Consider the following 56,107-nt stretch of genomic DNA (forward strand, 5'->3'; position numbering starts at 1 on the left):
GGATCTCGTAGCGCTCGCATTCCAGCGGCACCAGCTTGATCTCGGTGCCGGGCGCGGGCGCGCCGATGTTGGCGAGGTCGTCGCAGGCCCAGTTGCGGTAGGTGCCCACGCCGGTGGTTTCCGTCGAGGCCAGCCCGGTGCCGAACACGATGCGTTCGCCCACGGTGCGCTCGGCCACGCGCTGGATGCGCTCGTTGACGTCCTGCGGCAGGCTGGCGCCGCCGTAGCCGAAGTTGACGACACGCGCGAACAGGCTGCGCGCCAGCTGCGGGTCGCGCTCGAGTTCGGTGGCAAGCAGGGTCCATGCCGAGGGCACGCTGGTCAGCACGGTGGGCGAGACCTCGCGCAGGTTGCGCACCGTGCGCTCGAACAGGCCCGGCAGCGGCTTGCCGTCGTCGATGTAGTGCGTGGCGCCGAGCAGCACCGCGCGCCCGAGGTTGAGCACGCCGCCCAGGGCGTGGTGCCAGGGCAGCCAGTCGAGGAACACGGGAGGCTCGTCCTGCTCGGCGAAGCTGGCGAACATGTCCGACTGGCTCGCCGCCGTCGCCTGCAGGTTGCGGTAGCTGATGGGCACGCCCTTGGGCACGCCGGTGGAGCCGGAGGTGAAGAGAATGCGCGCGATGTCGTCCGGGCGGATGGCCGCGTGCGCGGCAGCCACGCGATCGCGGCACGCGGCCGTGAGTTCGCGCGCCGAGAGCGCCTGCCACGACAGGGCGCCCGGTGCGGCGCTGTGTACCGCGATCACCGGCACGTCGGGGCCACCGACGGCGGCGACGGCGCGTTCGAAGGTGGCGCCGTCCTGCACGAACAGCGCGGTCGGCGGCACGAGTTCGCACACGCCCTTGAGGCGCGCGAAGTCGCGGCTCAGCAGCGAGTAGGCAGGCGACACCGGCGCGACCGGCACGCCGACGTATTCGGCGGCCAGCAGCAGCACCAGCTGCTCCAGCGAGTTGGGCGAGAGCACGACCAGCGGCCGGCCCTGGCCCAGGCCGAGTTCGAGCAGGCCCGCGCCCACGATCTGCACCTGCTGCCACAGCGCGCGCCAGCTGAGGCGCTTCCATTCGCCGCTGTGCGCGTCGCGTTCGCAGAAGGCCGGCAGGTCGCCGCGGCGTTCGGCCCAGTGGGGGATGTAGCCCGCGAAGCCCGTGCGGCCGGTGGCCTTGGGCGTGAGCGGGGAGCGCAGGATCAGCGTGCCGTCGGCGCGCCGTTCGCACAGGGTCTGGCGAACCGCATAAGGCACGGCGCGGTAGCGCACCGCGGCAGGGGCCCGGGTGGGTTCGTCGGCGAGGGTTGTCATGTGTGTCGTGTCTCCGGAATTTTTCTGGACCAACGCGAGGCCGCGGGCGTGCCAGGCCACCCGCGGCCTTCCCCGCCCGGCGCGCGCTTACTGCGGCGAGCCGGCCACCGCCACGATCTGGCCGGTGATGTAGTTCGACTCGGGCAGGCAGAACAGGTACACCGCGCCGGCCGCTTCTTCCGGCGTGCCGCCCCGGCCCAGCGGGTTGCGCTGCGCGTGCGACTTGAGCAGCTCGGGGTTCAGGCCCACGCGGATGTCGCGGCCTTCGATGTTCACGGTGGCGCCGGCCTTGGCATCGGCGTTGGTCATGCGGGTGTGGATCAGGCCGAAGGCCACCGCGTTGACGTTGACCTTGAAGCGGCCCCACTCGCGGCTCAGTGCGCGCGTCATGCCGATCACGCCGGCCTTGGCCGACGAGTAGTTCATCTGGCCGGCATTGCCGTTCAGCGCCGAGGTCGACGAGACGTTGACCACCTTGCGGTACACCTCGATGCCCTTTTCCTGGTCGGCCTGCGCCTGCGCCTTGATCACGGGGTAGGCCGCGCGCAGGATGCGAAAGGGCGCCGTCATGTGGCAGTCGACGATGGCGTGCCATTGCTCGTCGGTCATGCGCTGGATCACGTCGTCCCAGGTGAAGCCGGCGTTGTTGACGATGATGTCGATGCCCTTGAAGTGGTCCATCGCCGTCTTGATGTAGCGCTCGGCGAAGTCGGGCGCGCTGACGTTGCCCGCGCAAGCGACAGCCTCGGCGCCGTTCTTCTTCAGCAGCTCGACCGTCTCCTGCGCCGGGTCTGCGTCCAGGTCGTTGACCACGATGCGCGCGCCCTGGCTGGCCAGCTTCAGTGCGATGGCCTGGCCGATGCCGCGGCCCGAACCGGTGACCAGTGCCACCTTGCCGTCGAGAGTTCCCATGTGTGTGTCTCCAGAAATGAATGAAGGGGTTGATGGATGTTCAGAGCGCGACCACGGCGTCGCCCACGATGCGGACCTCGCCGTACTGGTTGCGCGTTTCGATCTCGAGTCGCACGCGCTGTTCGCCGTCCACCTCGAACTTCTCGACCACCCGGCCCGCGCAGGTGATCTGGTGGCCCAGGTGCGTGATGCCGGTGAAGCGCACGCCGAAGCTGCGCAGCCGGCGCTGGTCGACCCACTGCGTGAGCAGGCGCCCCAGGTAGGCCATCGACAACATGCCGTGCGCGAACACGTCGGGCATGCCGGCCTTGCGGGCGTAGTCGATGTCGATGTGGATCTGGTTGTGGTCGCCCGAGGCGCCGGCGAACAGGGCCAGCGTGGTGCGGGTGATGGGCGGCAGTGCCAGCGGGGGCAGGGCGTCGCCGACCTGGGTGGTTGCAAGGGAAGGGGTGTGCATGGTCGTTGCCTTCATGCGTTCTTGTGAACGAGGATGGAGCGCAGGTCGGCCACGTGCTCGCCGCGCTGGTTGGTGACGCGCGACTTGCGTTCCACGAAGCTCAGCGCGCCGCCTTTCTTGTCGTAGATGTCGGCGATGTGCGTCTCGAACTGCAGCGTGTCGCCGGCGTAGGCCATGCGGTGGTACGCGAAGCTTTCCTCGCCGTGCAGGATGCGCGAGGTCACGATGCCCAGCGTCTCGCGCCAGGCGTTCGAGGGAATCTGGAACTCCAGCGAGAACAGGAAGGTCGGCGGCAGCGGCAGGCCCGGGTGCCCGGCGTCGCGCGCGGCCGATTCGTCCAGGTACACCGGGTTGGTTTCGCCGATGGACTTGGCGAAGAAGCGCAGCTGCCCCGCCTCGGCCGTGGCCTGGTAGACCGGCAGCTTCATGCCGATGTGCTTCTTGTCGATCATGTTCAGGCCCTCTTGTAGATCGTCACGACGCCGGCGCCGCCCAGGCCCAGGTTGTGCTGCAGCGCCACCTTGGCGCCTTCGACCTGGCGTTGGTCTGCCGTGCCGCGCAATTGATGCGTGAGTTCGTAGCACTGCGCCAGGCCCGTGGCGCCCAGCGGATGGCCCTTGGACAGCAGGCCGCCCGAGGGGTTGGTGACCCAGCGACCGCCGTAGGTGTTGTCGCCGTCGTTCACCAGCTTCTCGCCTTCGCCTTCGGGGCACAGGCCCAGGCCTTCGTAGGTGAGCAGCTCGTTCTGCGCGAAGCAGTCGTGCAGCTCGATGACGTCGATGTCCTTGGGGCCCACGCCGGCCTGCTCGTAGGCCTGCTTCGCGGCCAGGGCCGTCATGTCGAAGCCGACCACGCGGATCATGTCCTTGGCGTCGTAGGTGCTGGGCAGGTCGGTGGCGAGCGACTGGCCGGCGATCAGCACGTCGGTGCGCAGGCCGCGCTTGCGGGCGAAGGCTTCCGACACCACGATCGCCGCGGCGCCGCCGCAGGTGGGTGGGCAGGCCATGAGGCGGGTGATGACGCCGTCCCACAGCATGGGCGCATTCATCACGTCCTCGGTCGTCACGACGTTGCGGAACACGGCCAGCGGGTTGTTGGCGGCGTGGCGGCTGGCCTTGGCGCGGATGGCGGCGAAGGTCTCCAGCTTGGTGCCGTACTTGCGCATGTGCGCACGGCCGGCGCCGGCGAACTGGCGGATGGCCGAGGGGATCTCGGGGTGGCCGACCAGTTCGTCCACCACCTGGGCGGCGCGTTCCAGCGCCGGTGCGCGGTCGTCCCAGCGCGACTTGAGCGCACCCGGGTTCATCTGCTCGAAACCGAAGGCCAGTGCGCAGTCGACAGCGCCGCTTTGCACCGCCTGGCGCGCCAGGTACAGGGCCGAGGAGCCGGTGGCGCAGTTGTTGTTCACGTTGAGCACCGGGATGCCGGTCATGCCCACGCGGTACACCGCCTTCTGCCCGCAGGTGGAGTCGCCGTAGACGTAGCCGGCGTAGGCCTGCTGCACGTCGCTGAATTCGAGCCCGGCATCGGCCAGCGCGCTGCGGATGGCCTGCTCGCCCATCACGTCGTAGGGCTCGCTGGTGCCGGGTTTCTTGAAGGGGATCATGCCGACGCCGGCGACGAATACCTTGTGTGCCATGGGGTTCCTTGAGTGGTTTGAATCAGAGCTTTCGCGCAATCAGCTCGCGCATCACTTCGCTGGTGCCGCCGTAGATCCGCGTCACGCGCATGTCGACGAAGTCGCGCGCGATGGGGTACTCCAGCATGTAGCCGTAGCCGCCGTGCAGCTGCACCATCTCGTCGAGCGCCTTGCCCAGCGTTTCGGTGGCGAAGAGCTTGGCGATGGCCGCTTCTTCCAGCGTGAGGCGCCGGCGCATGTGCTCGCCGATGTAGTGGTCGATGAGGGTGCGCACGGCCACGGCCTGCGCCTTCACGTCGGCCAGCTTGAACTTGGTGTTCTGGAAGTCCCACACGGTCTGGTCGAAGGCGCGGCGCTCCTTGACGTAGGCCAGCGTGTTCTCCAGCGCGCGTTCCAGCCGCGCGGCGGCGCCCACGGCGATGGTGAAGCGCTCCTGCGGCAGCTCGCCCATGAGGTAGGCGAAGCCTTTGCCTTCCTCGCCCAGGCGGTTGGCCACGGGCACGCGCACGTTGTCGAAGAAGAGCTCGGCCGTGTCCTGCGCGTACTGGCCCACCTTCTCGAGCTTGCGCCCGCGCCGGAAGCCCGCGCGCGTCGCCTCGACCGCGATCAGGCTGATGCCCTTGGCGCCGGCGGCCGGGTCGGTCTTGCAGACCACGAGGACCAGGTCGGCCGTGAGGCCGTTGCTGATGAAGGTCTTGCTGCCGTTGATGACGTAGTGGTCGCCCTCGCGCACGGCGGTGGTGCGCACCGCCTTCAGGTCGCTGCCGGTGCCGGGCTCGGTCATGGCGATGGCCAGGACGATCTCGCCCGAGGCTGCGCCGGGCAGCCACTTGCGCTTCTGTTCCTCGGTGCCGGCGCGCAGGATGTAGGGCGCGATGATGTCCGAGTGCATGCCGAAGGCCGGGCCGCTCACGCCGGAGCGCGCCACCTCTTCGCTGAACACGGCGGCATGGCCGAAGTCGCCGCCGCCACCGCCGTACTCCTCGGGCAGCGAGGCACACAGCAGGCCTTCGCGGCCGGCCTTCAGCCAGGTCTCGCGGTCGACCTGGCCGGCGCGGTCCCAGTCGGCCTGGCGCGGCTTGCATTCGCGTTCCAGGAAGCGGCGCACCGTCTCGCGGTACATCTCATGGTCGTCTCGAAAGACGTTGCGGGTCACGTTCACGGATTTGTCTCCTGAGGGGCTCGTGGCAAGACCCAAAGGTAAATCCGGGGGCGCGGGGGACCACCACTCCCGATGGGGGGCGGGTTGACCCGAAGGGGGAGGGCTGCGTCAGTCCGGCGCGGTAGTGGCGCCGGCGTCCCACCCGAGGTCGCGCACGCGCGCCACGGCTTCGTCGCGCCCGGACACGCGCAGCTTGCCGTAGATGCGGCTCAGGTACCACTTGACCGTCTCGGGCGACAGGCCGAGCGCGCGCGCGATCTTCTTGTTGGGCATGGCCTGGGCCAGCAGGCGCAGCATCTCGACCTCGCGCTCGCTGAAGGCCTCGAGGCCGGCCGGTGCCGCAGCGGCTGCACCGGCTGCGGCGGTGTTGCCGGTGCCGTCCGCGGGCGTCTCGGGGCGCGTGCGCACGGCCAGCAGGCGCTCGACGTAGAAGGCCAGCACCGGATCGAGCGATTCGGTGCGCGCGAGCTCGTCGAGCATGCGGCGCGCCATCGGGTCGGCATCGACGATGCTGCGCAGCAGGCCGAGCCGGTGCCCGCGCCGCAGCGCGTCGCGCAGCTTGCGCCGGGCGGATTCGCCGCCCCCGCGCTGGGCGTCGAGCGCCGCGCCGCGCACCAGCAGGTGCACCACGCTGCGCTGCCGGCCGCGCGCCTCGCACAGGGCGAGCAGGTCGGCCAGCTGCGCGGCGGCGCGCTCGAAGTCGCCCAGCGTCACCGCCAGCCGGATGCGCGCGCGCTGCGCCACTTCGCCGATCTCGCCGGTCGACCCCGCGGCCGGGGCCGCATGGCGCGCGTCGATCGCCTCCAGCCGGGCCAGCGCCGCCTGCGCGGCCGTCAGTTCGCCGCACAGCAGGCGGCAATGCACCTCGTCGGCAAACCGGTGGGCCAGCAGGCGATCGAGCCGGTGGCGCGTGGCGTAGGTCTCCAGCCGCTCGAGGTGGGCGAACGCCGCGGCCGTGTCGCCGGCCTGCCAGGCGGCCGCGGCCAGCACCCGGTACACGCGCAGCACGGCATCGGGCATGGCGATGCGCTCCAGCATGCCGACCTTGTCCTCGAGCAGCGCGCGCGCCTGGCGCGAGTCGTCGAGTTCGTAGAGCACGTCGGTGAGCAGGCTGAGCGCGAGAAAGCGCGCATCGGCGCCGGCCTTGCCGGCCTGCTCGGCTTCGGCCGCCACGGCGCGCAGCACGCGCTCGGCCTGCGTCATCTGGCCTTCCATTGCATAGCTCAGCCCGACCAGGCAACGCCCCTGCAGGCTGCCGGCGGCGGTGGCCACGAGCGGTGCGCCGTCGACCATCAGCGGCGGCGCCTCGCGCTGCACGCGGCGCGCCTGTTCGTAGGCGCCTTGCTGGATGTGGAGCCACGACAGGATGTTGTGCCGCACCCCGACGGCCAGCGGATCGGCGTCGGGCGGCACCTGCAGCAAGGGGGGCAGCATCGCGAGCGCGGCCTCGGTGTCGTCGCGCTGCAGCGCCAGCGCGGCCTGCAGCGCCGCGACGTGGAAGCGGTGCGCGACCGCATCGGCCGGCAGGTCGCGCGTGAGTTCGTCGAGCGTGCGCGCGCAGGCGTCGAGGTCACGCTCGAAGAACTGCGTGCGCACCAGCCACAGCCGCATGCTGAAGCTGCGCTGCAGCTGCTCGGCCGGCAACTGGCGCAGCAGCATCGCCAGTTCGCGGCGCTCGCCGCGCACGATGAGCGACTGCGCGCACTGGTCGACCAGCGCCGCGGCCTGCGCCGGATCGCCCGACTGCACGGCATGGCGCACCGCGTCCTGCAGCAGGCCCCGGTCGCGAAACCAGGTGAAGGCGCGCGCGTGCACGGCTTGCCGCGCGGGCTCGGCAAGGGCGGCGAAGCGGGTCAGCAGCGCGTCGCGCAGCAGCGGATGCAGGCGCAGCCAGGTCTCGCCCGACGGGTGCTCGAGGCGGTCGACGAACAGGTCTTCGCTCTCCAGCCGCAGCAGCAGCGTGGCCACGTCGGCGACGGTGTCGGGCGCGTCGGCGAGCGCGGCGCACAGCGGTGCGCACAGGCGATGGCAGGGCGCCGCGCGCACGAGCAGCGCGAGTTCGCCGGGCGACAGGTGGGCGTACACCTCCTGCTCGAAATACCGGGTCAGGGCCGTTGCATCGCGGGCCGGCAGGCCGGCGAAGGGCTGGCCTGTCGAGGTGGTGGCGGGGGTGCGCCGCTTCCTCTTCCAGTCCAGTGCGAAGAAGCGCAGCGCGGCCACCCAGCCTTCGCTGAGTTCGTGCAGGCTGCGCGCGGTGCGGGCATCGACGTCGTCCACGTGGGACTTCAGGAACTGCGCGCTCTCCGCCGCCGTGAAGCGCAGGTCATGCCGGTCGAGCTCCAGCGTCTGGGCCTGGCTGCGCAGCCGCTCGAGCGACAGCCGCAGGCGTCCGCGCGAGACGAGCACCAGGTGCAGGCGGGGCGGGGCGTAATCGAGCAGCCACTGCAGCGCCTCGAGGACCGCGGGGTGGCGCAGCCGGTGCAGGTCGTCGAGCACCAGCACCAGTTCGCGCGGGGAGGCCGCGATGGCGCGCACCAGCGTGATGACCTGCCGCTCGATGGCATCGGGGTCGGCACCGAGGCCGGGGGCGGCGGGCCACGCGGTGCTTTCGCGCGCCAGCACCGGATCGACCTGCGCCACGCCGGCCAGCAGGCCCGCGAGAAAGCGCGCGGGGTCGTCGTCGGCGGCGGCCGGCGCGAACCAGGCGACGTCGACACCTATCGGGACCAGCGCCCGCCGCCAGGCCGCGACGAGCGTGGACTTGCCGGCGCCGGCCGGCCCGGTGACGGCGATGCAGCGCAGCTGCCGCGCCGCGTCCAGCCGCGCCAGCAGGCGCTCGCGCCCGACCGCGGCGGCACCCGGGCGCCGCGCGGCCTCGGGCAAGGCGGGAGGGGGTGGGACCGGCATCGCGGTCGATTGTGCAGCAGCGTGACGGGGCGACCCCACCCCCTGCGGGTGGGGCCGGGCACGGTGCGCGAGAATCCACGCCGATGCCGACCCTGCCCACCGAGCGCACGAAACACAACGATGCGCAGCCCGTGTCCGGATCGCTCCCGCGATCCGCCGGGCTTTTGCTGTCGCGCGAAACCTTGCTCGCGCGCCTGTCCTTGTCCACCTCGGCGCCGCACCGGCTTGTCGTCGTCCAGGCGCCCGCGGGCTGCGGCAAGACCTCGTTGCTGCAGCTGTGGCGTCGCGAGCTGGTGGCGACGGGTTCGGAGGTCGCCTGGGTCGCGCTGGGCAGCGACGACAACGACATCCCGCGGCTGGTCGATGACCTGTTCGCGGCGCTGGAGGCGATCGATGCCGCCATCACGCGCGAGGCGCGGCTGCTGGCCGGGCGCGGCAGCGATGCCGAGGCGGTCGAGCGCATGGTCATCGCGCTGGTGCAGGGCATTGCGGCCAGCGGGCGCGACATCGTGCTGGTGCTCGACGACGCGCACCACCTGCACGGCGGCGAGGCGGTGCATGCGATCCAGCTGCTGGTCGAGTACGCGCCCGCCAACCTTCGCTGCGCACTGGCCACGCGCACCGCGCTGCCGCTGTTCCTCGCGCGGGCGCGCGCCGCCGACCGGGTGCTGCAGCTGGGGCCCGACGACCTGCGCTTTTCGCGCGACGAATCGGCCGAGTTCCTGCGCGGGCGGCTGTCGGGCGCCGACGACCGCATCGCCGAGCGCCTGCATGCGCTGACCGACGGCTGGCCGGCCGGGCTGCAGCTGCTGAGCGTGGCGCTGCGCCGCCGGCCGGGCGCGCTGCCGGCGCAGCTCGAGCGTGTCTGCGATCCCAAGACTTTTTCCGCCTACCTCGAGCACGAGGTGCTGTCCCGCCTGGCGCCGGAAGAGCTGCGCCTGATGGTGTGCTGCGCGGTGTCGTCGCGCTTCAATGCGTCGCTGGGCGCCGCGCTGCTCGGCGAAGCACAGGCCGCGGCGCGCTGCGCGGCGCTGCTGGGCCGGCTCGCGGGCGAGGGGCTGTTCATGACCCGCGCCGCCGGCGCGGACGACCCGGCGGCGTGGTGGCGCATTCATCCGCTGCTGCGCGACGTGCTGCGTGCCCGCTTCGAGACCTGGCCGGCGCCCGAGCGCCGCCGCGTCCATGTCGCGGCCTGGCACTGGTTCGCGGCCGAGGGCCTGCACCACGATGCCGTGCGCCATGCGATGCAGGCCGGCGAGGCCGACGCCGCCGTCGAACTGGTCGAGGGCTGCGCGAGCGACCTGTTCGTGCGCGGCGAGCTGCGCCAGCTGGTGAGCCTGGTGCGGCTGCTGCCGCCCGCGCTGCTGCGCGAGCGCGCCGGGCTGCGCCTGTGGATGGCCTGGGTCGAGGTGTACGAGCGGCGGCTGGCCGACTGCGCGCACACCGTTGCCCAGCTGCGCATCGACCTGGCCGACGCGCCGCCCGCCATGCGCTACCGGCTCACGCTGCTGCGCGGCCTGCTGGCGGTGCAAAGCGACGACACGCTCGGCGCCATGGCGATACTGCAGGAGCTGCAGCACGCGCCCGAAGGGGCCGACGGCATCGCGCGCGCCGGGCGGCGCAACATCCTGAGTTGGCTGTACATCTACCGGGGCGAGTACGAGCGCGCGCGCCGCATCCAGCTCGACGAGGAGCCGCCGCTGGTCGAAGGCCAGGTGCTGCACGGCACGCCCTTCGGCGCGCTGGTGGGCCGTTGCCTGGTCGGGCTCGCGCACGGGGTCGAGGGCCAGATGATCCAGGCCGAGCGCATCTACCGCGACGTGCTGTTCGAAGCCGACCAGCGCGGCGGCAGCTGCGTCGACGCCGCCTGCATGGCGGCCGGCCTGCTGGCCGAGGTGCTGTACGAACTGAACGACCCGGTCGCCGCGGCGCAGCTGATCGAGCAGCGGCTCGACGTGATGGAGCGGGTGTCCATTCCCGACACGGTGGTGCGCGTGATGCTGGTGCTGACGCGCGCCCACGGCATGGCCGGCCGCCCGCTCGACGCCTTCGCCCACCTGGAGCAGGTCGAGGACTACGCGCAGCGGCTCGGCCTGGACCGCGTGCTGGCCTACTGCCTGCTGGAGCAGTTCAAGCTGCACGCGCAGCGCGGCGAATCCGAGGCGGCGCGCCAGTGCATGGCACGGCTGGACGCGCTCGACGCGCGGCACGCGGGTGTCGAGTCCGAAACCCTGAGCGAGATCATGGTGGTCGCCGAGCGCGCGCGCATCCGCCTGGCGATCTGGGACGGCGATCTGCAGGGCGCGCTGCGGCGCATCGACGCGCTGTGGGTCCTGTGCGAGCGGCGCGGACGCATCCGCCGCCTGGCCTACCTGCACCTGCAGGCGGCCGTGCTCGAGCGTCGGCTGGGCCGCGACGACGTGGCGCGCGAGCGCACCCGCGAAGCCCTGCGCATCGGGCACCGGCTCGGGCTGGTGCGCTCGCTGCTCGACGCCGACCCCGACGCGCTGGCGCTGATCGAGGCCGTGGGCAACGAGCCCGGCACGGACCCGCTGCTGGCCTTCTATGCCCGGCGCGTCCAGGCCTCGGCCCGCCAGCCGCAGGCGAATGCAGGGGGCGGGCAGGGCGCAGGCAGTGACGCGGCCCGCACCGCCTCGTTCGAATTGCTGAGCCCGCGCGAGACCGAGATCGTGCAGCTGCTGCAGCAGTCGATGCCGAACAAGAAGATCGCGCGCGCGCTCGGGGTGTCGCTCGACACCGTGAAGTGGCACCTGAAGAACGTCTACGGCAAGCTCGGCGCGACCGGGCGGGACGACGTGGTGCAGCGGCTGCGCGCCGCCGGGCCGAGGTAGCGCACCCCCACCCGGGTTTTCCCGAGCCGCCCCACAGGGGTGGGGTGTTCGCCGCACCGAACCGGATGATGACCTCCAGCGCGTCGCGTCGTTCCTGAGCGCGACAGCGACTTCCAGGAGACGCATCCATGTCCATTCGATTTCTTCTCTTTGCCGCTGCGGTCCGCGCGCTGCTTGTCGGCGCCGCGTTCACGGTGTGCGCCCAGGCGCAGGCCGCCGGCTACCCCGAGCGCCCCGTGCGCATCCTCGTGGGCGTGCAGGCCGGGGCCAGCACCGACACACTCGCGCGGCTGGTCGCGCAGAAGCTCGGCGACCGGCTGGGCCAGCCGTTCATCGTCGAGAACCGCACCGGCGCGGCCACCCGCATCGGCATGGAGACCATGGCGCGCGCGCCGGCGGACGGCTACACGCTGGGCCTGGCGAACGCGGTCTCGACCAGCTTTCCGCTGATGTTCGACAACTTCCCCTTCGTGCCCGGCAAGGACTTCGTGCCGGTGTCGATGGTCGGGCGCGCGCCGTCGTTCCTGGCGGTGCGCAGCACGCTGCCCGTGCGCAACGTGGCCGAGTTCATCGCCTACGCGAAAGCCAACAGCGGCAAGCTGAGCTTCGGCTACGGCGGCGCGGGCAGCAACCCGCACGTGGCCGCGCTCACGCTGGTGCGCTCGCTCGGCGTGAAGGCCATCGGCGCGCCCTACAAGGGCAACGCGCCCACGGCGCTGGCCGTGGCGGCGGGCGAGGTCGACTTCGCGATGCTCGAGTACGCCGCCGTGCGCCCGATGGTGGAGCGCGGCAACATCCGCCTGCTGGCCGTGACCGAGCCCAAGCGCTTCGCGCTCACGCCCGACGTGCCCACCGGCGCCGAGCAGGGCCTCACGCGCGAGATCGAGGGCATGACGCCCTGGTTCATGTGGCTGGCGCCGGCGGGCACGCCCAAGCCGGTGGTCGAGCTGCTCAACCGCCACGTCAACGAAATCCTCAGGCTCCCCGAGGTGCAGCAGCCGCTGCGCGCCGCCGGCATCGAGCCCGAGGGCAGCACGGCCGCCGCGGCCACCGACTACTTCCTGGGCGAGCGCGCACGCATCACGCGGCTGTCGCAGGAGCTCGGCGTGTCGTTCAAGGAATGAAACGAAAGAACCCCATGGCATCCGACACCGAGATCCTTTCCCTGCGCGAATCGCGGCTCGTCATCGACGGCCCGGTCGCCGAGTTCTCCCACCAGCGGCCCGGCGCGCGCAACGCGCTGTCGATGGAGCTGCGCGCCGACTACGCCGAGATGCTGGCGCGCGTGCGCGAGAACCGCGCGCTGCGCGTGCTGGTGCTCACCGGCTCGGGCGGCAGCTTCTGCGCGGGCGGCGACGTCAAGGGCATGAACGAGCGGCTGCAGGACCCCGACCCCGAACGCAATTCGCCCGACGCCACGCGCCGCCGCCTCATGGATTCGCAGCTGTGGCTGACCCAGCTGCGCGAGCTCGACCTGCCGGTGATCGCCGCGGTGGACGGTGCGGCCTACGGCGCCGGCTTCGGCCTGGCGCTGCAGGCCGACTTCATCCTGGCGTCGACGCGCGCAGCCTTCTGCATGTCGTTCGCGCGCATGGGCGCCGTGCCCGACTACGGCGCGCTGTACACGCTGCCGCGCATCGTGGGGCTGGCGCGCGCCAAGGAGGTGATGCTCACCGCGCGCCGCATCGGCGCGCACGAAGCGCAGGCCATGGGCTTCGTCCATGCGGTGCACGAACCCGAGGCGCTGGCGCAGGCCGCGCGCGACTTCGCGCACCGGCTGTCGGCCGGCCCGCGCGAGGCGGCCGCCATGACGCGCAGCCTGCTCAACAAGAGCTTCGAGACCGACTACGCCACGCTGGCCACGCTGGAGGCCTGCGCGCAGGGCGTGGCCATGGCCTCGGCCTACCACGCCGAGGCGGCGGCGCGCTTCGCACGCGGCGAGCCGGGCCTGTTCGACTGGGACCGCGACAGCGCCGCGCCGCAGCAGAAATAGAACGAGAAAGAGCACCTTCATCATGTCCCCTCATGCATCCACCGCCGACCTCGAGGCTTTCCGCGCCGAGGTGCGCCAGTTTCTGGACGAAGCCATTCCCGCCGACATCCGCGCCTCGGTGCGCGCGCACTGCCTGGTCACGCGCGAGCAGGCCAGCCGCTGGCAGCGCATCCTGCATGCGCGCGGCTGGGGCGCGCCCGGATGGCCGCGCGAACACGGCGGCCCCGGCTGGTCGCTCGTGCAGCAGGCCGTGTTCCGCGAAGAACTCGCCGCCAGCGACGCGCCGCGCTACGAGAACCTGGGCATCGACACCATCGGCCCGACGCTGATGCGCCACGGCACGCCCGCGCAGCAGGCCCGCTTCCTGCCGCGCATGCTGTCCTTCGACGACTACTGGGCGCAGGGCTACTCCGAGCCCGACGCCGGCTCCGACCTGGCCTCGCTGCGCACGGCCGCGCGGCGCGAGGGCGACCACTACATCGTCAGCGGCACCAAGATCTGGCAGAGCTACGGCCACTGGGCCAACTGGGCGCTGGTGCTGGTGCGCAGCGACGCCGGCGCGGCGCGCAAGCAGGACGGCATCTCGGTGCTGCTGATCGACCTCGAATCGCCCGGCGTCACCGTGCGCCCGATCCGCTTCATGAACGGCGCGCAGTTCCATGTGCAGCTGTTCTTCGACGACGTGCGCGTGCCGGTCGAGAACCTCGTCGGCGTCGAGCATGCCGGCTGGAGCGTGGCCAAGGGGCTGCTGGTGATCGAGCGCCTGTTCGTCGCGCGCGTGGCCGAGTGCAAGGCCGACCTGGTCGAGACCGGGCGCATGGCGGCCGGGCGCGGACCCGGCGGCGCCTCGCTGCTCGAACAGGACGTGTACGCGCGGCGCTTCGCCGAGCTCGACGTGCGCGCCCGTGCGCTCGACGCCGCCTGGTGGCCCGCCGTGCGCACGGTGGAGGCGGGCGGCGACGCGGGCCTGGAGGCCTCGCTGCTCAAGCTGCAGGGCAACACGCTGCTGCAGGACCTGCAGCAGCTGCAGCTCGAATTTGCCGGCCTCGAGGCGCTGCCTTGCGATGCCGGCGCGATCGAGGGCGTGCCCAACCCCGCGCCGCTGTCACCCACCCATGCGGAAAACCTGGCGCTGCATGTCTGGCGCTACCGGGGCATCACGCTGGGCGGCGGCACGTCCGAGGTGCAGCGCGGCATCGTCGCCAAGGCCATCTTCCGCGGACAGAGCGCGCTCGATGGCGATGCCGGCGAGCCGCTGAACGACGAGCAGGCGATGCTCGACGCGGCACTGCGCCGCCTGCTGGCGCAGCGCTACGCCTTCGAGCACCGCCAGCGCGTGCTGGCGGACCACGGCGGCTTCGACGCGTCGTTCTGGCAGGCATTGCACGAACTCGGCATCGGCAGCCTGTGCGTGCCCGAACGCGACGGCGGCTTCGGCGGCGGGGCGGTCGAACGGTGCGCCGTGATGGAAGCGACGGGCGAGGCGCTGCTGCTCGAGCCCTTGCTCTGGAGCACGGTGCTGGGCGCGCAGCTGGTGAGCGACACGCCGCCTTCAGCGCTGCGCAGCCGACTGCTCGAGGGCTTGGCCGAGGGCTCATTGCGGCTGGCGTTCGCGCACGGCGAAGGCAACGGCGTGGCCGATGTCGCACGCGTCGACACCCTCGCGCGGCGCCACCGCGACGGCTGGCGCCTGAGCGGCCACAAGCGCTTCGTGCTGGGCGGCGACGGCGCGCAGACGCTGCTCGTGAGCGCGCGGCTCGAAGACGGCGGCCTCGGCCTGTTCGCCTGCGATGCGGAGGTCGCAGGTGTGGCACGGCGCAGCTACCGCCTGCACGACGGGCGCGGCGCCTGCGATGCCGTCTTCGACGACGTGGCGCTGCCGCTCGACGCGCTCATGGCCGGGCCCGAGCGCGCCGGCGAGATCATCGAAGAGGCCGTGGCCTTCGCCACCCTCGCGCTGGCCGCCGAGAGCGTCGGCGCGATGCGGCGCGCGCTGGCACTCACGGTCGACTACCTGCGCACGCGCAAGCAGTTCGGCCGTGCGCTGGCCGACTACCAGGCCCTGCAGCACCGCGTGGTCGAGCACTACCGGCTGTGGGGGCAGGCGCGCACGCTGGTGCGCGAGGCCGCGCAGGGCTGGCCCTCGGTGTCGCCGCAGGAGCGCGTGCGGCGCGTGAGCGCGGCCAAGTACGCCGCCGGCCTGGCGGGCCGCGCCATCGCGCTCGACAGCCTGCAGTTGCACGGCGCTATCGGCCTGCAGGACGAGACCGCCATCAGCCACTACGCCAAGCGCCTCATGGCCAACGACGTGCTGCTCGGCGATGCCACCTTCCATCTCGGCCGCTTTGCCGCCGCAGGAGCCGCGACCCCATGACCTCCCGCAAAGAACCCGCCCGGGGCCAGGGGCCGCTGGCCGGCCTGCGCGTGCTCGACATCGCCACCGTGGTGGCGGCGCCCTCGGCCGCCGCGCTGCTGGCCGACTACGGCGCCGAGGTGCTCAAGATCGAGCTGCCCGGCGTGGGCGACGGCTGCCGCGCCTTCCCGCCCTTCAAGGACGGCAAGGCGCTGTGGTGGAAGGTGACCAACCGCAACAAGAAGCTGATCTCGCTGGACCTGCGCAAGCCGCGCGGCCTGGCGCTGTTCAAGCGCCTGCTGCCGCGCTTCGACGTGCTGATCGAGAACTTCCGTCCCGGCACGCTCGACCGCTGGGGCCTGGACCGCGACACGCTGTGGGCGCTGAAGCCGGGCCTCGTCATCCTGCGCGCCACCGCCTTCGGCCAGACCGGCCCGTACCGCGATCGGCCGGGCTTCGCGCGCATCTTCGAGGCCATGGGCGGGCTGACCTACATCTCGGGCGAGGCCGACGGCCAGCCCATGCATGCGGGCTACCCCATCGGCGATTCGATCGGCGGCCTGTTCGGTGCGCTCGGCGTGATGACCGCCCTGTGGAAGCGCGCGGCCCACCCCGAGGCGCCGGGCGAGGAGATCGACCTGTCGCTCACCGAGGCCATGCTCAAGCTGATCGAGTTCCTGCCGATCAAGTACGACCTGCTCGGCGAAAGCCACGAGCGCTCGGGCAACACCAGCCAGTACGCGGCCCCCACCGGCGTGTACCGCACGCGCGACGGGCAGTGGGTGTCGCTGTCGGGCAGCACCAACGCGCTGTTCGCGGCCAACTGCCGCGCCATCGGGCGCGAGGACCTCCTGGCCGACCCGCGCTTCGGCAGCAACCCGGCGCGCTGCGCGCACACGGCGGAACTCAACGCGCTGTTCGCCGACTGGTTCCTGGCGCACGACCTGAACGAGGTGCTGGCCTCCTTCGAGCGCCACCAGGGCACGCTGGCGCCCATCTATTCGGCGCGCCAGATCGTGGAAGACCCGCAGGTGAAGGCGCGCGGGTTCCTGTGCAGCGTGCCCGACCGCGACTTCGGCGAGGTGCGCATCCAGGGCGTGGTGCCGCGCTTCCTGCGCGACCCCGGCGCCATCCACACGCCCGGCGGCGCGATCGGCGAGGACAACGCCGAGGTGTTCGGCGAATGGCTCGCGCTCGATGCGGACGAGCAGGCACGGCTGCGGGAAGAGGGCGTGATCTGAGGAGGGGCGCCACGCGCCCCATGCCTCGCACTGGGCGCGTGTCTCAGGCGGCCACGCCGAACCCCAGCCGCGCCCGCGCGTCGTCGTATTCGCGCCGCAGCCGGGCACCGATCTCGGCCGCGGGCCGGACTTCGCCGATGCAGCCCACGCCTTGCCCGGCCGACCAGATGTCGCGCCACACCTTGGCCTTGGCCATGCTTTCCGAGCCGAAGTCTTCTTCGACGGCGCCGCGCGCGGGCAGGGCGTCGGGGTCGTAGCCCGCCGCCGCCACGCTGCTGCGCAGGTAGTTGGCATGCACGCCGGAGAACAGGTCGGTGTAGACGATGCCTTCGGCCGGCGCGTCGAGCACGGCCTGCCGGTAGGCCGGCACGATGCTCGCCTCGCTCGCTGCCAGGAAGCGCGTGCCCATGTAGGCGAGGTCGGCGCCCATGGCCTGCGCGGCCAGGATGTCGTCGCCCCGCGTGATCGCGCCGCCGAGCAGCACCAGGCCGTCGAACCACTGCTTCACTTCACCCACCAGCGCGAAGGGCGACAGGTGCCCGGCATGCCCGCCGGCGCCCGCGCACACGAGGATCAGGCCGTCCACGCCGGCCTGCGCCGCCTTGCGTGCGTGCCGCTGGTTGACCACGTCGTGGAACACCAGGCCGCCGTAGGCGTGCACGGCTTCCACCACTGGTGCCGGGTTGCCCACCGACGTGATGACGATCGGCACGCGGCGGCGCACGCAGGTCGCGAGGTCGGCGGCGAGGCGGTCGTTGGTCTTGTGCAGGATCAGGTTCACCGCGTAGGGCGCGGCGGGCGCGTGCGGGGGCGCCGCGTCGTGCGCGGCAAGCTGCTGCGCGATGGCATCGATCCACGCATCGAGTTCGGCGGCGGGGCGTGCGTTCAGCGCGGGAAACGAACCGACGATGCCGGCTTTGCACTGCGCGACGACAAGCTCGACGCCGCTGGCGATGAACATGGGGGAGGCGACGGCCGGCAGGCGCAGCCGCTGGAGCAAGGGGTGAGGGGAGGTCATGGCGCAAGTAGATGCCGCCGCGCACGCCAAGGCCCCACTCTTCAGGAGTGGGTGAGAAGGCCGTGGCCGCGCGGATCATCGGATGCGGGGTGCCGCCACCGGCCGCCCCCGAACAACAGCGAACGCGCGGGGCCCGGAAGGCCGCGCAAGAAAGGCAACTCCCGATGAACGAACACGCCCCCGCCGCCCCGGCGCACTCCCAGCCCTTGCAGGGCATCCGCATCGTCGAGTTCGAGGGCATCGGCCCGGGCCCGGTGGCCGGGCGCATCCTGGCCGCGCTGGGCGCCGAGGTCACCGTCATCGCGCGCCCGCACAGCGGCGCCGTGCAGCGCCTGGGCAGCACCACCGACAACCCGCTGCGCGCGCGCAAGCAGGTCGTCACGCTCGACCTGAAGACGCCCGAGGGCGTGGCGCAGGCGCTGGACCTCGTGGCCACGGCCGATGCGCTCATCGAAGGCAACCGCCCGGGCGTCATGGAGCGCCTCGGGCTCGGCCCGTCGGTGTGCGCGGCGCGCAACCCGCGCCTGGTCTACGGCCGCATGACCGGCTGGGGCCAGGACGGCCCGCTGGCGCAGGCCGCGGGACACGACCTGAACTACGTGGCGCTGACCGGCCTGCTGTCGCTGTCGGCACAACCCGGCGCGACCCCGATGGTGCCGCCGACGCTGGGCGACGCCAGCGGTGCGCTCGGCCTGGCCTTCGGCATGGTCAGCGCACTGCTGGGAGCGCGCAGCACGGGGCAGGGCCGCGTGGTCGACGCGGCGATCCTCGACGTGGTCGCGATGCTGGGCACGCTGGTGCACTGGCTGCATGCCAACGGCAGCATCGGCGGCACGCAGCCCAGCGTGTTCCACGACTCGCCGTTCTACGACGTGTACGCCTGCAAGGGCGGCGGCTTCGTCACCGTCGGCGCCATCGAGCCGCAGTTCTACGCCTTGCTGCTCGACAAGCTCGGCATGGCCGACGTGGACCCGCGCGAGCAGATGCAGCGCGAGAAGTGGCAGGCGCTGAAGCAGCGCTTTGCCGCGTGCTTCCTGGGTCGCACCCGCGACGAATGGTGTGCGCTGCTCGAGGGCAGCGACGTGTGCTTCGCGCCGGTGCTGACGATTTCGGAGGCCGCCGTGCATCCGCACAACATGGCGCGCCGTCTGTTTCCGCAGACGCCCTCGGGGGCGATCGATACGCAGGTGGTGCCGCGCTTCGCGGCGTTGTGAAAGAAGGGGGCGCCTGCGCGCCTCAGGCTTGCAAAAGAGATTGCTGCTGGAAGTCGACCGCGAGCACCGTGCATTTGATTTTACATAATGCACATTGTGTTGATTTCAACTGAACCATCCCAGCCGCACTCAACCCATCCAGCCGCTCACCACTTCCCATCCTTCGGCACCGCCTTCACCCCATTCGCCTTCGCATCCCCAGCCGCCTTGATCAGCTCCGCCGACTCCGCCCGGTTCGCCTTCACCGCGAAATCGACGGCGGTCATGCCGAGCTGGTTCTTCATCGCCGTGTCCGCACCTTCGGCCAGCAGCAACTTCACGGCATCGTTCGATCCGTACATCGCGGCCATCATCAGCGGCGTGGTGCCGTTGGGCGACTGGGCGTCGATGAAGGCGTGGTTCTCGAGCAGCAGCTTCATGATCGACAGTTGCCCGCTGCTCGCCGCGTAATGCAGCGGTGTCCAGCCGGTCTTGTTGACGGCGGCGTCGCGCTTGAGCAGTTGCACCACCAGGTCTTGCTGGCCCTTGATCGACGCCAACATCAGCGGCGTTTCGTCCTTGGCGTTGGCCAGGTCGACGTTGAGCTGCGGCGACTCCATCAGCACCTGGATGACCTTCGGCGACGGCTCGCGCAGCGCGAGCATCAAGCCGGTCTGGCCGTGTTCGTCGCGCGTATTTGGGTCGAAACCACGGTTCAGCAGGGTGCGCACACCGCTGGCGTTGTCGCCGCGCACGGCGCGGAAAAAGTCTTCGAACGAACCGGCGTGCGCTGCAAAAGATGCAACCATGACAACAAGATATATCGACTTCTTAAAGTAATTTTTCATGATTTGACTTCCCTGAACAATGTTTCGAAGTTGTCGCTTGTCGCCTTGGCGATGTCCTCTACGGGCATTTGTCGCAGTTCGGCGATCTGTTGTGCCACGAAGGGCACGTACGACGGGTTGTTGGTCTTGCCGCGGTACGGCACGGGCGCCAGGTAGGGGCTGTCGGTCTCGATCAGCATGCGGTCCAGCGGCACGAAGGCCGCCACGTCGCGCAGGTCCTGGGCTTTCTTGAAGGTCAGGATGCCCGAAAAGGAGATGTAGAAACCCAGGTCGAGCGCGGCGCGCGCCACCTCGGCGGTTTCGGTGAAGCAATGGAACACGCCGCCGGCCGCCCTGCCCGCGCCGTCTTCGCCCTCCTCCTTGAGGATGGCCAGCGTGTCGGCCGAGGCGTCACGCGTGTGGATGATCAGCGGCTTGCGGGTCTGCTGCGCGGCGCGGATGTGCACGCGGAAGCGGTCGCGCTGCCACTCCATGTCGGCGATGCTGCGACCGCCCTTGCGTTCTTCCATCTGGTAGTAGTCGAGGCCCGTCTCGCCGATGGCCACGACACGCGGACGCGCCGACAGGCGCACCAGGTCTTCCACGGTGGGCTCGGCGATGTCCTCGTTGTCGGGGTGCACGCCCACGCTGGCCCAGAAGTTGTCGTAGCTGGCGGCCAGGGCCTGCACGTCGTCGAATTCCTCGAGCTTGGTGCAGATGCACAGCGCCCGGTCGACCTTGGCGGCGGCCATGGCGGCGCGGATCTGGGGCATCTGGTCCGCGAATTCGGGAAAGGTCAGGTGGCAGTGGGAATCGGTGAACATCGGAAAGGATGAAGTGCGGCGCGCCTGTGGGAGATCGCGCCGTGTCCGGAGTTCCGCGTCACGGGGACGGCGGCGGAAAGAACTCAGATGGTCTGGGTCGGGCGGTCGGAGGCCATGGAGCCACCGAGCGCGGCTTCGATGCGCGCCTTCAGCTGGCGCGACTTCTCGTCCGAGGGAAAGCGCACGCCGACGCCCGGCGCCCGGTTGCCGGCAGCGCGGGCCGGCGTGATCCAGGCGACCTTGCCGGCGACCGGGTAGCGCTGCGGATCTTCGGGCAGCGTGAGCAGCACGTAGACGTCGTCGCCCAGCCGGTACTCGCGCGTGGTCGGAATGAAGATGCCGCCCTCGGCAAACAGCGGGATGTAGGCCGCGTAGAGCGCGCCCTTTTCCTTGATGGCGAGCTGGATGACGCTCGGCCGGGCGGGCGTGGCAGACGAAGCGGCGGCGGGAGCGACAGGTTGGTTCATGGGCGGCGAGCGGCAGAGTTTAGGGTGCTTCGCGCCTCGCTCACAAGCGCTTCGAGCATGAGGCCGGCGTTGAACGGGTGCTCGGCGGTCCGCGCGGCGGCGGCGAGCGACTTGGACCAGCGCGCCAGCGCCAGCTTGTGCGGGGCCGGCGGCAGGTCGGCCGCGTCGAAGAAACGGGGTTCGGCGCCGTGGCCCACGGCCATGAGGTCGTGGCAGAGCTTTTGCAGCGAGACGACGGCCTGGGCCGGCGCCTGGTCGGCCAGCGCGCCCACGTCGCCGCGCGACACGGCCTTGGGCAGCAGCGACCACGCCTTGGGCGACTGGCCCGAGCGCGCCAGCCGCAGCGCATCGCTGGGCCGTCCGCCCGCGGCACGCAGCAGCTGCGCCGCGTCGGCGGCCGGCACGTCCTGCGCCACCAGCCAGGCCTCGGCCTCGGCGGTTTCGGGCCACGGCAGCGTGAAGCCCAGGCAGCGGCTGCGGATGGTCGGCAGCAGCTGCCACGCGGCTTCGCTGGCGAGCACGAAGCGCACGTCGCCGACGGGTTCCTCGAGCGTCTTGAGCAGCGCGTTGGCCGTGATGGTGTTCATGCGCTCGGCCGGATACACGAGCACGACCTTGCCGCGGCCGCGCGCGCTGGTGCGCTGCGCAAAGCCGACCGCGTCGCGCATGGCTTCGACGCGAATCTCGCGGCTGGCCTTGCGCTTCTTGTCGTCGATGTCGGACTGCGCCTTTTCGTCGAGCGGCCAGCCCAGTTCCTGCATCGCGACCTCGGGCATCAGCACGCACAAATCGGCGTGGGTGCGGACCTCGATGGCATGGCAGCTCGCGCAGTGGCCGCAGGCCGCACCGCCCTCCTCCACCGGCTGTTCGCACAGCCAGGCGGCGGCGAGCGCCAGCGCCAGTTCGTACTGGCCGATGCCCGACGGCCCCTGCAGCAGCCAGGCATGACCGCGCTGGCGCAGCAGTTCGGCCAAGGGCTGGCGCAGCCACGGGGTCAGCGTGTTCACCGGCTCGCTCATCGCGCGGCCCCCTGCACCGGCGACAGCACGCCACGCGCCACCAGCGCGGTGTCGATCTGTTGCCAGACTTGGTCACGCGTTTGGCTCGCGTCGATGCGCACGAAGCGCGACGCATCAGCAGCGGCGCGGGCGGCGTAGCCTTGCGCCACGCGGCGGAAGAACTCGACGGGCTGGGCTTCGAACTTGTCGGGCACGCGCGCGCCGGCCAGGCGCTGGGCGGCGATCTCGGGGGCGAGGTCGAACCACACAGTCACTTGGGGCTGCAGCAGTTGCGACGCAGGCAAACCTGCCCGGCCCGCCTGCACCCACTGTTCGAGGGTCGCCAGCACGGCGGTGTCGAAGCCGCGCCCCGCGCCTTGGTAGGCGAAGGTGGCGTCGGTGAAGCGATCGCACAGCACGACCTCGCCACGCGCCAGCGCCGGTTCGATGACCTGGGCGATGTGGTCGCAGCGCGCCGCGAACACCAGCAGCGATTCGGTCAACGGGTTCATCGGCTGTTCGAGCACCAGCCCGCGCAGCGTCTCGGCCAGCGGCGTGCCGCCGGGTTCGCGCGTGCGCACCACGGTGCGGCCCTGTGCCTTGAAGCGGGCTTCCAGTGCGTCGAGGTGACTCGACTTGCCCGCGCCGTCGATGCCTTCCAGCGTCAGAAACAGACCGGTGTCACTCATTGGGTCGCCTTGGGTTGAGGGCTGCCACCGCCTCGCTGGTAGCGGTTGACCGCGCGGTTGTGGTCGTCGAGCGAGCTGCTGAACTGGCTCGTGCCGTCGCCGCGCGAGACGAAGTACAGCGACTTGCTCTGCGCCGGCTGCACGGCCGCCAGCAACGCGGCCTTGCCGGGCATGGCGATCGGCGTGGGCGGCAGGCCGCCGCGGGTGTAGGTGTTCCAGGGCGTGTCGGTCTGCAGGTCGCGCTTGCGCAGGTTGCCGTCGAAGGCGGTGCCCATGCCGTAGATCACGGTGGGGTCGGTCTGCAGCGGCATGCCGATGCGCAGCCGGTTGGTGAAGACGGCGGCAATCTCCGCGCGGTCGTTGGCCTTGCCTGTCTCCTTTTCGACAATGCTGGCCAAAATAAGCGCCTCATCGGCCGATTTGAGCGGCAAATCGGCCGCGCGCGCCGCCCAGGCGGCCTCGAGCTTCTTGTCCATGGCCCGCATGGCGCGCTGCAGCAGTGCGATGTCGGTCGAGCCCTTCGAGTAGGTGTAGGTATCCGGGAAGAAGCGGCCTTCGGGATGCAGGCCCGGCTTGCCCAGCGCGGCCATCAGCGCGTCTTCGCTCATGCCCACGCTTTCGGGCTTGAGCTGCTCGGCCTTGGCGAGCGCGGCGCGCACCTGGCGGATGTTCCAGCCTTCGACCAGCACCACGCTGCGCGTGGCCTCCTCGCCGCGCACCAGGATGTTGAGCAGCAGCCTGGGCGTGACACCGCGTTCCAGTTCGTAACTGCCGGCGCGCATCTGGCGGTCTTGCCCCGAGACGCGGAACCACAGGTACAGCAGCTGCGGCTGCACGTCGACGCCGGTGTCGGCCACGGCCTGCGCGATGCCGCGCGGCGTGGTGCCGGGCTCCACCGACAGGTCGACGCTGGGCGTCGGCAACTTGAGCGGCTGGTGCACCCACCAGAGACCGGCGCCGCCGAGCGCCAGAACGGCCAGGGCCACGAGCAGGAAGAGCGTGAGGAAGAAGCTGCGCACGAATCCGAGGAAAAGACGGAGGAAGAAAAAGGGCCTGCAAGAGGATGGACACAGACCCGCGGGAAAGACCGGCCCCATCGCTGCGACGGGGAATCCCTGCCGCCCCGAAGGAACAGGCACGGCCATGATAATTCAGCGATGACCACAGTCGTTCTCAACGGGGTGAGCACCCTGCCCCACCTCGGCGTGATCCGCGCCGAAGGCCCCGATGCCGCCAGCTTTCTGCACGGCCAGCTCACGCAGGATTTCTCGCTGCTCGGCGCCACCGAAGCCCGCCTGGCGGCGCTCTGCACGGCCAAGGGCCGCGTGATCGCCAGCTTCATCGGCATCCGCCCGCAACCCGAACTCATCCTGCTGGTGTGCAGCCGCGACATCCTGGCGGCCACGCTCAAGCGCCTGTCGATGTACGTGCTGCGCGCCAAGGTCAAGCTGACCGACGCCACCGAACAGTTCGCGCTGCACGGCGTGGCCGGCACCGCCCTGACCGCCAACGGCCTCGATGCGGCCCTGCCGCCCGGTCGCCGCACGGCCATCGGCGAAGACATCAGCGTGGTGTCGCTGTACCCGGCCGACGGCGTGCCGCGCGCGCTGTGGATCGCCCCCGCCGACCAGAAGGCGCCCGTGGGCCCGACGCTCGACGCCGCGCTGTGGCCCTGGAGCGAGGTGCGCAGCGGCATCGTCACGCTGACCACGCCGGTGATCGAGGCCTTCGTGCCGCAGATGATCAACTACGAGTCGGTGGGCGGCGTGAACTTCAAGAAGGGCTGCTACCCCGGCCAGGAAATCGTGGCGCGCAGCCAGTTCCGCGGCACGCTCAAGCGCCGCACCTACCTCGCGCAGACCGACGCGCCGCTGGCCGCGGGCCAGGAGGTGTTCGCAGCCAACGACGCCGAACAGCCCGTGGGCACCGTGGCGCAGGCCGCGCCCGCGCCCGACGGCGGCTGGTCCGCGCTCATCTCGATCCAGATCGCCGCGCTCGAGGCCGGCGGCCTGCACGCGGGGGCGCCCGGCGGACCGGTGCTGTCGGTCGAGCCGCTGCCCTATCCGCTGCTCGAAGACATCTGATTTCCCCTGCGTCCCTGCCTTCTTTCCGGGGGCGCTTGGCGCTGTCTCACCGACAGCGCCATTTTTTTGCGCGACGCTTAACCCCGTTCGCGAGGCCCCGCCGTAGAAGCCTGCATCGATCCACTCCTGGCAAGGAAGCCACCATGATGCAGCGCAGACTTCTCCTCACCACCGTCCTGGCCCTGACCGCGCTGTCGGCGGGGGCGGAAAGCCCGATGCGGCCGTACCCCTCCGGTGCCAGCCGCATCGGCGGGCTGATGAACATCAGCATCGTCGACCGCACGAGCGGCGCCGAGCTGCCGATCTACCGCCACCGCGGCGAGTACTGGGTGGCCGGCCGGCCCGGCGCGCGCTATGCGATCCGGGCGCGCAACGCGATGGGCGAACGCATCATGGCCGTGATGTCGGTGGACGGCGTCAACGTCGTCACCGGCGAAACCGCCGGCGTCGGCCAGAACGGCTACGTGTTCGGCCCGCGCGAGCGCAGCGACATCGCGGGCTGGCGCAAGAGCGATTCGCAGATCGCGGCCTTCGAATTCGCCGCCGCTGGCAACTCCTACGCGAGCCGTACCGGCCGCCCCGACGACGTGGGCGTGATCGGCGTCGCGATGTTCCGCGAGCGCCGGCCGGAACCGCCGCCGCCGGTCGTGACGCCCTATCCGTCGCGCGACGAGTACAGCGGCGGCAACAGCAGCCGCGAACGGCGCAGCGAGGCACCGCCGGCACCGTCGTCGATGGGCGATGCGCGTGCCAAGGCGGCCCCACCTGCCGGCAATGCCGACATGGCCGCCGAGTCGTCCGCCAGCGCCATGGCCCGCCAGTCGGCGCCCAGCCCGAGCCTGGGCACGGCCCACGGACGGCGCGAGACCTCGTACGTCGGCAAGACGACCTTCGAGCGCGCCAGCTCGCAGCCCGACGAGGTGATCCGCATCCGCTACGACAGCCGAGAGAACCTGGTCGCCGCGGGCGTCATCCCCGAGCCGCAGCGCTGGCCGCGTCCGTCGGGCCCGTCGCCCTTCCCCGGCTCGGACCCCGGCTACGTGCCGGACCCGCCGGCCCGCTACTGATCGAAAGCGCTGCGCTCAGCGCAGCGCGCGCCGCATCTCGATGTGCGCAATGCCGGCTTCCTCGAACGGCTGGCCGTGCACCGCGTAGCCCAGCCGCGCGTAGAAGCGCTCGGCGCTGCGCTGCGCATTGAGCGCCACCTCGCGGTCGCCGCGCGCGCGGGCCGCGTCTTCGAGCGCCTGCACCACGGCCGCGCCGTGGCCGCCGCTGCGCAAGGTGCGGTGCACCGCCATGCGGCCGATGTGCGAGACGCCGTCCTCGGCGGGCAGCAGCCGGCCGGTGCCGATGGCCTGGCCGAGCCGGTTGCGCGCCACCGCATGCAGCACGACCGCGTCGTGCGCGTCCCACTCCAGCTCCTTGGGAATGTTCTGTTCCTCGATGAACACGGCGCGGCGCAGCGCGCTCGCGCCGTCGCCGAGCGTGGCCCAGTCGCCGGTCTCGATGGTGCGCATCGGCTCGCCGGCCTCGAAGGCCGTCAGCGTCTCGCGCAGGGCCGCGGGCACCGGCTTCGAGGTCTGCGTGGCCGGGTCGGCGAACACGTAGACCAGCTCGCAGCCCACCAGGAACTCGTCCTGGCGGAACAGGCCGCCCTGGAAAATGATCGACGAGTTGCCGATGCGCGCGCACTTCATGCCCACGTCGATCACGTCGTCCATGCGGGCCGAGGCGCGGAAATCGATGGTCGCCTTGCGCACGTACAGGTCGCCGCCCAGCGAGTGCATCGCCTCTTCGTACGGCAACGCCATCGCGCGCCAGTAGTCGGCGATGGCGGTGTCGAAGTACATCAGGTAGTGCGCGTTGAAGACGATCTTCTGCATGTCCACCTCGGCCCAGCGCACGCGCAGGCGGTGGAAGTAGTGGAAGTCCTCGCGACGGACCGGGGTGTTGTTGTTCTCGCTCATGGGTTCAATGCCTCTTTCAGTGCGCGGGCCGCGTCGTTCTGCGCCTGCAGCGCTTCAGGAATCGCGCGGCCCATCTTGATGAATTCGTGGATCACGCCACGGTAGATTTCCAGGTCGACCGCCACGCCCGCGGCGCGCAGCTTGTCGGCGTAGGCGATGCCTTCGTCCACCACCGGGTCGGCCTCGGCCAGGCCGATCCAGGCCGGCGCCACATCGTCGACGTCGTCGGCCAGCAAGGGCGCGAAACGCCAGTCGTCGCGGTCGGCGGGCGTATTCACGTACTGGGCGAAGAAGAAGTCGATCATGGCCTTGGTCAGCAGCGGGCCGTCGACATGGCGTCGGTGCGACTCGGTGTCCTGGTGCGCGGCCATGCCGGGATAGATGAGCAGCTGCAGCGCCACCGGCAGGCCGGCATCGCGCGCCAGGATCGCGCACACGGCCGCCAGCGTGCCGCCCGCGCTGTCACCGCCCACCGCCAGGCGCGTGCCGTCCAGGCCCAGGCTCGCGCCCTGCGTGGCGATGAACTGGAAGGCGTCCCAGGCGTCGTTCGATGCGGTCGGAAACTTGTGCGCGGGCGCGAGCCGGTAGTCGATCGACACCACCGCGCAGCCGCTTTTCTGGCTCAGCACGCGGCACAGCGTGTCGTGCGTGCGGATGTTGCCGACCGTGAAGCCGCCGCCGTGGAAGTACACGAGCACCGGCAACACCTCGGCAGACGGCGCATACAGCCGCGCGGGCATGGCGTGGCCGTCGCGCGCGGCGATGTGGAAGTCTTCGATGCGCGCCAGTTCAGGCTTGGGCACCTCGAGCACGCCCGCGCCCTTTTCGTACGAGGCCTTGGCTTCGTCGGGCGTGAGCTGGTCGAGCGGCGGATGGCCCGCGCGCGCCATGCGCTCGACCACGCCGGCCATCTTCGGGGTGAGTGCCGGTTGCGCGAGGCGGTTTGCTGTCGTGGTCGTAATGCTCACTTGAAAGACACCACCACCGGTTGCATGCGCGACAGCCCTTCATAGCTCACCACCACCGTCTGCCCGGCCTTGGGCGGCAGCAGCGGCGAGAACGAGCCCAGGCTGATCAGGTCGCCCGGCTTCAGCGCGATGCCTTCCTTGGCCAGCGCACCGGCCAGCCACACCACCGCATTGAGCGGGTGCTCGAGGATGTCCGAACCCTTGCCGGTCGCCAGCTCCTTGCCCTGCCCGTCCTTCATGACCACGCGCATGTTGCGCAGGCTCTCGAGCATCCAGGCCTGACCGTCGGTGGTCGTCGGCACATCGACCGGCAGGCCACGCACACCGAGCCGCGCGCCGACGTTGATCGCCGCCACGCCCGGGCCGTTGAGCTTCGACGGTGTCTGCACCGCGAGATCGGGCAGCTCGATGAAGGGAATGAGCTGGTCGATGTTGGCCAGCACCTCGGCCGGCGTCTTCGCCTTGTGGATGTCGGCGCTCTTCACGCGCACCAGCATGTCGGCTTCGAACAGCGGTCGCGCGCCGAAGGCCGCGTCGACCACCGCGCCGGTGTCGAGCAGCATGCGCTGGTAGAGCACACCCCACACCGGCTGGTCGTAGTTGAACCGCTTCTGCACCGCGGGGTTGGTGAGACCCGCCTTGTAGCCGACCACGTCACCGAGGTTGCGCGCATGCAGCACGTTGAGCTTGGCGCGGGTGCAGGCGGCGTCGGCCTCGTCGAGGTTCTCGATGTCGGCGGCGGGCGTGCGCGCCGCCTGCGCGGCAGCAAAGTCGGCCACCTGGGAGTCACTGAGGCAGGCGGCCTGGGCCGAGACGGCCAGCACTGAGCCGAGCGCGACACACGCAAGGGTTTTGTTGATGGGCAAGAATGTCCCCTCTTGTTAGATTCGAACGGTCAGCAATCGTACTGCCCTCGGGCGTTCCCCCTCATGGCCCTCATCCAATACCTCACCCAGATCCAGTTCGAATTCGGCGCCATCCAGCTCCTGTCGAGCGAGTGCGCGCGCATCGGCATCAACCGCCCCCTGATCGTCACCGACGCCGGCGTGCGCGCGGCCGGCGTGCTGCAGAAGGCGCTCGACGCCATCGCCGATCTCGAGGTCTCGGTGTTTGACCAGACGCCCTCCAACCCGACCGAGGCCGCGGTGCGCGCCGCCGTCGAGCTGTACCGCAGCGGCCGCTGCGACGGCCTCATCGCCGTGGGCGGCGGCTCGGCCATCGACTGCGCCAAGGGCGTGGCCATCGCGGCCACGCACGAAGGCCCGCTCAAGACCTACGCCACCATCGAAGGCGGCTCGCCCAAGATCACCGAGCGCGCGGTGCCGCTCATTGCCGTGCCCACCACCAGCGGCACCGGCAGCGAGGTGGCGCGCGGCGCCATCGTCATCGTCGACGACCACCGCAAGCTGGGCTTCCATAGCTGGTTCCTCATGCCCAAGGCCGCGATCTGCGACCCCGAGCTCACGCTCGGCCTGCCGCCCCGGCTCACGGCCGCCACCGGCATGGACGCCATCGCGCACTGCATGGAAACCTTCATGTCGGCCGCCTTCAACCCGCCGGCCGACGGCATCGGCCTCGACGGCCTGGAGCGCGCCTGGGGCCACATCGAACGCGCCACCAAGGACGGCAGCGACCGCGAAGCGCGCCTGAACCTCATGAGCGCGTCGATGCAAGGCGCCATGGCCTTCCAGAAGGGCCTGGGCTGCGTGCACTCGCTGAGCCACAGCCTGGGCGGCGTCGATCCGCGCCTGCACCACGGCACGCTCAACGCCCTCTTCCTGCCGGCGGTGATCCACTTCAATTCGGGCGCCGAGTCGGTGCAGAAAGAGCAGCGCCTGCAGCGCATGGCGCAGGCCATGCACCTGGACTCGGCCGGCGACCTCGGCCATGCGATCCGCGACATGAACGCGCGCCTCGGCCTGCCCGCTGGCCTGGCCGAAGTGGGCGTGACGCCCGCGATGTTCGAACAGATCATCGACGGCGCCATGGCCGACCATTGCCACAAGACCAACCCGCGGCTGGCCACGCGCGACGACTACAAGGCGATGCTCGAAGCGTCGATGTAAGTCCGCTGGCGGCGACGATGGTCGCCGCTTTACTCCAGCTTGACCCCCGCCGTACGGATCACCTTGCCCCACTTGGTGGTCTCCGCGGCAATGAAGGCATCGAACTCCTCGGGCGTGCTGCCCGCCGGGAAGGTGCCCATGGCGTCGAGCTTGGCGCGCGTCTCGTCGCTCTTGATGATGCGCGCCACCTCCTCCGACATGCGCTTGACGATCTCGCGCGGCGTGCCCGCCGGTGCCAGCATGCCCGCCCAGGTGCTGCCGGTGAAGCCCGCGAAGCCTTGCTCGATGAAGGTGGGCACGTCGGGCACGGCCGGCAGGCGCTTGTCGCCGGCCACGCCGATCAGCCGCACCTTGCCGGCCTTGCCCTGGTTGATGAGGCCTGTGGGCGCGTCGAAGAACAGCTGGATCTGCCCGCCCATCAGGTCCGTCAGCGCAGGCACCGCGCCGCGGTACGGGATGTGGATCATGTAGGTCTGCGTGAGCGACTTCCACAGCTCGCTCGTGAGGTGCGCGGCCGAGCCGTTGCCCGAGGAGCCGAAGCTGATCTTGCCGGGGTGCTTGCGTGCGTAGTCGATGAGCTCGCGCGCGGTCTTGAACGGCGCGTCGTTGTTGACCGCCGCCAGCAGCGGCGACACGCCCATCAGCGAGACGCCCACGAGGTCCTTGCGCGGGTCGTAGGGCAGCTTGGGGTACAGCGTGGTGTTGGCCGTGTAGGCCGCGATCACGACGCCGAAGGTGCTGCCGTCGGGCGCGGCCTTGGCCACGGCATCGACGCCGATCAGGCTGTTGGCGCCGGGCTTGTTGTCGATCACCACGGGCTGGCCGAGCCGCGTCTGCAGGCCCACCTGCACCAGCCGCGCCATCTGGTCGGTGAAGCCGCCCGGCGTGTAGGGCACGACGATGCGGATCGGCTTGTTCGGCCACGCGCTCTGCGCGAAAGACGGTGCGGCGAGGCTGGCTGCGGCGGCGGCCGTGGCAAGGGAGAAACGGCGGCGGGAGAGCGTGGCGTGCGGCATGGTCGGGAACCCCTGGAATGGCATCTTCTGTGAATGGACTGGACCATTCTCGAAGCGCCCTCGCGCGCCGGCGCTCAGGGTTTGTCCCCGACGGGACAAGGCGGGTTCAGAGCGGCAGGATGTCGCGCGAACGCCCGGCGTCGCCGAGCCAGGCCTCGAACTCGTCTGACATCCGCGTCGCCTCGCGCGTGGCCTGGCCCCACGCAGAGATGCGCGCCTGCGCGTCGTTCGCGAAGCGGATGAAATCCTTGCGGTCGGGCAGCTTGCCGTGCGGCAGCGTCTTCACCCACTCGGGGTTGGGCGCCAGCACCACCATGCGGTCGAGAAAGCGCGTCGACTTGTGGCGCCAGCGCAGCCCCTTGTCGAGCCAGCCCGGCACCACGGCCTGCTGGAAGTGCGGGTACAGCACGATGCCTTCGTCGGCCGGCTGGTAGTCCAGATGCAGGTGGTAGTCCGTGATGCCGCCGTCCCAGTAGGCGCCGCGCGGCGCGCCCGGAATGTCGTGCACCGCCGCCAGCAGGAACGGAATGGAGCACGAGGCCTGCAGCACCCGGTTGAAGTTGGCCTCGCTCAGCGCGTGCTGGCGCGTGCGGAAGTCGGTCGTGCCGAAGGGCAAGGCCGCGCCGGGCGTGGAGAACACGCAGCGCTCCAGCCAGGCGCCCAGGCTCTTGCGGTGCAGGCTGTTGCTCGCGAAGGCGCCCAGGTAGCCGACCGGCGTGCGCGCCCTGCCCTCGCGCCCCAGGATGTGGCGCCCGCGCGAGGTCACCACATGCAGCCGGTAGCGCGCATGGCCCAGCACCTCGCCGATGCGCCCGCCGTAGAAGGTGTCGAGGCTTTCCGCGAAGCGTTCGCTGAGCTGGTGCGGGCTGAGCCGCTTCTGGCCCGGCGGCACTTCGAACTGCTGGCGCACGTAGTCGTGCTCGAAGCGCCCGAAGGCCGCCTCCGGGTCCGACAGGCAGGCCGTCGCCAGCCGCCACGCGCCGATCGACGCGCCCACCAGGTCCACCGGCTGGCTCGACTGCGTGAGCCAGCGCCCGAAGATGAAGCGATCGAGCGGCCCGAGGATCAGCCCCTTGGGCCCGCCGGCCGCGCCGGGGATGGTGCGCACGTCCTGCGGGCGCAGGCCGTGCTGCTCGATGTGCTGGCGGGCCGCGGGGCCGGCGTAGATGCGCAGGGCTTTCATGCCGACGGTGTTTGCAAGAAACGTGCGGTCCGCGGGTGGGTTACTTGCGCAACCCCTGCAACTTGGCAAACGCACTCGCCATCTGCCCCGCCGGTTGCGGCGAGTTGTCGCGCCGGCCTTGCTGTTGCTGCCCGCGCCCTGCCCCTTCGAAGCGGTTGTCGCGCGGGCCGTCGCGGCGTGCGGGCGCGGCGTCGAGCTTCATCGACAGGCCGATGCGCTTGCGGGCCACGTCGACTTCCATCACCTTGACCTTGACGATGTCGCCGGTCTTGACGACTTCGCGGGCGTCGTTGACGAACTTGTGGCTCAGTTGGCTCACGTGAACCAGGCCGTCCTGGTGCACGCCCAGGTCGACAAAGGCGCCGAACTGGGCGACGTTGCTCACGGTGCCTTCGAGGATCATGCCCTCGGTGAGGTCGGAGATGTCGTCCACGCCGTCGTTGAAGCGCGCCACCTTGAAGTCGGGGCGCGGGTCGCGGCCGGGCTTCTCGAGTTCGCCCAGGATGTCCTTGACCGTGATGACGCCGAACTTCTCGTTGGCGAACAGCTCGGGCTTGAGGGTCTTGAGCATGTCGGCGCGGCCCATCAGCTCGGCGATCGGCTTGCCGGTCTTGACGATGATCTGCTCGACCAGCGGATACGTTTCGGGGTGCACGCCGGTGATGTCCAGCGGGTCGGCGCCGTCGCGGATGCGCAGGAAGCCGGCACTCTGCTCGAAGGCCTTGGGGCCGAAGCCGGTCACGTCGAGCAGCTGCTTGCGGGTGGAGAACGCACCGTTGGCTTCGCGCCAGCGCACCACGGCCTTGGCCACGCTGGCCGACAGGCCGGACACGCGGCTGAGCAGCGGCACGCTCGCGGTGTTCAGGTCGACGCCCACCGAGTTCACGCAGTCTTCGACCACGGTCTGCAGGGTGCGCGCGAGTTCGCTCTGGTTGACGTCGTGCTGGTACTGGCCCACGCCGATGCTCTTGGGGTCGATCTTCACGAGCTCGGCCAGCGGGTCCTGCAGGCGGCGCGCGATGGAGGCGGCGCCGCGCAGGCTCACGTCGACATCGGGCATTTCCTGCGAGGCGAATTCGCTGGCGGAATAGACGGAGGCGCCGGCTTCGCTGACGACGACCTTGTCGACCGTCATTTCGGGCGCACCGGCCTGCGCGGCCATCTTGGCCAGCAGCTTGATGAGGTCGCCGGCCAGCTTGTCGGTTTCGCGGCTGGCGGTGCCGTTGCCGATGGCGATCAGGTTCACGCCGTGCTTGGCGCACAGCTTGCCCAGGGTGTGCAGCGAGCCTTCCCAGTCCTTGCGCGGTTCGTGCGGGAACACGGTGGCGGTCTCGACCAGCTTGCCGGTCGAATCGACCACGGCCACCTTCACGCCGGTGCGGATGCCGGGGTCCAGGCCCATCACGACGCGTCGGCCGGCGGGGGCTGCCAGCAGCAGGTCGCGCAGGTTGTCGGCGAACACCTTGATGGCGACCTTTTCGGCGTCTTCGCGCAGGCGGGTGAACAGGTCGCGCTCGGTCGACAACGCCAGCTTGACGCGCCAGGTCCAGGCCACGCACTTGCGCAGCAGGTCGTCGGCCGGGCGGACCGCGTGGCTCCAGCCCAGATGCAGCGCGATCTTGCCTTCGGCGATGCTGGGCTTGCCCGGCTCGGGTTCGACGGGCAGCACGAGCTTGGCGTCGAGCACCTCGAGCGCGCGGCCGCGGAACACGGCCAGCGCGCGGTGCGACGGCACGCGGCCGATGGGCTCGTCGTAGTCGAAGTAGTCGCGGAACTTGGCGATGTCGGCGTTGTTCTCGTCCTTGCCGGCCATCAGGGTGGACTTGAGCAGGCCTTCGTTCCAGAGCCATTCGCGCAGGCGCTGCACCAGCACGGCGTCTTCGGCCCAGCGCTCGGACAGGATGTCGCGCACGCCGTCGAGCACGAGGGGCACGGTGGAGAAATCGGGGCCCGGCTTGCCGTCGTCCAGCGTGGTGGCGGGTTGCAGGAAGGCCTTGGCTTCGACGGCCGGGTCGAGCGTGGGGTCGGCCAGCAGCTTGTCGGCCAGCGGCTCGATGCCGAATTCGCGGGCGATCTGGCCCTTGGTGCGGCGCTTCTGCTTGAACGGCAGGTACAGGTCTTCGAGTTCCTGCTTGGTGGGCGCGAATTCGATCGCGGCGCGCAGCTCGGGGGTCAGCTTGCCCTGCTCGTCGATGGCCTTGAGCACCGCCACGCGGCGGTCTTCAAGTTCGCGCAGGTAAGACAGCCGGGCTTCCAGTTCGCGCAGCTGGATGTCGTCGAGGCCGCCCGTGACTTCCTTGCGATAGCGGGCAATGAACGGAACCGTGGCGCCTTCGTCGAGCAGTTCGACGGCGGCCTTCACCTGGTGCTCGCCGACCTTGATTTCAACGGCGAGCTGGCGAATGATTTTCTGCATGTCTTGAGCGCGTCCCTGGCAAAGCGCGGAAGTTTGCCATAGGCGAAGACGCCTCTCGCCGGCCACCGCCACAGGATGGTTACAACGTGCTCTCGGCCTCTGCCACGACCGCAGCCGGCGGCAGCACTTCACCGGGCATCACGAGCCGGATGCGCAGCCCGTGCGGCGCCGCGTCCATGACGGCCAGCTCGCCGTGCAGCGCCTCGGCGCGTTCACGCATGCTGCGCAGGCCCTTGCCCCCGAATTCGCCGGCCGCCGCACCCAGGCCGCGCCCGTCGTCCAGCACTTCGAGCACCAGCCCGTGTGAACGTTCGCGCGGGCCGAAGCGCACTTCCACGCGGGTGGCCTGCGAATGGCGCAGCACGTTCGACAAGGCCTCCTGCGCGATGCGGCACAGCTGCATCGCGGCCTCGGGCGACAGCGGCGGCGTCACCACCACGTCCTGCACGTTCCACACGAGCGTGATGCCCAGCCGGTCGAACGCCGGTTGCAGCCGGTAACGCAAATGCCCCAGGCGCTCGCCGATGCTGGTGTCGGCCTGGTCGTCGAGGGAGTCGACCGTCATCTGCAGTTCCAGCAGGCAGGCCTGCAGCGCCATCGACAGCTCGCGGGCGTCGGCGGAGCGCGGGTCGTAGCTGGCCATGAGCGCCACCAGCCGCGAGCCGACGCCGTCATGCAGGTCGCTGGCGATGCGGCGGCGCTCGGCGAGCACGGCCTGCGCCTGGCGGTAGCGCACGAGGCGGCGCCGCGTGAAATACCAGGTGGCCACGATCATGCAGAGCACGGCGACGTTCACCCCCTGCAGGGCCCAGAAGGCGGCCGGCACCTCGGTACCCAGTGTGGTGATCGCCGAGGTCGCGCGGATCACCTGCCCCACCACCGGCGTCAGGTGCAGTGCAAACGCAAGCCCCACCCACAGCAGCATCCGCCGGCGCGAGGCGCGCGGCCACAGCCAGATCAGGAGCACGCACCACGCGGCGATGGAAAGCCACACGAACTGGTCCTCCAGGAAATACGGCGGGAGCGGGGGCGCCGGCGCGGGCATGGGTGGCTCCGCTGCGAACGCGGCGCGCCCGAAGCGCGCCCTAGAGCAGCCCCCGGTGCGAGGCGAAACTCACGGCCTGCGCGCGGGTGTGGGCGTGCAGCTTGCGGTAGATGTTTTTGACGTGTGCGTTAACCGTCTGGGCACTGATGGTGAGCTGCAGAGCGATCTCTTCCGTCACATATCCCGTGGCTACAAGTCGCAACACTTCGCGCTCCCGTGCCGACAGGGTGGCCTTGCTGTCCGGCGGGCGCACCGGGCTCGCATTGGAGCGTTGGTGGTCCAGGTGCACGAGCAGCCGGCGTGCCAGCCGGGGGGTGATGGCGGCACCGCCATTGACCACCTGCAGCACGGCCTGGGCGTAGCTCTGGAACCAGGCGTTCTTCACCAGGTAACCCGAGGCGCCGAGCTCGAAGGCGTGCAGCACCTGAGGCTCGTCTTCCAGCGCGGAAATGACGATGATCTCGGCGGCGCTGCGGTGTTTCTTGGCTTCTTCGATGAGCTCGAATCCGCTGCCGTCTCCGAGGCGGATGTCGACCATGAGCACATCGAATTCATGCTGCATCAGGAGGCGCCGGCCCTCGCGCAGGGAGCCGGCCTGGCCTTCGAGCTGGATGCGCAAATCGCCCAGCAATTCCTGGGCGATGACACGGCGGACAAAGGGGTCGTCGTCGACGAGCAAGACACGAACGGGCTTGGTTTCCTGACCCGTGAGGTAGTCAGGCCACGGCAGGGTATCCGCCGAGGGGGCGAGGAGCCCGCCAAACTGGCCAGGATTGGAGAACTTCCTAGCACCGCCACCGACATCGGTCAATGAAATGTCAAGCTCGTTTTCCATTTACGTCCCCTTGTCACAGAAATAAGTCGCGACTTCGTGAACAAAAGTTAATCGATTTCTACTCTTTTTTTGGTTCGCGGCTTTTTTGATTACCTTGGTTTCGTCTCGTTGCAATATTGCCAGATTGTGAACGAAAGTGATAGTGGCTCCGAGGGGAACCCTGCGGAAAACCGGCTCCCTGCCGGCACCGGAAATGGCCGCGGACATTGCTTTCGCCATAGCCTTGCACTACCCAGCCTGAGGCATTTTTCGATCCCTTCCCCCCGCTGAAACTGCATCCCGGTCGCAACGGAATCCATTCGATCCGTGCTCGCTGACCGTTAGCTGATGGCCGGATTCCCCGGCGATCGGGTTCGTTTCAACACTATCGAGGAAGCATCATGAAGAAGACTCTTATCGCCATGGCAGTGGTTCTCGTGGCTGGCATCGGGACTGCAACCGGTAGCAGCGTGGCGCTCGCCGTCACCAACACCACGACCGGCTCCTCCAGCTCGGCGGGCTCGGTTGCCGCCAGCTCCGGAACGGGCAGCGCACTGAGCTACAACGCAGCCAACTCCAGCTCGTCGGCCACGGCCAACGCAGCGGGCGGCGCAGCAGGCAATGCCTTCCTGCGTGTGGGCGGCGCCACGGCAGGCGGCACGGCAACGACCCAAGGCAGCGTGACCAGCGTGGCAGCAACGACCGGCAACGGCGTGGCCGCAGGCGGTGCGAATGCACAGGCCAATGCAACGTCGGCTGCCAATGCCAACTACGCCGGCGGCGGTGCAAACCCGGTGAGCGGTTCCGCAGGCGGCGCAGCCGGCTCGACCACCAACAACACGGCTGCAACGGCTGCAGGTCCTGGCGGCGGTCTGGCTGTGGTGACGCGCACCTCGGGCACGACGGCTGGCTACAACGCCACCTCCGGTGCTGTGAACGGCGTGGTCAACGGCACGACCACCTCGGCCACCGCGGGCTCGACGGGCGGCTCGACCGGCGTCGTCAACTTCCACCTCGGCAATGCAGCGACCTTCAGCAACGGTGGCGGCACCGCTGGCGGCGCGATCGCTGGCGCAACCGCAAACGCTCCCTGAGCGATCCGGTAGATCGGTTGTTGGACCAGAAACGGGGAGGGGCACGCCCCTCCCCCGCTTCCCAAAGGAGTCGAAAAAATGAAAACATTGATTGCCCTGACCTTGCTGGGCTTGTCCGCGGGCGCCTTGGCGCAAACAACGGCGGGTGGCGCCAACAACCAGTCGCAGAGCTCGGCCACCACCAACGCCCAGGGCAACACCCAGGCGGTGAACTTCAACAGCTCCGCCCCCTCGGATGTCACCTCCCGGGCCACGGTGGACAGCAACAGCACACAGAACATCAACAACACGGGTGCGACGACCAGCGTCGTCGACTACCGTGGCAGCTACACCGTCAAGAACGTGCCGTCCGTGAGCGGCCCGAACCTGACGACCAGCAACGACACCTGCATGGGCAGCACCAGCGCCAGCGCCAACGGCCCGGGGGTCGGCCTGAGCTTCGGCACCACCTGGACGGACGAGCACTGCAAGCGCCTGAAGATGAGCCGCGAGCTCTGGAACAAGGGCATGAAGGCAGCGTCGCTGGCCATGGACTGCATGGACCCGGCGGCCCAGGCCGCGCTGGAAATGACCGGCTCGAAGTGCCCGCAGTCGATGACCGCCGAAGAACGCGTGAGCGCGTTCGGACCTCAGGCATCAGGCAGCGGTGCACCGGTGGCGGCACGTCCGGCGGCGCCTGTGGCTCCGGTGGCCGTGGCACCGGCACCTGCGCCAGCCCCCGTGGCGGTGGCCGTGCCCCAGCCGGTTGCGCCTGTGGCACCTGCAGCGCCTGTCGCGTTGGCTCCGGCCCCGACGCCCGCGCCGGTCGTGGCGGTGCAACAGCCCGCCGCACCGGCCACGCTGGTCGAGGCGATGCCCATGGCAGCCCCGGCGCAGGAACCGCCGGCACCGCAACCTGCGCCGGCCGCGACCGTCGTCCCGGCGTCTGCGCCGGAGGTGGCACCGGCCCCCGTGGCTGCAGCGCCCGCCGAGGAAGCCGCGGCACCTGCGGCGGAGGCGGCACCGGTCATGGCAAGCGCCGTGGCCCCGCAGCCGGACATCCTGGAAGCGCGCATCACGCGCCGCCTGCCGGCTGACCCGGCCGACGAGGTGGCTTCGGCATCGGCCGACGCGCAATGAGGCCGGCTCTGGAGTCCATCACCATGAACACCAGGACCGTTCCTCTCTGGCTGGCCGCCTGTTGCGTGGCGACGGCGTCGGTCGCCGCCACGCCGCTCATCCGCATCGAGCGGATGCCCATGGGCAGCGGCCTGCAGAACGCCAGCGGCACGGAGAACGCCGAGCCGGTGGGCGACTACGGCGTCTGGCACGTGCCGCAGTACATGCCGGGGTTTCCGACCTCGGCCACCATCTGGCCGCGCGTCGTGATCATCCAGTGCAACGTCACGCGGTGCAGCGGCTACGAAGTGACGCCCGAACTGGGCCGGGGCGAGTACCTGTTCTTCCGCCCCGCCGAAGACAGCAGCGTCGGCCGCAAGTAGAAAAACAGACGTCGACTTTTCGAACGCCGCGCCGCCGGGCCCGCAAGGTCCCAGCGGCGCTCGGCCGTGTGCGTATACCCTTCGCACATGCAACACCCCCTCGTGCGCGCCTTGCGCGCCCTGCTCCGCGCCGCCGCCACGGCGGTGCTCGTTCCCGTGCTGTTGTTCGAGGAATGGGGCTGGGCCCCGCTGGCAGCGCTGATCGCGCGGCTGGCGCGCCTGCCCTTCTGGGCGCGGCTCGAAAGCCGGCTGCGCGCGTTGCCGCCCTGGGGCGCGTTGCTCGCATTCTTCGTGCCGGTGCTGCTGCTCTTTCCGGTGAAGCTGCTGGCGCTGTTTCTGTTCGGCCGCGGCCACGCGGTCAGCGGCATGGCCGTGCTGCTGCTGGCCAAGCTCGCGGGCACGGCGGTGGTCGCGCGGATCTTCCAGCTGGTCGAAGGCTCGCTGATGCAGCTGGCGTGGTTCGCCCGCTGGTACCCGCGCTGGAAAACGTGGAAAGACGGCGTGCTGACGCGGGTGCGCGAAAGCCGCCCCTGGCGCATCGTGCGGGCGGTGCACCGGCGCGTCCTTCGGGGATGGCACCGGCTGCGCGCCGAGTGAATCTATTTTTACCCGGGTGTATTGTGTTTTATATTTTGCCCGGGTAATATTTGGAGATGAATCCATCTCCCACCGCCCGACGTACCCTCGTCAAGCAATACAAGGACAGCGTGCGTCCCGCCGGCGTCTTCGTCATCCGCAACCTGATGGACGGCCGCGTCTACGTGGCCGGCAGCCTCGACGTCGAAGGCGCCATGAACCGCGCCCGCTTCGAGCTGAACCTGCGCTCGCACCGCAACAAGGCCTTGCAGCGCGACTGGCTTGCGCAGGGCGCGACACACTTCGGCTTCGAGCTGATCGACCGGGTGAAGGAGCGCGACGACCCCGCCTTCGACCGCGCGGCGGAACTGGAAAAGCTGCTGGAGCTCTGGCGCGAGGAGCTCCAGTGCACCACTGACAAGGGCTACAACACGCCATGAGCACCGACGCACTGGACTTTTGCCTTGACCTCGGCCGCGCCCACGCCAGCCTGAGCCTGAAACTCAACGAGGACCTGGGTGCCTTCCACGGCTTGGACTACGACGACTTCACCCTGCTCCATCTGTTGCTGCGTGCCGGCAACGACGCCATGCCGATGGCCGAGCTGGCGCACACGCTGGGGTTGCCAATGTCGGCGCTCATCCGCAAGATGGTGCTGCTCGAAAAGACCGGACTGGCCGAGCGCACGACGGGACCCGATGGCGACGCCCGACGCCATGCGATTATTCGCAGCGGCGGAAAGAAGTTGATGCAAGCCGCCATCACCACCGTCGAGGCGATCTGCGCCGACGCCGTGAAATCGCTGGACCCGCAACGCCTGCCAGACCTGCATGCCGCGCTGCGGGTGCTGTGCGATCACGACGCGCCGCACGCCTGAACCGTCCTGCGGGTAGATTACGAACCTCGTTTCGTTCCGCCCGGATCGACAACCCAAAAAGAATCCGCATGTCACCCGACGAACTACCGACCACATTCACTGCGTTTGCCGGCTTCCAGCGCGTCGCCGCCGGCACCAAGGCCCAGGTGCTCACGCAACTGCGCGAGCGCGGCGACGCCGCCACCTGCCTCGTGTTCGACGACCAGACCGGCGAGCAGCTCGATGTCGATCTGCGCGACCCGAAGGCCATCGAAACCTCCGCACTCGAAGCCGAAAAACACGAAGACGCACCCCGCGGCGTCGGCCGTCCGCGCCTGGGCGTGGTGGCGCGCGAAGTCACGCTGCTGCCGCGCCACTGGGACTGGCTCGGCCGCCAGCCGGGCGGCGCCTCGGTGGCGCTGCGCAAGCTGGTGGACGACGCACGCCACGTGCACGCCGACCGCGACACGGTGCGTGCCGCGCGCGAAGCCACCTACCGCTTCATGACCGCCATCGCGGGCAACCTGCCCGGCTTCGAGGAAGCCACGCGCGCGCTGTTCGCGGGCGAGCATCAGCGCTTCAGCGACCTCGTGGAACCCTGGCCCACCGACCTGCGCGTGCACCTGCACAAGCTGTCGGCCGGTGGCTGGGGTGCTGCATGAGCGCGGCGCCCGACCACGCCACCGGCCCCGGCAGCAACCAGAGCGGACTCAAGGGCGTGCCCGTCGCGCCCGTGGGTGCGTCGCGTCCGCTGTGGAAGGTGTTCCTGTTCTTCCTGGCGCCGATGTTGCTCAGCAACATCCTGCAGTCGCTCTCCGGCACCATCAACAACATCTACGTCGGGCAGATGCTCGGCGTGAGTGCGCTGGCGGCGGTCTCGAGCTTCTTCCCGGTGATGTTCTTCTTCATCGCCTTCATCATCGGCCTGGGCGCCGGTGCGTCGGTGCTCATCGGCCAGGCCTGGGGCGCGCGCGACGCGGCCAAGGCCAAGGCGGTGGCGGGCACCACGCTCACGGTGGGCCTGCTGCTGGGCCTGGCGATCGCGGTGTTCGGCGGTGTCTTCACCACGCCGATGCTGGCCATGCTGGGCACGCCGCCCGACGTGCTGGCCGACTCCACGCGCTATGCCCGCATCATGCTGATCGCGATGCCCGGCGTGTTCCTGTTCCTGCTGGCCACCGCCATGCTGCGCGGCGTGGGCGACACCATCACGCCGCTGCTGACGCTGCTGATTTCTACGGCCATCGGCCTCGTCGTCACGCCCGCGCTCATCCGCGGCTGGGGCGGGTTGCCGCAGCTCGGCGTGGCAGCCGGCGCGTGGGCCTCGGTGCTCTCGTTCGCGGTCGCGACCACATGGCTGGGCTTCCGGCTGCGCCAGAAAAAGAGCCCGCTCGCGCCCGACGCGGAGTTCGTGCGCTGCCTGCGCATCCAGCCGCAGCTGCTGAAGGCGGTGCTGAAGATCGGCGTGCCCACCGGCGTGCAGATGATCGTGGTGGCGCTGGCCGAAGTGGTGCTGCTGTCGATGGTCAACAGCTACGGCTCCAACGCAACGGCCGCGTACGGCGCGGTGAACCAGGTGGTGGCCTACGTGCAGTTCCCGGCCATCTCGATCGCGATCACCACGTCGATCCTCGGCGCGCAGGCCATCGGCGCGGGCCGCGCCAACCGGCTCGGCGCGATCGTGCAGACCGCGCTGGGCATGAACCTCGTGCTCACGGGCGGGCTGGTGCTGCTGGGCTACCTGTTCTCGCGCCCGCTGATGGGCTTCTTCATCACCAGCGCACCGGTGATCGAGATCGCGCAGAACCTGCTGCACATCATGCTGTGGAGCATGGTGCTGTTCGGCATGGCCTCGGCGATCTCGGGGATCATGCGCGCCAGCGGCTCGGTGCTGGTGCCAACGCTCATCACCATCGCGTGCATCCTGGGGGTGGAAGTGCCGGTGGCCTGGCTCATGAGCCGCCACTTCGGCATGGGCCTGGACGGGATCTGGGTCGCCTACCCGGTGACCTTCGGCGCGATGCTGCTGCTGCAGACCGCGTACTACCGCCTGGTGTGGCGCAAGAAGCCGATCGGCCGGCTGGTCTGATCGGCGCCTCGGCGGGGGTCACTCCCCGTCGAAGGCCTTCTTCACCGTGGCGATGTCGAGCTTGATCATCGTCATCATGGCCGCCATCGCACGGGCCGCCTTGGCCGCGTCCTTGTCCTGGAACATGCGAATGAGCGGCATCGGCGTGACCTGCCACGACACGCCGAAGCGGTCGGTGAGCCAGCCGCACTGCACCGGCTGGCCGCCGCCTTCGAGCAGCTTGTCCCAGTAGTAGTCGACCTCCTCCTGCGTCTCGCAGGTCACGATGAGCGAGATGGCCGGCGTGATCTTGTACTCGGGCCCGCCGTTGAGCACCATGAACGACTGCCCGTCGAGCTCGAAGGTCGCCGTGAGCAGCTTGCCCTTCTTGGCGGGATTCACATCGCCCCAGAGCAGCGTGTCGGTGAGGCGCGACTTCGGAAAGATGGCGGTGTAGAAGTTGACCGCATCCTCTCCGTTGCCGTCGAACCAGAGGCAGGGAATGATCTTCTGCATGGAATCTCCTTGGGTTGAATGATGAACTGGAGGGTTCAGTATCAAAGCCGAAGCGGCGCGTTGTCAACCTGCGCCGCGGCTGTCAGTGAGAAGTTCGCAGGCAGGGCGCGGGTCACAATGGTCCGGTCCTTTGCTTCGGAACTGCCATGTTCGCCCCCTCTAGAACCCGCTTCAGCGCCCAGGCTTTCCTGACTGCCGGGCTCGCTGCCCTGGCGGTGTCGGCCGGTGCGGCCGATGCCACCTATCCCGACGCCGCCGCCAGCGACCCCGCCCGGCTCGGCTGGATGACCGGCTCGCCGCCGCCGCCCGACCGCACGCTGCGTTTCGAGGACGGCAGCTATTTCCAGTTTCCGGCGATGCGCTGGAGCGTGTCGAATTTCCGCCAGCTGATGCCGACCGTGAACGTGTCGCGCGGGCTCGGTGCGCCCACCGCCCTGCCCCAGGCCTTGCGCAAGGAGATCGACACGCTCAGCTTCACGCCGCTCGATGCGAAGACGCCCATGACCTGGGACGCCTCGCTGGCCGCCACCTACACCGACGGCATCCTCGTGCTGCACCGCGGGCGCGTGGTCTACGAGCGCTACTTCGGCGTGCTGAAGGACGACGGCCAGCACGGCGCCATGTCCGTCACCAAGTCGGTGGTCGGCACGCTGGGCGCGATGCTGGTGGCCGAAGGCACGCTCGACGCCGGCAAGCCGGTGGCCGACTACGTGCCCGAACTCGCGAAGTCGGCCTTCGGCAACGCCACCGTGCGCCAGGTGCTCGATATGACCACGGGCCTGAAGTTCAGCGAGGACTACGCCGACCCGAAGGCCGAGGTCTGGGCCCATGCGCAGGCCGGCAACCCGCTGCCCAAGCCGAAGGACTACACCGGCCCGCGCAGCTACTACGAGTTCCTGCAGACCGTGCAGCCCGAAGGCAAGCACGGCGAGGGCTTCGGCTACAAGACCGTCAACTCCGACGTGCTGGGCTGGGTGATCGCACGCGCCACCGGCCGCACCGTGGCGCAGTTGCTGTCGGAGCGCATCTGGCGCCACCTGGGCGCCGAGCAGGACGCCTACTTCACCGTCGACTCCATCGGCACGCCCTTCGCGGGCGGCGGCCTGAACACCGGCCTGCGCGACCTCGCGCGCTTCGGCGAAATGCTGCGCAACGACGGCCGCGTGAAGGGCCGACAAATCGTGCCCAAGGCCGCCGTCGAAGACATCCGCCGCGGCGGTGACAAGGCCGCCTTCACCAAAGGCGGCTACCCCCTGCTGCAGGGCTGGAGCTACCGCAACATGTGGTGGGTGACGCACAACGACCACGGTGCCTACATGGCGCGCGGCGTGCACGGCCAGCGCATCTACATCGACCCGAAGGCGCAGATGGTGATCGTGCGCTACGCCTCGCACCCGGTGGCGGGCAACGCGGCGAACGACCCCGTCACGCTGCCGGCCTTCGAGGCGCTGGGGCGGCACCTGATGGGCGCTCCGGCTCGCCGCACTGCAGCAAAAAGGTAGGCGTTTCGCTTGCCGGTGGAGGGGAGCGCGCGGGCTACCCTCTTTCTTTCAGTGCCCGCATGCCGGGTGTTTCTGCCCTTCGGTGGCGTTCGGCAGGCCCAGGAAGTCCAGGATGTGCGGCGTGGTCCCGTCCACCTGCGTCAGCACGGTGCCGCCCAGGTTTCCCACGCAGTAGCTGGGCTTGAGCGGGTTCAGGTGGTTGTTGTTCAGGATCAGCAGCGTGTCGCGTTCGGCCGCCGTCTGCCCGCCATGGCTGCTGCCGGTGCCGCCGTGGTCGGAGGTGACGACGATCAGCCATTCTTCATTCGCGTAGTTCGGGCGCGACGTGAGCGCCGTGAGCACCTGCTGGATCTGCTGGTCTTCGCCGGCGATCTTGCCCTGGTAGTAGGCATTGAGCGGGTCGTAGCTCGGCGCGTGGACGTCGACGTTGTGCAGGTAGTAGAAGATGGCCGTCGGCGGGTGCTTCCAGCTCAGCCAGCCCTTCACCGCATCGGTGGCCTGCTGCGAGTTCTTGGCCGCGTTGGCGACCACGAAGTCGGCCAGCGCCGGGCGCAGGTTGTGCGTGATGTTGAACCAGTCGCCCACCACCGCCGTCGTGGCCGTCGGCCAGGCTGCCTTGATCTGGTCGAACACGTGCGTCTTCTTCAGCGGCAAGGTGGTGGTGTTCGAGGTCACGCCATGCTTGTCGGCCCAGAAGCCGGTGAACACCGACGACCAGCCCGGCCCGCTCACGGTCGCCTGCTTGGTGCCGCCTGCCAGCACGTTGCCGTGGAAGGCGCCGCCGGCGATCAGCGCCGACATCGCCGGCGTCTGCACGCAGCCCGCGCACTGGATGGCGTCGCCGCGCAGGCCGTCGATGCCGATCAGCAGGATGTGCTTGTTGCCGGGCACGGGGTTGGGAACGCCCTCGCCCGCAATCAGTGAATAGTGGTCGTAGGGGTTGCCGACGTAGTCGGTCTTCAGGCCGCCGATGTCGCTGGCGCGCTTGTCGCTCAGGTCGCAGCGCTGCTGGGTCTTGTTGTAGTCGAAGGACTTGCACCACGACGAGCGGCTCGCGTCGGTGCAGGCGTTGGCGCAGTCGGCGGGCGTCACGGCCTGCAGGGCCTCGGTGTTGTAGCCGCTGATGGCCGCATTGGGCGTGCGCGCGAAAGGCTTCAGCGGATCGGGCTGGAGGCTGTAGTGGTCATACGGGTTGCCGGGGTAGTCGGTCTTCAGCCCGCCCACATCGGCGGCGCGCTTGTCGCTCAGGTCGCAGCTCTGGCCGGCCTTGTTGTAGTCGAACGAGACGCACCAGGCGCCGCGCGGCGCGCCCAGGCAGGCCGAGGCGCACATCTCGGGCGTCGACTGCGTCAGGTTCTCGATGTTGTTGCCAGAGATGGCGGCGTTCGGCGTGGCCGCGAAAGCGTCCAGCGCGGCGGCGCCTGCATGCCCGGCGAGTGCGGCAAGCAGCAGGCCCGCCAGGGATGCACGGATCGATGACTTCATGAGGTCTCCTCATCACAGGGTCGTGGGGTGATTCCCGGGTGCCGCCTCGCCGTTTTTTCAGTGCGAGTGCAACGCCGGGCGGAGTAAATCACCGCCGCCTGCCATCGATCCAATTCAAAAATCTTCGATGTTGTATTGAGCAGAGCTATACATCGACGTGTCACGCAGCGCGGTCAGGCCACGCGATTTGAGAACGCCATGACCCCGTCGTCCACGCGCCCGAGGCGCAGCAGGAGGATGTCGCGCAGGTAGTTCTGGTGCAGCTTCCACGGCGTGTGAGCGCCCTGCTTGGGAAACTTGTCGAGCGAGCGCTGCACGTAGCCCGAGCTGAAATCAATCCAGGGTTCGGGCGACAGGTCGGGGCCCGCGTTGTGCGGCGTGCATTGCCGCCAGCCGTGCGTGTGCATGTGGTTCAGCAGCCGGCAGACGTAGGCGCAGGTCAGGTCGCACTTGAGCGTCCACGAGGCGTTGGTGTAGCCGAAGGACGAGGCCAGGTTGGGCACGTCGCTGTACATCATGCCCTTGTAGTTGAAGGTCGCTGCGGGGTCGACGCGGCGGCCGTCCACGCTCAGTTCGATGCCGCCGAGCACCTGCAACTCGAGGCCGGTGGCGGTGACGATGATGTCGGCCTCCAGCACGCGGCCCGACTTCAGCCGCAGGCCCTCGGGCGTGAAGGTGTCGACGTGGTCCGTGACCATCGAGGCGCGCCCCGCGTTGAGCGCCACGAACAGGTCGCCGTCGGGCACGAGGCACAGGCGCTGGTCCCACGGGTTGTAGCGCGGCGTGAAGTGCGTGGCGACGTCGTAGCCGGGCCCGAGCGCATGGCGCACGCCGCCCAGCAGCATGCGCCTGACGCGCGCCGGCTTGCGCCGCGCGAGCCGGAAGAACAGCATGCCGAGCGTCACGTTCTTCCAGCGCGTGAGGCGGTACGCGGCCATCGCCGGCAGCAGGCGCCGCAGGCGGTTGGCAATCGGGTCTTCGGCCGGGCGCGCCACCACGTAGGTCGGCGAGCGCTGCAGCAGCGTGACGTGCGCGGCGGTCTGGGCCATGGCGGGCACCAGCGTCATCGCGGTGGCGCCGCTGCCGATCACGACCACGCGCTGGCCGCCGTGGTCCAGGTCGGCGGGCCAGTGCTGCGGATGGACGATGCGGCCTTGGAAGTCGGCCATGCCGGCGAAATCGGGCGTGTAGCCCGCTTCGTAGCGGTAGTAGCCGCTGCACAGGAAAAGGAAGTTGCAGCGCCACTGCACGAGCTGCTTGTCGGCGCCCTGCGCCACATCGACCGTCCAGCAGGCATCGGCGCTCGACCAGGCGGCGCGCACCACGCGGTGCTGGTAGTGGATCTTGTCGTCGAGGCCGTGCTGGCGCGCGGTGTCGCGCACGTACTGCAGGATCGAGGGGCCGTCGGCGATCGCCTTGGCCTGCGTCCACGGGCGGAACACGTAGCCCAGCGTGTACATGTCGGAGTCGGAGCGCACGCCCGGGTAGCGGAACAGGTCCCAGGTGCCGCCGCTGCGTTCGCGGCCTTCAAGGATCGCGTAACTGCGGCCCGGGCACTGCGCCTGCAGGTGGCAGGCGGCGCCGATGCCGGACAAGCCGGCACCGACGATCAGGACATCGACATGCGGCGGCGCGTCGGCCGGTTGTGCTGCTTCCATCGGCTCTTTGTCTCCTGTCTCATGGCTTGTTGTTGTCTTGGTTTTCTGCAGGCGCGCGCCGGATCATCAGCCAGGCGCTCACCGCACTCAGCACGGCCAGGCCGGCGCTCAGCAGCATCACCCAGCGGAAGCCCGCGACGAAGGATTCGGCCACCGCGCGCTTCACGGCGGCGACGGTGGCCGCATCGGCCCCCAACGGCGCGCCGGCCGCGGCCAATCGGTCGCGCTCGGCCGCAAGAAAAGCCCGCACCTCGTCCGACGCGCCCATCGCCTGCAGCCGCTCGGCCAGCGCCGCGTCGAAGGCCCAGGCCATGATGGCGCCGAACACCGCGATCGCCAGCACCGCCGCCGCGCGCGACACCGCGTTGTTCACGCCCGAGGCCACGCCCGCGAGATCGGGCCCCACGGCGTTCATGACCGTGGTGGTGAGCGGCGCGACCGTCACCGTCATGCCGAAGCCCAGCACCACCACGGCGGGCAGGAAACCGCTCCAGTAGCTCGCGCCCACGCCCGGCAGTGCGAACAGCGCAAAGCCCACGGCCGCGATGGCCGGCCCGATGACCAGCGGCAGGCGCGGCCCGAAGCGGTCGACCAGCTGCCCGGCCCAGCCCGAGAGCGCGAACATCAGGAAGATGAACGGCAGCAGCGCCGCGCCCGCCACCGTGGCCGAGTAGCCCTGCACCTGGATCAGGTTGAGCGGAAAGAAATACAGCCCGCCGCCCAGCGCCGCATACAGCAGCAGCGTCAGCAGGTTGGCGCCGCTGAAGTTGCCGATGCGCAGCAGCGACAGCGGCAGCATCGGCGTGCGCGCCCGGCGTTCGGCGACGACGAAGCCGACGCTGCCCACGACGCCGATCGCCAGCGCCGCGAGCACGGCCGGCGAACGCCAGCCCTGCGTCGGCGCTTCGATGAAGGCATAGACGATGCCGCCCAGCCCGGCGGTCGCCAGCAGCGCGCCCCACAGGTCGAGCCCGCCGCGCGCCGCAGCGCCTTTGCTCTCGGGCACGTGGCGGCGCACGATCCACAGCACCAGCAGCGCCATCGGCACGTTGATGAGAAAAGCCCAGATCCACGAGAAGTGATCGACCAGGAAACCACCCAGCACCGGCCCCACCGCCGCCGTGATGCCGCTGAAGCCCGACCAGGTGCCGATGGCCTTGCCGCGCTCCTTCTCGGGAAACGACGCGCTGATGAGCGCCAGGCTGCCCGGCACCAGCAGCGCGCCGCCGATGCCTTGAATCGCGCGTGCGGCGATGAGCTGTTGCACGTCGGCCGCCAGTGCACAGCCCACCGACGACAGGGCGAACACGACGACGCCGATGGCGAAGATGCGCCGCCTTCCGTAGCGGTCGCCGAGCGCGCCGCCCACCAGCAGCAGCGCCGCGAGCAACAAGGCGTACGACTCGACCACCCATTGCGCCTGGAAGGCCGTGGCGTGCAGGTCGGCCTGGATGGCAGGCAAGGCAACGTTGACCACCGTGCCGTCGATGAAGGCCATGCTCGAGCCGACGATGGCGGCGGCCAGCACCCAGGGCTTGGAGGCTTCGGGGCAGGCGCCCTCTTCCGTGGGTGATGGAGACCCATGCAGGATCAGCGTGTCGTCGCAGGGCGCCTTGCCGATCTGTGCCATGGGGCCTCCGATCTATCGGATGACGGCGTGGTGCCTTCCCCCGTCAGGGAAAGGTGAAAGCCTCAGGTCGCGCACGCCGTCGCGCCCGGGTTCGTCCGCGCCGCGTTCACGCTGCGCGCCATGGCCGCCGCCGCCGCGGCCGTCACGCGCTGCGCACCCTGCGCCAGCGCGTCCATGCCACCGCCGGTGGCTTCGCCCGCGTCGAGCCGGCACACCAGCGTGCGCGCCTCGTCGGAGCGGCGCAGGGTCCAGGTGAAGCCGGCGTCCACGCGCCCGCCGTCCACCATCTCGAACTGGCGCACCTGCACCGCCACGCGCCACACGGGCTGCGAGGTCTGGCGGCCGCCCTGCGTGACATCGAGCGCGCCGAGCCGGCCGGCGATGCCGCTGCCCAGTGCGTCGCGCAGTTCGTTCTCGAAGGACGAGGCCCAGCGGTGCTGCTCGAGCACGTCGACCTGCACGCCGCCGGTCGGGCGGCGCACCACCATCTGCGGGCGCGCCAACCGCTCGGGCACGGCCACGGGCGCGAGCTCGATGTACAGCGGCGCGGCGGCATCGGGCTGGCGGGGCGCTGCATCGGTGAGCGCGGGCGGGCTGGCCAGCGTGTAGTAGCTGTCGGGCTTGCTCGCGCAGCCGGCCAGCATCAGCGCTGCGGCGGCGCACGCGAGCGCGAAGGTCGTCGTCTTCATTTCTTGTCGTCCGGTTTGCCGCGCAGCAGCGATTCGGGATGGCGTTCGAGGTAGTCGGTCAGCACGCGCACCGAGCCGGCGGCGCGCGTCAGCTCGCGCAGGGTCTGGCGCATGTCCTGCTGCAGCGGCGAGTCGTCGGCCAGCGTGCGTTCGGCCGAGTTGACGGTCTTGCGCACGTCCTTCATGGCGGCGGCCAGCTCGGGCGTCACGTCGCTGTTGATGCGGCTGACAGTCTGCTCGGTGCTGGTGAGCGTCTTGTTGAGCGTGGCCAGCGTGGTGCGCAGGTCGCCGGCAATCTGCTCGTAGGGCACCTTGTTGAGCTTGGTCGCGATCTCCTGCACCTGCGTCTGGATCTCGTCCAGGCCGTTGGCAATGGTCGGCAGCTCGATCGGGCTCTTCGACAGGTCGATCTTCGCGGGCGGCGCCTTCGGGAAGAAGTCGAGCGCCACGTAGACCTGGCCAGTCAGCAGGTTGCCATTGCGCAGCTGGGCGCGCAGGCCCTTCTCGGCCAGGAAGCGCAGCCGTTCCTGCTGCGTCGCGCGCGACTCCGTAGGCTGCGCACCGCTCTCGCGGCGGCGCAGGCGGTCGGGATAGATCTGCACCAGCACCGGCATGCGGAACTCGCGCTCGGCGCGGTCGAACTCGACGCCGATGGATTTCACCTCGCCCAGCACCACGCCGCGGAAGTCGACCGGCGCGCCCGGCGTGAGGCCGCGCAGCGACTGGTTGAAGTACATCAGCAGCGTCTGCGAGGGGCCGTCGGGCTCCTTCATGGCGGAGCTTTCGTCCTGCGCCAGCGCGAAGGCGGTGTTCTCCTTGGCCAGCGGGCCCATGGCATCGTCGGGCGCCTGGAAGGCGATGCCGCCGAGCAGGATGGTGGCCAGCGACTGGGTGCGCAGCGTGAAGCCGCTGGCGCTGAGCTGCGCGTCGATGCCGCTGGCCTGCCAGAAGCGCGTGTTCATGCCGACGAACTTGTCGTACGGTGCGTTCACGAACACCCGCAGCGTGACGCCGCGGCCGTCGCCGTCGAGCTCGTAGGCAGCGACCTGCCCGACCTTGATGCGCCGGAAGTACACGGGCGAACCGACGTCGAGCGAGCCCACGTCGCGTGCCCGCAGCAAAAACTGCTGGCCCGAGTCGCCGCGCGTGACGATGGGCGGGGCTTCGAGGCCGGTGAATTCGCCCGAGGTTTCCTTCTCGACGCCCGCGTCGGCGCCGATGTAGGCGCCCGACAGCAGCGTGCCCAGGCCCGAGATGCCCGAGGTGTCGAGCCGGGGCCGCACCACCCAGTAGCGCGAGTCGGCCGAGGTGAAGCCCTCGGCGTCCTTGTTCAGCTGCACCAGCACGCGCACGTGCGAGCGGTCGCGCGCCAGGCGCAGGCTCTGCACGAGGCCGATCTGCACGTCCTTGTACTTCACGGCGGTCTTTCCGGCTTCGAGGCCCTCGGCCGTCTTGAAGGTCAGCACGATCTCGGGGCCGCGTTCCATGAGGATCTTGGCCACCAGCGTCACGCCGACCAGCGCGGCGACGATGGGAATCAGCCAGATCAGCGAGGGCAGCCACTCGCGGCGGCGCGCCACCTTCGGCTTCGGCAGCGCGGGCGGGGCCGACGCTGCCGGACGGTCTTGCGGTTGCGTGTCTTCTTCACTCATGCGATTTTTTCTTCCCTGCTTTCAATCTGTCGTTCATCCGTGTCTGCTTCAGGCACCGGGCCGTCCCACGTCAGGCGCGGGTCGAAGCTCAGCGAGGCCAGCATGGTCAGCACCACCACCGCGCCGAAGGCTGCAATGCCCACGCCCGCGGTGATGACCGCGAAGCCCTGGATCTGCACCAGCCCGGTCAGCAGCGACACCACGAACACGTCGAGCATCGACCAGCGTCCGATGATCTCGATGATGTGATACAGCTTGGCCCGCTCGCGCCGGCGCCAGTTGCTGCGCCGCTGCGCCAGCACCACAAGCAAGAGCAGTACCGCCAGCTTGAACAGCGGCACCAGGAAGCTCGCGATGAACACGATCGCCGCCAGCCCCCAGGCGCCCGACACCCAGAAGTAGATGACGCCGCTCAGGATGGTGTCGTACTGCGCGCCGAACAGCGTGCGCGTGATCATCACTGGCAGCAGGTTGGCGGGGATGTACATGATGCAGGCCGCGATCAGGAAGGCCCAGGTGCGGTTCAGGCTCTGCGGCTTGCGCGTGTGCAGGCGCGTGCCGCAACGGGCACAGGCGTCGCCATCTTCGGCATCGCGCCAGACGGCCGTGCAGTGCGTGCAGACATGCAGGCCGAGCGCGGCGGCCGTCGGCACCGGGTTCTCGTGGTCGTGCTCGTCGTCGGCCTGCGCCTCCCAGGGGCGTGCCGAGGCCAGGCGGGCGGACAGCCCGCGCATGTTCATGCGCGCACCTCCGGCGGGTCAGCCTCTGCGTTGGCATCTTCCTCATCGGCCTGGCGGAAGGTCATCTCCCAGAACGCGCCGGGGTTGAACGACAGCACGGCCGTGAGCGTCACGGTAAGCGCCACGAAGGCCCACAGCGCGGGCCCCGGCACCACCGTCGCCATGCTCGACAGCTTGACGATCGCCACCAGCACGCCGAGCAGGAACACCTCGATCATTCCCCAGGGCCGCAGCGTCTGCATCATGCGCACCAGCATCGCAAAACCCCAGGGGCGGCGCGCACGGGCCAGCGGCACCAGCAGGTAGGCCAGGATGCACAGCTGCAGCAGCGGAAACAGGATGGTCGTGGCCAGCACCAGCAGCGCCACCGGCGACATGCCCTCGGCGCTCAGCACCACCACCGCGCCGGCCAGCGTGGTCTGGCTGCGCAGGCCCTGCAGCTCGATCTCGACGATGGGAAACAGGTTGGCGATGGCGAACATGATCAGGCTCGCGACCGTCAGCGGCAGGATGCGCCGCTGCTGCGCACCCGGGTGCCGGTCGAGCTCGGTGCCGCAGCGCGGGCACTCGGCCACGTCGCGCGGCGCCAGCGGCGTGCGGGCGTAGACCGCGTCGCAGCCCGGACAGACCACGGTGTCAGGTACTTCCTTCATGAGGCCGTACCCTACCTTATTCAGGCATGCGGACTTGTCGTCTTCAGCCGCAGACTGCTGAAAACCGCCGCCACCGCCGCGCAGCCCGCCGCCAGCACCAGCGCCACCACCGGGCCGTGTCCGCCGTGCGGGCTCCAGACGCTGAACACCGCCGCCAGCACCACGGCCCCCAGCGTCTGCCCCGTGAGCCGCGCCGTGCCCAGCATGCCGCTGGCCGCACCACTTCGGTGCGCGGGTGGCGAACTCACGATGGTGTGGTTGTTGGGCGACTGGAACAGCCCGAAGCCCAGCCCGCACAGCGCCATGCGCCAGGCGATATCGGCATTGCCCGGGTGCGCCGGCAGCGCCGCCAGCAGCGCCAGGCCCATGGCCAGCAGGCCCAGGCCGATGCCGCCCAGCAGCCCGTCGGGATAGCGTCCGATGAGCCGCCCGGCGATGGGCGCCATCACCACGATGGCCAGCGGCCACGCGGTGATCAGCAGGCCGGCCTCGATGTGGCTGCGGCCGTACACGTCGAGCAGCAGGAACGGCAGCGCGATGTAGGCCAGCATCTGCGCGCAGAACGCCGCCACCGAGGTGCCCATCGACAGCGCGAACACCGGAATGCGCAGCAGGTCGATGGGGAAAAGCGGTACCGTCAACTTGCGTTGGCGCCGCAGGTAGACAAAGCCCACCGCCAGCCCGGCGCCCAGCGTGGCCCAGGCCGACCAGGGCGTGCCTGTGGCCTGCACCCCGCCCTCGCGCACGCCCAGCTGGTCCACGCCGAGGAAGACCAGCGAGAACATCAGCACGTTGAGCGTCACGTCGACCAGCGAGAAGCGCGCGCCGGCGGCCGGCGCCGAGCGGTTGAACGGCAGCGCGCGCATGCCGAGCGCGAAGGTGACGATGCCCAGCGGCACGTTGATGGCGAAGAGCCACGGCCACGACGCCACCGAAAGGATCGCTGCCGCCACCGACGGCCCGGCCACCGACGAGGTGGCGACCACCAGCGAATTGATGGCCATGCCCCGCCCCAGCTGCGCCGAGGGGAACGTGAGCCGCACCAGCGCCGCGTTGACGCTCATGATCCCCGCCGCGCCCAGCCCCTGCAGCGCGCGCGACGCGATCAGCGTGCCGAGCGAATTGGCGAAGGTCGCGGCCAGCGACGACACGGTGAACACCGCCATGCCCACCAGGTACACGCGCCGGTAGCCCACGAGGTCGCCCAGCGAGGCCAGCGGCAGCAGCATCACCAGCGTGGCGATCTGGTAGGCGTTGACCACCCAGATGGCCTGCGCCGGCGTGGCCTGCAACTCGCGCGCGATGCCGGGCAGCGCCAGGTTGACGATGGTGCCGTCGAGCACCGAGACCGTGAGCCCGAGGATGATGACCAGCATCGCCCAGCCGCGCGCGGGCGCGGCCAGGCCGTCGAGCTGGGCCTGCGGGCCGTTGCCTGTCATGGCGACTGTCATGTCAGGCCTCCTGCGCCCTGCCCCCGGTCGGCTCGGAGCGCACGCCGCCGAGCGTGAGCCAGGTCAGCACCAGCGCGATGAGCGCGCCGGCGGCCATGCCGGCCACCATCGGCAGCGGACGGCCGTTGGAGAACAGGCCCACCACCGCCATCGCGAGCGCGCCGGTCAGCATCTGCAGCGTGCCCAGCAATGCCGAGGCCGTGCCGGCGATGGCGCCGTGCATCTCGAGCGCGAGCACCCCGGTGGTCGGGATCACGAGGCCCATGAAGCCCGAGGCAATGAAGTACAGGACGATCAACACCCACAGGTTGTCGCCGCCCATCGCGAAGTACACGAACATGGCGACCATCGCCACGCCGCAGCAGGCCACGCCGAACTTGACGAGGTTGACCAGCCCGTAGCGCTCGCCCAGCGAGCCCGTGAACTGCGACGCCGCGATGAAGGCCGCCGCGTTCACGCCGAAGGCCACGCTGTACATCGCCGGCGACAGGCCGTAGTGGTCGATCATCACGAACGACGAATTGGCCAGGTAGGTGAAGAAGCCCGCCATCGCGAAGCTGCCGATGAACACCAGCCCGAGGTAGTGCCAGTCGCGCAGCAGCAGCCAGTAGGCCGACAGCGCGCTGCCCAGGCTGCTTTCGACGCGGTCGGAGGCCGGGCGTGTTTCCTCGAGCAGCTTGACCATCATGGCCAGGCCCGCCACCGCGGCGATGGTGACGGCCCAGAACACGCCGCGCCAGCCGGTGAAGGCGATGACCAGGCTGCCCGCGAGCGGCGCAAGAATCGGCGACACGCTGAACACCAGCATCAGCAGCGACATCAACCGCGCGGCATCGGTGCCGGTGTGCAGGTCGCGCACCACGGCACGCGGAATCGCCATGCCGGCGGCCGCGCCCAGGCCCTGCACGAAGCGCAGCGCGATCAGGGTCTGGATGTCGGTCGCCAGCGCGCAGCCCACGCTGGCCAACGCGAACAGCACCAACCCGGCATACAGCGGCGGCTTGCGACCGACCATGTCGGAGATCGGGCCGTAGAGCAATTGCCCCGCGCCGAGCGAAAGGAAGAAGGCGGTGAGGCTCATCTGCACCGCGCCGATGTCCGCATGCAGGCTCTGCCCGATGGCGGGCAAGGCCGGGAGGTACATGTCGATCGCGAAAGGCCCGATGGCGGAGAGCAGGCCCAGCAGCAGGGCCATTTTGAAGAACGGAGAAGAACGCATCGGGTCGATTGTGGCGAAGGCGCGCAATCGGTGCAGGCGTGGGGTCGGCGGCTTTCGCCGCTAGTGCATTCGTTCTACCGGGCGGTACGCCGCGCCCCTTCAGTACAGCGTGGCCTGCTGGCGCGCGGGCAGTTCGCGGTCGTAGGTGACGCCGTCGAAGGCCGCGTCGGTCAGCGCCGAAAGAATGGCGCCCGGTGTCGGCACGGTGCGCGGCGCGTCTTCCGGCACGGGCGCCCAGAGCTTCGAACGCTGGATCGCGCGGGCGCACTGGAAGAACACGGTCTCGACGCTGATCTCGATCACGCACTGCGGCGCACGCCCTTCCACCGCGAAGCGCGCCAGCAGCTCGGGCGCCACGCGGATGCGTGCGCGCCCGTTCACGCGCAACGTTTCGCCCACACCCGGAATCAGGAACAGCAAGGCCACACGCGGGTCGGCCACGATGTTGC

At 70.0% G+C, this 56,107-nt stretch carries 51 protein-coding genes (2 of these 51 cut by a window edge); 18 read left to right on the forward strand and 33 right to left on the reverse strand.

What is annotated here, in order from left to right; genetic code table 11:
- The 7 genes from AC07OH_RS06570 to AC07OH_RS06600 form a co-directional block, all read right to left on the reverse strand.
- Positions 1 to 1,297 carry the 5' portion of a feruloyl-CoA synthase gene (locus AC07OH_RS06570; protein WP_495300029.1) on the reverse strand. It extends 590 nt beyond the left edge of the window, so the window shows 1,297 of its 1,887 coding nt (coding positions 1-1,297); it begins with the start codon at positions 1,295 to 1,297; the stop codon falls past the left edge of the window.
- Positions 1,298 to 1,384: 87 nt separating this feature from the next.
- Entirely contained in the window at positions 1,385 to 2,209 is an 825-nt protein-coding gene (locus AC07OH_RS06575; RefSeq protein ID WP_492677137.1) for an SDR family NAD(P)-dependent oxidoreductase, read from the reverse strand.
- Positions 2,210 to 2,249: 40 nt separating this feature from the next.
- Positions 2,250 to 2,666 (reverse strand): MaoC family dehydratase, encoded by a 417-nt coding sequence (locus AC07OH_RS06580; protein WP_492677136.1) that lies wholly within the window; start codon positions 2,664 to 2,666, stop codon positions 2,250 to 2,252.
- 11 nt (positions 2,667 to 2,677) lie between these two features.
- Positions 2,678 to 3,118 carry a MaoC family dehydratase N-terminal domain-containing protein gene (locus AC07OH_RS06585; protein WP_492677135.1) on the reverse strand — a complete coding sequence of 147 codons (441 nt, stop codon included), beginning with the start codon at positions 3,116 to 3,118 and terminating at the stop codon, positions 2,678 to 2,680.
- Positions 3,119 to 3,120: 2 nt separating this feature from the next.
- Positions 3,121 to 4,305: a lipid-transfer protein gene (locus AC07OH_RS06590; protein ID WP_495300030.1), complete on the reverse strand. Its 1,185-nt coding sequence runs from the start codon at positions 4,303 to 4,305 to the stop codon at positions 3,121 to 3,123.
- Positions 4,306 to 4,327: 22 nt separating this feature from the next.
- Positions 4,328 to 5,467, reverse strand: a complete 1,140-nt coding sequence (locus AC07OH_RS06595; RefSeq protein WP_495300031.1) for an acyl-CoA dehydrogenase family protein — start codon at positions 5,465 to 5,467, stop codon at positions 4,328 to 4,330.
- 108 nt (positions 5,468 to 5,575) lie between these two features.
- Positions 5,576 to 8,374, reverse strand: a complete 2,799-nt coding sequence (locus AC07OH_RS06600; protein WP_495300032.1) for a LuxR C-terminal-related transcriptional regulator — start codon at positions 8,372 to 8,374, stop codon at positions 5,576 to 5,578.
- A gap of 83 nt (positions 8,375 to 8,457) precedes the next feature.
- Here AC07OH_RS06600 and AC07OH_RS06605 point away from each other — a divergent pair, with 83 nt between their 5' ends.
- From AC07OH_RS06605 to AC07OH_RS06625, 5 genes are all read left to right on the forward strand, one after another.
- Positions 8,458 to 11,226, forward strand: coding sequence for a winged helix-turn-helix domain-containing protein (locus AC07OH_RS06605; protein WP_495300033.1), 2,769 nt, complete (start codon positions 8,458 to 8,460; stop codon positions 11,224 to 11,226).
- Positions 11,227 to 11,354: 128 nt separating this feature from the next.
- Positions 11,355 to 12,350 (forward strand): Bug family tripartite tricarboxylate transporter substrate binding protein, encoded by a 996-nt coding sequence (locus tag AC07OH_RS06610; protein WP_495300034.1) that lies wholly within the window; start codon positions 11,355 to 11,357, stop codon positions 12,348 to 12,350.
- Positions 12,351 to 12,364: 14 nt separating this feature from the next.
- Positions 12,365 to 13,219 (forward strand): enoyl-CoA hydratase/isomerase family protein, encoded by an 855-nt coding sequence (locus AC07OH_RS06615; protein WP_495300035.1) that lies wholly within the window; start codon positions 12,365 to 12,367, stop codon positions 13,217 to 13,219.
- Between the two features lie 22 nt (positions 13,220 to 13,241).
- Positions 13,242 to 15,593 (forward strand): acyl-CoA dehydrogenase family protein, encoded by a 2,352-nt coding sequence (locus tag AC07OH_RS06620; protein WP_495300036.1) that lies wholly within the window; start codon positions 13,242 to 13,244, stop codon positions 15,591 to 15,593.
- On the forward strand, positions 15,590 to 16,813 hold the full coding sequence (locus AC07OH_RS06625; protein ID WP_495300037.1) for a CaiB/BaiF CoA transferase family protein: 1,224 nt from the start codon (positions 15,590 to 15,592) through the stop codon (positions 16,811 to 16,813). The genes AC07OH_RS06620 and AC07OH_RS06625 overlap by 4 nt, the downstream gene beginning before the upstream one ends.
- A gap of 43 nt (positions 16,814 to 16,856) precedes the next feature.
- Here AC07OH_RS06625 and AC07OH_RS06630 read toward each other — a convergent pair whose 3' ends face one another.
- Positions 16,857 to 17,831, reverse strand: coding sequence for an NAD(P)H-dependent flavin oxidoreductase (locus AC07OH_RS06630; protein WP_495300038.1), 975 nt, complete (start codon positions 17,829 to 17,831; stop codon positions 16,857 to 16,859).
- A 164-nt stretch (positions 17,832 to 17,995) separates the two neighbouring features.
- On the opposite strand from AC07OH_RS06630, the gene AC07OH_RS06635 reads away from it, so the two are divergent.
- Positions 17,996 to 19,045: a CaiB/BaiF CoA transferase family protein gene (locus AC07OH_RS06635; RefSeq protein WP_495300039.1), complete on the forward strand. Its 1,050-nt coding sequence runs from the start codon at positions 17,996 to 17,998 to the stop codon at positions 19,043 to 19,045.
- Positions 19,046 to 19,191: 146 nt separating this feature from the next.
- Here the strand turns inward: AC07OH_RS06635 and AC07OH_RS06640 are convergent, their stop codons facing one another.
- The 6 genes from AC07OH_RS06640 to mltG form a co-directional block, all read right to left on the reverse strand.
- On the reverse strand, positions 19,192 to 19,872 hold the full coding sequence (locus AC07OH_RS06640; protein WP_495300040.1) for an ankyrin repeat domain-containing protein: 681 nt from the start codon (positions 19,870 to 19,872) through the stop codon (positions 19,192 to 19,194).
- Entirely contained in the window at positions 19,869 to 20,675 is an 807-nt protein-coding gene (locus AC07OH_RS06645; RefSeq protein ID WP_139705956.1) for a TatD family hydrolase, read from the reverse strand. The genes AC07OH_RS06640 and AC07OH_RS06645 overlap by 4 nt, the downstream gene beginning before the upstream one ends.
- 83 nt (positions 20,676 to 20,758) lie before the next feature.
- Positions 20,759 to 21,142 (reverse strand): PilZ domain-containing protein, encoded by a 384-nt coding sequence (locus AC07OH_RS06650; RefSeq protein WP_062472893.1) that lies wholly within the window; start codon positions 21,140 to 21,142, stop codon positions 20,759 to 20,761.
- Complete coding sequence (locus AC07OH_RS06655; RefSeq protein WP_095947640.1) at positions 21,139 to 22,161, reverse strand: DNA polymerase III delta subunit-related protein; 1,023 nt, start codon at positions 22,159 to 22,161, stop codon at positions 21,139 to 21,141. Before AC07OH_RS06655 ends, AC07OH_RS06650 begins: the two co-directional genes overlap by 4 nt.
- Positions 22,158 to 22,829, reverse strand: coding sequence for a dTMP kinase (tmk, locus tag AC07OH_RS06660; protein ID WP_495300041.1), 672 nt, complete (start codon positions 22,827 to 22,829; stop codon positions 22,158 to 22,160). The genes AC07OH_RS06655 and tmk overlap by 4 nt, the downstream gene beginning before the upstream one ends.
- Entirely contained in the window at positions 22,826 to 23,848 is a 1,023-nt protein-coding gene (mltG, locus tag AC07OH_RS06665; protein WP_495300042.1) for an endolytic transglycosylase MltG, read from the reverse strand. Before mltG ends, tmk begins: the two co-directional genes overlap by 4 nt.
- 138 nt (positions 23,849 to 23,986) lie before the next feature.
- Here mltG and ygfZ point away from each other — a divergent pair, with 138 nt between their 5' ends.
- Together ygfZ and AC07OH_RS06675 are read left to right on the forward strand one after the other, a co-directional pair.
- Positions 23,987 to 24,913, forward strand: a complete 927-nt coding sequence (gene ygfZ, locus AC07OH_RS06670) for a CAF17-like 4Fe-4S cluster assembly/insertion protein YgfZ (protein ID WP_495300043.1) — start codon at positions 23,987 to 23,989, stop codon at positions 24,911 to 24,913.
- A gap of 146 nt (positions 24,914 to 25,059) precedes the next feature.
- A complete protein-coding gene (locus AC07OH_RS06675; RefSeq protein ID WP_495300962.1) occupies positions 25,060 to 25,980 on the forward strand; it encodes a hypothetical protein in 921 nt (306 codons plus the stop codon).
- 15 nt (positions 25,981 to 25,995) lie between these two features.
- On the opposite strand, the gene AC07OH_RS06680 is transcribed toward AC07OH_RS06675, so the two are convergent.
- The 3 genes from AC07OH_RS06680 to AC07OH_RS06690 are packed head-to-tail and all read right to left on the reverse strand — an operon-like array spanning position 25,996 to position 28,714.
- Positions 25,996 to 26,880, reverse strand: coding sequence for a YbgC/FadM family acyl-CoA thioesterase (locus AC07OH_RS06680; protein ID WP_495300044.1), 885 nt, complete (start codon positions 26,878 to 26,880; stop codon positions 25,996 to 25,998).
- Positions 26,877 to 27,791, reverse strand: coding sequence for an alpha/beta hydrolase (locus tag AC07OH_RS06685; RefSeq protein ID WP_495300963.1), 915 nt, complete (start codon positions 27,789 to 27,791; stop codon positions 26,877 to 26,879). The genes AC07OH_RS06680 and AC07OH_RS06685 overlap by 4 nt, the downstream gene beginning before the upstream one ends.
- A 53-nt stretch (positions 27,792 to 27,844) precedes the next feature.
- A complete protein-coding gene (locus tag AC07OH_RS06690) occupies positions 27,845 to 28,714 on the reverse strand; it encodes a 2-keto-4-pentenoate hydratase (RefSeq protein WP_495300045.1) in 870 nt (289 codons plus the stop codon).
- Positions 28,715 to 28,777: 63 nt separating this feature from the next.
- On the opposite strand from AC07OH_RS06690, the gene gbd reads away from it, so the two are divergent.
- Entirely contained in the window at positions 28,778 to 29,914 is a 1,137-nt protein-coding gene (gbd, locus tag AC07OH_RS06695) for a 4-hydroxybutyrate dehydrogenase (protein WP_495300046.1), read from the forward strand.
- Between the two features lie 29 nt (positions 29,915 to 29,943).
- Here gbd and AC07OH_RS06700 read toward each other — a convergent pair whose 3' ends face one another.
- The 5 genes from AC07OH_RS06700 to AC07OH_RS06720 all read right to left on the reverse strand — a co-directional run bounded on the left by AC07OH_RS06700 (position 29,944) and on the right by AC07OH_RS06720 (position 36,409).
- On the reverse strand, positions 29,944 to 30,930 hold the full coding sequence (locus AC07OH_RS06700) for a tripartite tricarboxylate transporter substrate binding protein (RefSeq protein ID WP_495300047.1): 987 nt from the start codon (positions 30,928 to 30,930) through the stop codon (positions 29,944 to 29,946).
- Positions 30,931 to 31,036: 106 nt separating this feature from the next.
- Entirely contained in the window at positions 31,037 to 32,113 is a 1,077-nt protein-coding gene (locus AC07OH_RS06705) for a phospholipase (RefSeq protein ID WP_495300048.1), read from the reverse strand.
- 40 nt (positions 32,114 to 32,153) lie between these two features.
- Complete coding sequence (locus AC07OH_RS06710) at positions 32,154 to 34,529, reverse strand: Tex family protein (RefSeq protein ID WP_495300049.1); 2,376 nt, start codon at positions 34,527 to 34,529, stop codon at positions 32,154 to 32,156.
- 79 nt (positions 34,530 to 34,608) lie between these two features.
- Positions 34,609 to 35,523, reverse strand: a complete 915-nt coding sequence (locus tag AC07OH_RS06715; RefSeq protein ID WP_495300050.1) for a sensor histidine kinase — start codon at positions 35,521 to 35,523, stop codon at positions 34,609 to 34,611.
- Between the two features lie 91 nt (positions 35,524 to 35,614).
- Positions 35,615 to 36,409 carry a LuxR C-terminal-related transcriptional regulator gene (locus AC07OH_RS06720; protein ID WP_489056814.1) on the reverse strand — a complete coding sequence of 265 codons (795 nt, stop codon included), beginning with the start codon at positions 36,407 to 36,409 and terminating at the stop codon, positions 35,615 to 35,617.
- 380 nt (positions 36,410 to 36,789) lie between these two features.
- On the opposite strand from AC07OH_RS06720, the gene AC07OH_RS06725 reads away from it, so the two are divergent.
- The 8 genes from AC07OH_RS06725 to AC07OH_RS06760 all read left to right on the forward strand — a co-directional run bounded on the left by AC07OH_RS06725 (position 36,790) and on the right by AC07OH_RS06760 (position 42,484).
- Entirely contained in the window at positions 36,790 to 37,482 is a 693-nt protein-coding gene (locus AC07OH_RS06725) for a hypothetical protein (protein WP_489056813.1), read from the forward strand.
- A 78-nt stretch (positions 37,483 to 37,560) separates the two neighbouring features.
- Positions 37,561 to 38,601: a hypothetical protein gene (locus AC07OH_RS06730; RefSeq protein WP_495300051.1), complete on the forward strand. Its 1,041-nt coding sequence runs from the start codon at positions 37,561 to 37,563 to the stop codon at positions 38,599 to 38,601.
- Between the two features lie 23 nt (positions 38,602 to 38,624).
- The gene (locus tag AC07OH_RS06735; protein ID WP_495300052.1) at positions 38,625 to 38,963 is read left to right on the forward strand and encodes a hypothetical protein; all 339 of its coding nucleotides are present in this window, start codon (positions 38,625 to 38,627) and stop codon (positions 38,961 to 38,963) included.
- 87 nt (positions 38,964 to 39,050) lie between these two features.
- Positions 39,051 to 39,560, forward strand: a complete 510-nt coding sequence (locus AC07OH_RS06740) for a hypothetical protein (RefSeq protein WP_495300053.1) — start codon at positions 39,051 to 39,053, stop codon at positions 39,558 to 39,560.
- A gap of 56 nt (positions 39,561 to 39,616) precedes the next feature.
- On the forward strand, positions 39,617 to 39,979 hold the full coding sequence (locus AC07OH_RS06745) for a GIY-YIG nuclease family protein (protein ID WP_495300054.1): 363 nt from the start codon (positions 39,617 to 39,619) through the stop codon (positions 39,977 to 39,979).
- Positions 39,976 to 40,416 carry a MarR family winged helix-turn-helix transcriptional regulator gene (locus tag AC07OH_RS06750; RefSeq protein ID WP_495300055.1) on the forward strand — a complete coding sequence of 147 codons (441 nt, stop codon included), beginning with the start codon at positions 39,976 to 39,978 and terminating at the stop codon, positions 40,414 to 40,416. Before AC07OH_RS06745 ends, AC07OH_RS06750 begins: the two co-directional genes overlap by 4 nt.
- A 68-nt stretch (positions 40,417 to 40,484) precedes the next feature.
- Positions 40,485 to 41,057 (forward strand): DUF2239 family protein, encoded by a 573-nt coding sequence (locus AC07OH_RS06755; protein ID WP_070060635.1) that lies wholly within the window; start codon positions 40,485 to 40,487, stop codon positions 41,055 to 41,057.
- Positions 41,054 to 42,484 carry an MATE family efflux transporter gene (locus AC07OH_RS06760; RefSeq protein WP_495300056.1) on the forward strand — a complete coding sequence of 477 codons (1,431 nt, stop codon included), beginning with the start codon at positions 41,054 to 41,056 and terminating at the stop codon, positions 42,482 to 42,484. Before AC07OH_RS06755 ends, AC07OH_RS06760 begins: the two co-directional genes overlap by 4 nt.
- An 18-nt stretch (positions 42,485 to 42,502) precedes the next feature.
- Here the strand turns inward: AC07OH_RS06760 and AC07OH_RS06765 are convergent, their stop codons facing one another.
- A complete protein-coding gene (locus AC07OH_RS06765; RefSeq protein ID WP_495300057.1) occupies positions 42,503 to 42,979 on the reverse strand; it encodes a VOC family protein in 477 nt (158 codons plus the stop codon).
- A 146-nt stretch (positions 42,980 to 43,125) separates the two neighbouring features.
- Here AC07OH_RS06765 and AC07OH_RS06770 point away from each other — a divergent pair, with 146 nt between their 5' ends.
- On the forward strand, positions 43,126 to 44,481 hold the full coding sequence (locus AC07OH_RS06770; RefSeq protein ID WP_495300058.1) for a serine hydrolase domain-containing protein: 1,356 nt from the start codon (positions 43,126 to 43,128) through the stop codon (positions 44,479 to 44,481).
- A gap of 48 nt (positions 44,482 to 44,529) precedes the next feature.
- On the opposite strand, the gene AC07OH_RS06775 is transcribed toward AC07OH_RS06770, so the two are convergent.
- The 10 genes from AC07OH_RS06775 to AC07OH_RS06820 all read right to left on the reverse strand — a co-directional run.
- A complete protein-coding gene (locus tag AC07OH_RS06775) occupies positions 44,530 to 45,966 on the reverse strand; it encodes a PAN domain-containing protein (protein ID WP_495300059.1) in 1,437 nt (478 codons plus the stop codon).
- A gap of 173 nt (positions 45,967 to 46,139) precedes the next feature.
- Positions 46,140 to 47,624 (reverse strand): flavin-containing monooxygenase, encoded by a 1,485-nt coding sequence (locus tag AC07OH_RS06780; protein ID WP_495300060.1) that lies wholly within the window; start codon positions 47,622 to 47,624, stop codon positions 46,140 to 46,142.
- Between the two features lie 19 nt (positions 47,625 to 47,643).
- Entirely contained in the window at positions 47,644 to 49,254 is a 1,611-nt protein-coding gene (locus AC07OH_RS06785; protein ID WP_495300061.1) for an MFS transporter, read from the reverse strand.
- 62 nt (positions 49,255 to 49,316) lie between these two features.
- Positions 49,317 to 49,943, reverse strand: a complete 627-nt coding sequence (locus AC07OH_RS06790; RefSeq protein WP_495300062.1) for a PqiC family protein — start codon at positions 49,941 to 49,943, stop codon at positions 49,317 to 49,319.
- Positions 49,940 to 51,595 (reverse strand): PqiB family protein, encoded by a 1,656-nt coding sequence (locus AC07OH_RS06795; RefSeq protein WP_495300063.1) that lies wholly within the window; start codon positions 51,593 to 51,595, stop codon positions 49,940 to 49,942. Before AC07OH_RS06795 ends, AC07OH_RS06790 begins: the two co-directional genes overlap by 4 nt.
- Positions 51,592 to 52,329 (reverse strand): paraquat-inducible protein A, encoded by a 738-nt coding sequence (locus AC07OH_RS06800; protein ID WP_495300964.1) that lies wholly within the window; start codon positions 52,327 to 52,329, stop codon positions 51,592 to 51,594. The genes AC07OH_RS06795 and AC07OH_RS06800 overlap by 4 nt, the downstream gene beginning before the upstream one ends.
- Positions 52,330 to 52,331: 2 nt before the next feature.
- Positions 52,332 to 52,988, reverse strand: coding sequence for a paraquat-inducible protein A (locus AC07OH_RS06805; protein ID WP_495300064.1), 657 nt, complete (start codon positions 52,986 to 52,988; stop codon positions 52,332 to 52,334).
- A gap of 20 nt (positions 52,989 to 53,008) precedes the next feature.
- Entirely contained in the window at positions 53,009 to 54,439 is a 1,431-nt protein-coding gene (locus AC07OH_RS06810) for an MFS transporter (RefSeq protein ID WP_495300065.1), read from the reverse strand.
- Position 54,440: 1 nt separating this feature from the next.
- Positions 54,441 to 55,658, reverse strand: a complete 1,218-nt coding sequence (locus tag AC07OH_RS06815) for a multidrug effflux MFS transporter (RefSeq protein ID WP_495300066.1) — start codon at positions 55,656 to 55,658, stop codon at positions 54,441 to 54,443.
- A 99-nt stretch (positions 55,659 to 55,757) separates the two neighbouring features.
- Positions 55,758 to 56,107, reverse strand: the 3' portion of a protein-coding gene (locus tag AC07OH_RS06820) for a pyridoxamine 5'-phosphate oxidase family protein (protein ID WP_495300067.1). It continues 262 nt past the right edge of the window; 350 of the gene's 612 nt are visible here — the last part of the coding sequence; its start codon lies beyond the right edge, outside the window; its stop codon occupies positions 55,758 to 55,760.

The sequence above is a fragment of the Variovorax sp. GW821-FHT10C12 genome (assembly GCF_059415405.1).

Bases quoted from the DNA above. Each gene is read 5' to 3' on its own strand.
- AC07OH_RS06630 (WP_495300038.1), bottom strand. From the start codon at position 17,831: ATGACCTCCCCTCACCCCTTGCTCCAGCGGCTGCGCCTGCCGGCCGTC.
- AC07OH_RS06620 (WP_495300036.1), top strand. From the start codon at position 13,242: ATGTCCCCTCATGCATCCACCGCCGACCTCGAGGCTTTCCGCGCCGAG.
- AC07OH_RS06710 (WP_495300049.1), bottom strand. From the start codon at position 34,529: ATGCAGAAAATCATTCGCCAGCTCGCCGTTGAAATCAAGGTCGGCGAG.
- AC07OH_RS06775 (WP_495300059.1), bottom strand. From the start codon at position 45,966: ATGAAGTCATCGATCCGTGCATCCCTGGCGGGCCTGCTGCTTGCCGCA.
- AC07OH_RS06725 (WP_489056813.1), top strand. From the start codon at position 36,790: ATGAAGAAGACTCTTATCGCCATGGCAGTGGTTCTCGTGGCTGGCATC.
- AC07OH_RS06760 (WP_495300056.1), top strand. From the start codon at position 41,054: ATGAGCGCGGCGCCCGACCACGCCACCGGCCCCGGCAGCAACCAGAGC.
- AC07OH_RS06625 (WP_495300037.1), top strand. From the start codon at position 15,590: ATGACCTCCCGCAAAGAACCCGCCCGGGGCCAGGGGCCGCTGGCCGGC.
- AC07OH_RS06640 (WP_495300040.1), bottom strand. From the start codon at position 19,872: ATGAAAAATTACTTTAAGAAGTCGATATATCTTGTTGTCATGGTTGCA.
- AC07OH_RS06705 (WP_495300048.1), bottom strand. From the start codon at position 32,113: ATGAAAGCCCTGCGCATCTACGCCGGCCCCGCGGCCCGCCAGCACATC.
- AC07OH_RS06580 (WP_492677136.1), bottom strand. From the start codon at position 2,666: ATGCACACCCCTTCCCTTGCAACCACCCAGGTCGGCGACGCCCTGCCC.
- AC07OH_RS06815 (WP_495300066.1), bottom strand. From the start codon at position 55,658: ATGCGTTCTTCTCCGTTCTTCAAAATGGCCCTGCTGCTGGGCCTGCTC.
- AC07OH_RS06600 (WP_495300032.1), bottom strand. From the start codon at position 8,374: ATGCCGGTCCCACCCCCTCCCGCCTTGCCCGAGGCCGCGCGGCGCCCG.
- AC07OH_RS06735 (WP_495300052.1), top strand. From the start codon at position 38,625: ATGAACACCAGGACCGTTCCTCTCTGGCTGGCCGCCTGTTGCGTGGCG.
- ygfZ (WP_495300043.1), top strand. From the start codon at position 23,987: ATGACCACAGTCGTTCTCAACGGGGTGAGCACCCTGCCCCACCTCGGC.
- AC07OH_RS06575 (WP_492677137.1), bottom strand. From the start codon at position 2,209: ATGGGAACTCTCGACGGCAAGGTGGCACTGGTCACCGGTTCGGGCCGC.
- AC07OH_RS06795 (WP_495300063.1), bottom strand. From the start codon at position 51,595: ATGAGTGAAGAAGACACGCAACCGCAAGACCGTCCGGCAGCGTCGGCC.
- AC07OH_RS06610 (WP_495300034.1), top strand. From the start codon at position 11,355: ATGTCCATTCGATTTCTTCTCTTTGCCGCTGCGGTCCGCGCGCTGCTT.
- AC07OH_RS06810 (WP_495300065.1), bottom strand. From the start codon at position 54,439: ATGACAGTCGCCATGACAGGCAACGGCCCGCAGGCCCAGCTCGACGGC.
- tmk (WP_495300041.1), bottom strand. From the start codon at position 22,829: ATGAGTGACACCGGTCTGTTTCTGACGCTGGAAGGCATCGACGGCGCG.
- AC07OH_RS06720 (WP_489056814.1), bottom strand. From the start codon at position 36,409: ATGGAAAACGAGCTTGACATTTCATTGACCGATGTCGGTGGCGGTGCT.
- AC07OH_RS06730 (WP_495300051.1), top strand. From the start codon at position 37,561: ATGAAAACATTGATTGCCCTGACCTTGCTGGGCTTGTCCGCGGGCGCC.
- AC07OH_RS06685 (WP_495300963.1), bottom strand. From the start codon at position 27,791: ATGGCCGGCGTGGTCGAGCGCATGGCGCGCGCGGGCCATCCGCCGCTC.
- AC07OH_RS06655 (WP_095947640.1), bottom strand. From the start codon at position 22,161: ATGAGCGAGCCGGTGAACACGCTGACCCCGTGGCTGCGCCAGCCCTTG.
- AC07OH_RS06750 (WP_495300055.1), top strand. From the start codon at position 39,976: ATGAGCACCGACGCACTGGACTTTTGCCTTGACCTCGGCCGCGCCCAC.
- AC07OH_RS06740 (WP_495300053.1), top strand. From the start codon at position 39,051: ATGCAACACCCCCTCGTGCGCGCCTTGCGCGCCCTGCTCCGCGCCGCC.
- AC07OH_RS06805 (WP_495300064.1), bottom strand. From the start codon at position 52,988: ATGAAGGAAGTACCTGACACCGTGGTCTGTCCGGGCTGCGACGCGGTC.
- AC07OH_RS06800 (WP_495300964.1), bottom strand. From the start codon at position 52,329: ATGCGCGGGCTGTCCGCCCGCCTGGCCTCGGCACGCCCCTGGGAGGCG.
- AC07OH_RS06585 (WP_492677135.1), bottom strand. From the start codon at position 3,118: ATGATCGACAAGAAGCACATCGGCATGAAGCTGCCGGTCTACCAGGCC.
- AC07OH_RS06780 (WP_495300060.1), bottom strand. From the start codon at position 47,624: ATGGAAGCAGCACAACCGGCCGACGCGCCGCCGCATGTCGATGTCCTG.
- AC07OH_RS06650 (WP_062472893.1), bottom strand. From the start codon at position 21,142: ATGAACCAACCTGTCGCTCCCGCCGCCGCTTCGTCTGCCACGCCCGCC.
- AC07OH_RS06605 (WP_495300033.1), top strand. From the start codon at position 8,458: ATGCCGACCCTGCCCACCGAGCGCACGAAACACAACGATGCGCAGCCC.
- AC07OH_RS06765 (WP_495300057.1), bottom strand. From the start codon at position 42,979: ATGCAGAAGATCATTCCCTGCCTCTGGTTCGACGGCAACGGAGAGGAT.
- AC07OH_RS06770 (WP_495300058.1), top strand. From the start codon at position 43,126: ATGTTCGCCCCCTCTAGAACCCGCTTCAGCGCCCAGGCTTTCCTGACT.
- AC07OH_RS06680 (WP_495300044.1), bottom strand. From the start codon at position 26,880: ATGAGCGAGAACAACAACACCCCGGTCCGTCGCGAGGACTTCCACTAC.
- AC07OH_RS06745 (WP_495300054.1), top strand. From the start codon at position 39,617: ATGAATCCATCTCCCACCGCCCGACGTACCCTCGTCAAGCAATACAAG.
- AC07OH_RS06615 (WP_495300035.1), top strand. From the start codon at position 12,365: ATGGCATCCGACACCGAGATCCTTTCCCTGCGCGAATCGCGGCTCGTC.
- AC07OH_RS06590 (WP_495300030.1), bottom strand. From the start codon at position 4,305: ATGGCACACAAGGTATTCGTCGCCGGCGTCGGCATGATCCCCTTCAAG.
- AC07OH_RS06785 (WP_495300061.1), bottom strand. From the start codon at position 49,254: ATGGCACAGATCGGCAAGGCGCCCTGCGACGACACGCTGATCCTGCAT.
- AC07OH_RS06675 (WP_495300962.1), top strand. From the start codon at position 25,060: ATGCAGCGCAGACTTCTCCTCACCACCGTCCTGGCCCTGACCGCGCTG.
- gbd (WP_495300046.1), top strand. From the start codon at position 28,778: ATGGCCCTCATCCAATACCTCACCCAGATCCAGTTCGAATTCGGCGCC.
- AC07OH_RS06645 (WP_139705956.1), bottom strand. From the start codon at position 20,675: ATGTTCACCGATTCCCACTGCCACCTGACCTTTCCCGAATTCGCGGAC.
- AC07OH_RS06635 (WP_495300039.1), top strand. From the start codon at position 17,996: ATGAACGAACACGCCCCCGCCGCCCCGGCGCACTCCCAGCCCTTGCAG.
- AC07OH_RS06755 (WP_070060635.1), top strand. From the start codon at position 40,485: ATGTCACCCGACGAACTACCGACCACATTCACTGCGTTTGCCGGCTTC.
- AC07OH_RS06700 (WP_495300047.1), bottom strand. From the start codon at position 30,930: ATGCCGCACGCCACGCTCTCCCGCCGCCGTTTCTCCCTTGCCACGGCC.
- AC07OH_RS06790 (WP_495300062.1), bottom strand. From the start codon at position 49,943: ATGAAGACGACGACCTTCGCGCTCGCGTGCGCCGCCGCAGCGCTGATG.